Genomic DNA, 52,604 nt, shown 5'->3' with positions numbered 1-52,604 from the left:
GCTGGGCTGGGCGGGTGGTTACGTGGGCCACGGGGTGGCGACGACGAACCTGGCCGGCCGCACGCTGCGGGACCTCGTACTGGGGCGGGAGAGCGAGCTGACCGGGCTGCCGTGGGTGGGCCGGCGGGTCAGGAAGTGGGAGCCCGAGCCGCTGCGCTGGCTGGGGGTGCAGGGGATGTACGCGGCCTACCGCGAGGCGGACCGGCAGGAGACGACCGGCGGGCGCGTCACCACCTCGCCGATCGCCGGGCTGGCCGACCGGGTGGCCCGCCGGGAGTGACGGGCGGTTCTATCCGCCAGATATCCCGATGAAGTGGGATTTCGCCCATCCAGCCGTCCTAGATCATCTATGTTGGTGCCCTGGCCGCAGGCCATGGACGCCGATGAGGAGGCTTTGATGGGTGAGGGCCCCGTGGAGAGTGACAGAGCAGCGGTCACGGCTCGTATCGACACCTCCGTCCCACACCCGGCCCGGGTGTGGGACTACTGGCTGGGCGGCAAGGACAACTACGCGCCTGACCGCGAGGTCGGCGAAGAGATCGTGAAGGTCATGCCGGACCTGCCGGTCAACGCCCGCGCCGAGCGCGAGTTCATCGGCCGCGCCGTGCGTTTCCTGGCCGGTGAGTGCGGCGTCGACCAGTTCCTGGACGTGGGCACGGGCATCCCGGCGGCGGACAACACCCACGAGGTGGCGCAGCGGGTCAACCCCAAGGCGCGGATCGTCTACGTCGACAACGACCCGATCGTGCTGGTCCACGCGCGGGCGCTGCTCGTCGGCAGCGACGAGGGGGTCACCGACTACCTCGACGCCGACCTGCGCGAGCCCGAGCCCATCGTGCGCGAGGCCGCCAGGACGCTGGATTTCACCCGGCCGGTCGCGTTGATGCTGATGGGCGTGCTGGAGTTCGTCCCTGACGCCGCCCAGGCGCACGCCTCGGTACGCACGCTGCTGGACGCGCTGCCGTCGGGCAGCTACCTGGCGATCGCGCACAGCGTGCGGAGCCCTTCGATGGACGAGGCCGCCGCCCAGTGGAACGCCAGCGGCGCCACGACGCTCACCTTGCGCACGGAGGAGCAGCTCCTGGCCTTCTTCGACGGGCTGGAGCCGGTGGAGCCGGGCCTGGTGTCCCTCCCGCGGTGGCGGCCGGACTCCGGCACCAGCTACCAGGACCGCCAGGTGTTCCAGTACGGCTGCGTGGGCCGCAAGCCGTAGAGCGCGGCTGTCGTGGCGTCGGGCGAGGGTCTGGAAGGACTTGCTTCGGCTCCCACGGCAGGCCCGGGCGGGCGCGGCCGTGGGCGCCCGTGCCTGACGAAGGGCGCCGCCGGGTTTGACGTTGACGCTGCGTCAACTTCTAGCATCGGCGCCATGTCGATCACCGTTCTTGACACCTACTCCGCCATGAGGCGGATCCTGCTGGCCCCGGTCCCGGACCGCGTCGACCTGCTGCGTTCGATGCTGGAGGCCAACAAGGGCATGTACCGCTACAACCCCGGCGAGATCGACCTGGTTGCCGTGCACCGCGAAACGTCCGGGTTCCCCATCGACCGCGACGAGGAGCGCTGCCTCGACGCGCTCGAAACCCTGGCGGCGGCCGGGGCCTGGGAGCGGATGCAGCGCGCCCTCGACGACGCTCTCGCCGTGCTGCTGGAGGCGACGCCGGGGCTGGCGGCCCCGGACATCACCGTGCTGTTCCTCCTCGGCGATCCGGGTGACGAGCACTTCATGGGTCCCTGCCAAGGATTGACCGGGTTCGGCGGCATCTCGGGCCACATCGCCATCACGTTCTGGCCCTTCCCCGAGAACGTGGCGCGGCTGGAGGCCACCGCCGTGCACGAGCTGCACCACAACCTGCGGTGGAGCCCGGGCGGGGTCGTGTGGGACCCGATGACGGTCACCGTCGGCGAGCACATCGTCGGCGAGGGCCTGGCCGACGCCTTCGCCCGCCAGCTCTACGGCGACGAGCTCGGCCCCGCCCGCATCGGCGTGCCGCACCTGCACGACGACGAGGTCTTCAGCAAGGTGCTCACCGGGCTCGACGTGACAGGCATGCAGAACTTCACCGCCTGGGTGCACGGCGACCCCAGCGCCGAGCGCTTCGGCCTCACCCCGGTGGGACTGCCGATGGGCGCCGGGTACGCCGCGGGCAACCGGCTGGTCGACACCTACCTGGCGGAGACCGGGCAGACGGCGGCGCAGGCCCTGCACGCCGACAGCTCGGAGATCATCGCCGCCACGCTCCGCCGTAGGTGACACTGGGACGATGGAGTGGACGATCCAGGAGCTCGCGGTGAGGGCCGGCATCACCAGCCGCACCCTGCGTCACTACGACCGCTTCGGGCTGCTGGCCCCGTCCCGGGTCGGCGCGAACGGCTACCGCTACTACGACGCCACCGCGGTCGCCCGGCTCCAGCGGATCCTGTTCATGCGCCGGCTCGGCCTGGGCCTGCCGGCCATCGCCGAGGTCCTGGCCGACGAGGTGGACACGTGCGCCGGGCTGCGCGCCCACATCGCCGAGCTGGAAGCGGAACGGGACCGCATCGAACGGCAGATCCGGTCCGTACGCCAGACGGTCGAGGCCCTGGAGGCGGGGGCGGAACCGCGGATGGACGTCATGCTGGCGGGGTTCAACGACCACTACAAGGACGAGGTGATCTCACGCTGGGGCGAGCGCGTGTTCCAGGTGAGCAACGACTGGTGGCACGGCAAGACCCTCGACCAGCAGCTCGCCTGGAAGCAGGCCGCCGAGGACCTCGTCGCCGCCTGGGTCGCCGCGGCGCGGGCCGGGGTCTCTCCGATGTCGGAACGCGCTCAGTCACTGGCCGCCCGGCACGTCCGGTGGCTGAGCCAGATCCCGGGCACCCCCACGGCCGAGGGCGACCGGGAGTGCTCGATCGAGATGGTGCAGGGCCTGGGAGACATGTACGTCGACGACCCCCGCTTCGCCGGCATGTACGACGACGCCGCGGGGGCGACGTTCGTCCGCGACGCACTGCAGGCGTACGCGCGGACCCGGATGTAGCTCGTGCGGTGCCTGCCGTGGCCTCACGCCGTGCGGATGGCGCGCCTCCCGACGAGAGATGTGACGCCGAGGGTGACGCCGATCCCGATCACGATGGTGACCGCGTAGGGCAGGGGCGCCGCCGCTTGCAGGGGATCGCCGGTTTTGACGATGGCGAAGGGCAGGACGGTGACGAACGCCCCCACGCTTCCGGCGATGGTGCTGATGGCGGTGGCGGCGCCGATCTCGCGTACGAGCATCCGCTGTGTCTGGGCGCCGGTCGAGCCGATGAGGGACATGACCGCGAACTCAGGGCGGCGTTGGGTGATGGAGGCGACGAGGTTGTTGGTGAGGGCGATGGCCATGAACGCCGCGATCAGGGCGACGACGAAGTAGTTGATCGAGGCGAGGACCTGAGCTGTGCTGCTCGCCGTGCCGACGCTGTTCTCGATGCCTTGCATGCTGAGCGTGCCCGCGGCGACGGTGACGAAGAGGGTCAGGAAGGTCACGGTCGGTCGTACCCGCTCCGGCGCCGCGGAGAGGTTGATCGCGGCCAGGTGGGAGGGGGCGGTGGCGCGTGCCGGGCGGAAGGCGTTGAGCGCGGCGTTCGCCGTGGCGACGAGCTCCGGGGCGAGGATGCACATGCCGACGGCGACGAGCACGCAGCCGGGCCCGGTCATCGCGGTGGTGAGCACGTCGGCCGGGTCCATGGCGAACACCGCGGCCGATGAGGCCAGGCCGGCGGCGATCATGATCGTCGCGGCGACTCGGCGTCGCCGTCCCGGATGCCGTCCCGTACGGCGGCGTGGGGGCGGCGACGCATCGGCCACCGGGCTGCGGTGAGCGAGGGAGTGGCTGCCTATCCATGCGGCGAGCACGCTCGCGGCCAGCACGACGAGCACGCCGAGGACCGGGAGCAGCAAGCCGGGCGCGAAGACCGAGGCGGCGTCGGTGAGCCCGGCGGAATGGATGCTCCGGGTGACGACCCAGCCGACGGCGTAGCCGGCGGCCAGGCCCGGGAGCGCCGTGCTGGCCGAGATGGCCGCTGTCTCGGCGGCCAGCATCCGCTGCACCTGCCGGGGGCTCGCGCCGATGAGACGGATGCCCGCGATCTCCCCGGCGCGGCCGGTGAGCGCGACGCCGATCGTCGAGACCATGGCGAACAAGACGATCGCGACCGCCCAGCCGCCCATGATGAGCGGGAACTGCACCAGGAACGCGCGGTCGGCGGCGACCGTACTCTCGGCCAGCCCGGTGCCGAGCAGGCTCATCATGCCCGTCACCAGGATGGTGCCGACGAGCGTGACCAGGCCGGTGGCGATCGCGGCGGCGCGGTGATGCGCGAAAGAGCGCATGGCGATCCTGATCACCGGTTCACCGCCGAGTCGTGGGCGGCCTGTTCCGCCGATTCGACCAGGACGGCCATTCTGCCGGCGACCTGCTGCGCGGTGGGGCGAGGGAGGTGATCGACGATCCGGCCGTCGGCGAGGAAGAGGACGGCATCGGAATAGGAGGCGGCGACCGGATCGTGGGTGACCATGATGATCGTTTGACCGTGGTCCGCGAGTTCACGCATCAAGCGCAGGACCTCCCTGGCGCTGCGAATGTCGAGAGCGCCCGTGGGCTCATCGGCGAAGACGATGTCGGGGTCGGTGATCAGTGCCCGCGCGACGGCGACGCGTTGCTTCTGGCCGCCTGACAGCTGATGAGGGCGGTGGCTGCCCCGGTTGCCGAGCCCCACGCGGGTGAGCAGCTCGCTCGTGCGCGCCGGTTCGGTCTTGCGCGCGTCCAGGCGCAGAGGGAGCTCGACGTTGTCGACGGCCGAGAGCGCGGGCAGGAGGTTGAACGACTGGAAGACGAATCCGACGCGGCGCCGCCGCAACCGCGCCAGCTGCGTCTGGTCAAGCCCGCGAAGGTCCTGCCCGTCGAGCTCGACGGAGCCCGATGTCGGGCTCTGCAGCCCGGCGGCGCAGTGCAGGAGGGTGGTCTTGCCGGAACCGGACGGCCCCATGATCGCCAAGAAAGAGGACCGGGCGACATCGAGATCGACGCCGCGCAGGGCGTGGACGGGTCCGGCCTCTCCTGGATATTCGCACCGGAGAGCGCGGATGCGCAGCACGGGTGGGGCGGGCGCGGCAGTGGCATACGGAGTCATGGCAGCTCTCTAAATGATCGTTTTAAACAAACGTTTCATACGAATGTTTATTTGATACGGTAGAGCATATGAGTGCCAAGGACAAGCTGTTGCTGGCGGCGCGTGACTGTCTGCTGGCCAAGGGGTATGCGCACACGACCGTGCGGGACCTGGTCGCGGCGTCGGGGGCGAACCAGGCGTCGATCAACTACCACTTCGGGTCCAAGGAGCAGCTGCTCACCCGGGCCTTGCGCGATCTCAACACGGAGTGGGGTGAGCTGCTGTTCGCGGTGCTCGAGGAACCCGGCGGGACGCGGCCCGGGCTGGATGCTCAGGAAGACCTGTGGGGCCGGATCATCGTCTCGATCCAGGCCAACCGATCGCTGTGGCTCGTCAACTTCGAGTCTGTCGCGTCCGTACGGCAGGACGACGAGATCCGGGGGATGATCGCCGGCGGCCAGGAGCTGGCCAGGGCCTCGCTGGCGCGGGCGTTCGCCGGCCTCGGCCCGGACAGCGATCCGGGCGAGGTCCACGCGACCGGATCGCACTACCTCGCCCTGCTCGTCGGGCTTGCCTCCCAGTGGCTCACCGACCCGGAACGCGCGCCGACGGCAGAGCAGTTCGCCGCCGCCAACTTCAGCTCCGGCCGGCGCCGCCAATGACGGCCCCAAGACGGAGGCGCCGGTCAGGGAAGTGCCGGAGTTCAGGACACGCCAACTGGGCGACGACAGCGGGTGATCGGCTGACGGGGTAGACCGGACGCCGAAGGCGGGCTACGCGGTTCGGCGTGCCTGGCGTACGCCTCCCCGCCACACGCCGGCGATGGCGCGGGTCGCGGTGATGTCCACCGTCGGGTCCCCCTCCACCAGCAGCAGGTCGGCCCGCAGCCCCCGGGCGATCCTGCCCCGGTCGGCGAGGTCGAAGCAGCGGGCGGTCAGGCTGGTGGCCGCCGCCAGCGCCTCCTCGGCCGTCAGGCCTGCCTCGGTCAGCAGCAGCAGCTCGTGGTGCAGCCCCGCCCCGTGCACGGGCCCGAACGGCGTGCAGTCGGTCCCCGCCAGGAGCGGCACCCCGGCACGCACCAGCGCCGCCGCCGACCGGGAGGCGTTGAGCACGCCTCGCGAGTGCATGGGCACGTCGGTGATCTCCCTGCCGAACGTGGCCTTCGACCGCTCCGACAGCCGCCCCGCGATCCGCTCGTCCCGCAGCAGCTCCTGGCCGCCGGGGTCCCCGGTGACGGCCTCGATGTAGGTGATCGTGCTGACCACGAACGCGTCGTACGACGCGATCCGGGCGGCCAGCTCCTCGGCCTGCTCCTCCCCGGCGTCGGAGTAGAGGTGCGCCAGCCCGTCGGCGCCCGCGTCGAGCGCGATGAGCGCCTCCCGCGCGGTGACCGTGTGCGCGATGACCCGCAGGCCCGCGGCATGCCCGGCCTCGACCAGGACCGCGGCGACCTGAGGGCTGAGCACCGGGAGCGACATCCCGGACGCCCCGCCGTCGTCGACCGCGATCTTCAGGTAGTCCACGCCCTCCGCCAGCCGCGCCTCCACGAACGCCTTGGCCTGGTCGGAGTCGGCCACCGTGTCGAGCCCGGTGCCGGAGCCCAGGGCCCTGAGCACGTCCGGGGTCATGATCTGGGTGGGATGCCCGCCGGGCGCGGTGGCGATCATGCTGGAGCTGCGCAGGTCCGCCACGTCGTCGCGCTCGGCCGCCTGCCGGCGCTGGGCGGCGAGGACGGGCGGCAGGTTGTTCATGTCGAGCTCGGTGGTGACGCCGAACTTCAGCGCCTCCTCCAGGTCCCCGTCGAACGCGTGCGCGTGGGCGTCGATCAGGCCCGGCAGCAGGGTCTTCCCCGTCCCGTCCACCTCGACGTCCACCGGCTCGCCCGGCTCGCCGATGCGCTCGCCGTCGATCACGACGTCGGCGCCCGTCACGGTCCGCTCACCGTCGAAGACGCGGACGTCGCGGATCAGAGTACGCATTGACCACTCCATGTAGTTTGACGTCTAACTACTTCGGGACGGAATGAACCCCTTCCCAAAGATGATTACGCGTCGAATAGTACGACATCAAACTATCTCCGGACAAGCCGACGGCCCGCGCCCCCCGAGCGAGGAGCGCGGGCCGTCACCTGCCGATCAGTGCGAGAACGCCTGGAACTCGGCCGCCCTGACCTGGTCACGCAGCGGGCTGGCCGTCCCGCAGTCGGTCGCGGAGTTCGGATCGCTGTCCTGCTCACCGGCGTACCGCGGGTTGCCGGTGCACTGCGTGCTGACCACGCGGAACATCAGATGCGTGGCACTGGTGGCCCGTACCCCGAACGACTTGAAGATCAGGTCCGCGCCGCGGGGACGCGGCAGCCCAGAGTCGAACGCGTTCGCCGGGCTGGTGTAGATCTTGGTGAAGTTCGCCGGTTGCGCGCAGTCCGCGCTGCAGGCCAGCACCTCGAAGGCGCGCAGGCTGGAGAAGCGGTTCTGGGCGCCGGGATCGGCGGGATCGCCGATGTTGGGCCTGAGCATCGCGCTCACCTGCACCCTGCGGATCTTCACGGGGCTGTCGCCCGCCAGGTCCACGACGACCGACTTGCCCGCCGGCGCGCCGGTGAGCGAGGCCCAGTTCGTGGCCTCGGTCTCGTCGATCAGCTTGGCCTGGTTGACGCCGTCGCCTGCCGCCGTCGCGCCGCCGGCCCCCGATGCGAGGTTGCGGGTCAGGAGCAGCGGAAGGGGCAGTTTCACGCCGGGGAGCACCACGTACTTCAGCCGCGTGTGCCCGAACCCGCTGCCCGCGACCACGAAGTCGTAGGCGCCCGGGGTCATCTCCACGGTGTCGCCGAGCGGCGTCGCGGGGTCGGTGTCGGCGACCGGGACCACGCGCCCCTCGTAGTCGCCCACGTACAGCCGCAGCGCCGCGTCCTTCGCCTCGCCGAGCGGCTTGAGCTGCAGCGAGCCGTTCTTGCCCGCCGGGTTGACGAAGCTCGGCGTCGGGTCGGGATCGTTCGGGCCGGCACTGGCCGCGCCCTGGCCCAGGCCGTGCTCGGCGAACGCGCGCCACATGATGTCCTGGTTCGCGCCGCCGAAGCGGATCGCGTCGGCCGCGAGCAGCGCGTCGCGGTGATCGACGTAGCTGACCGCGCCCGAGGCCATCAGCAGGAGGGCGTCGAACGAGAGCTGCGCCCAGCGCCGGTTGCCCGGGCACTTGTCGACCGGCGTCTGGCCGTCGGCGCAGGCCCGCTGCTGCTTGGCCGTGCCCTGGCCGTACCGCTTGACGAACGCCGCGCGCACGTCGAACTGGGTGGCCGACCAGATCTCGCCGTCGGCGTGCACCTGCTGGCCGACGATGTCGTAGTTCATGTCGCTGTAGTTGAGCGGCGACTTCGACATGTCGTAGTTCCTGATGCCACGCGCCTTGTCCCCGGTCACGTAGCCGCCGGTGACGTACGGGGTCAGGCCGGAGGGACGGAACCCGTACTCGAAGAGGTGCTCCATCGCGACCAGGTCGGAGGTGCTCTCGTTCATGGCCCCGGCCTGGGCGCCGCTCCAGCCGGCGTTCGGGCCGCCGATCATGCGGCCGGAGATGGCGTGCGTGTACTCGTGGCCGATGACCGACATGTCGTAGTCGCCGTCCACGCACGGGGAGTAGAACGAGCCCGCGATTGGCTGCCACAGGTACATGTTCGTGATCGGCGCGACCCCGTCGGGGCCGGTGATCTGGTTGGCGTTGTCGCGTACGGACAGCACCCGGGCGCCGGCCTGGGCGTTGCCCTGCTCGGGGTCGTTGCCGAGCCCGCCGCGGTCGCCGTTGTCGGCCTGCATGTTCCAGGCGGTCTCGGTGAAGCCGAGCCGGTAGGACCAGTCGTGCATGCGGTTGTGCATGGCGTTCAGGTTGGCGATGGCGGCTTCGAGGTCGGCCTCGCCGGGCTGGTCGAACGTCGCCGGGTCGCACTTGGCCTCGTACCAGGTGTTACGCCATGGATAGGTGTAGTTCCTGCTGGGAGTGAGCACGTTGGAGCGGGTGCCGACGGTGAACGGGTCGCCGTTCGCCCGGTTCTCGTAGGTCCTGGCCGAGTTGCCGATGCTGGTGCCGGTCGGCGTGTTCGTGGCGTGGTCGACGTCCCACGCCTTGCCCGTGCCCGGGTCGCCGCCTGTCACGTAGTCGCAGCCGGGGCCGGCCGCGAAGCACCAGGTCTTGCGGGTGTCGGCGGAGGAGTAGTCGTCACGCGGGTTCGACGGGAAGGCCGACCAGTGCGGGTTCTCCGGGTCGAAGTGGTCGACCAGGTTCTCGCGGACGAGGATGGCGCCGCTGACCGCGTCCACGTGCGTCGTGTACGCCGCCGCCTCGCCCTGCTGCCCGCCCCCGATCAGGACCACCTGGTACGCGTTGTGCACCCCGTCGGGCGCCGGCACCGCCACCGGGGTGGCCTGCTTGGTGGCCGCGGTCGCCAGGTCGATGCCGCCGTCCCTGGCCGCGATCTCCAGGGCCTGCTGCGCGCTGAGCGTGGCGGCCGGGGGCGCCTGCGCGGAGCGCGACAGCGAGGACGTGACGTGCCTGACCTGGCCGCCGGCCACGCCGACCGCGACGAGGCCGTCCACGCCGGCCGGCAGGTCGCCGAAGCGCTGCCGCAGCAGCACGGCGTGACCCGCGCCGATGGGGTTGACGGCGACCTTCTCCAGCGCGTCGACCGCCTCGGCGCTCAGGCCGAAGACGGCCTCGTTGCTCTTGAGGTAGGCGCGGGCGGCCTGTTCGGGGTCGGATCCGAGGCCGTCGGCCAGGGGCTGCGCGCTGATGACGGTGGCCGGGGTGCCCAGCGCGTTCCAGCGGATCTCGGCCGCGGAGCCGGCGACGCGCGCGTTGGCCCCCGCGGGCGGCGGCACCCGGCCCTGACGGTTGTCAAGATCGGGTTTGCCGTGGTTCTCGGCCTGGAAGTCGTGGATCTCCGGAGCCTGCCCGCCGGGTTGGCCTTGGGCGGCCCCTGCGAGGGGTAGAGCCGACGCGATGACCGCGACGACGATCAGTGTGCTGCGTAACCAGGGCTTGGTCGACACGATTCCCTCCTGCGTGCCAGGGATGCGCAGATTGCGCGCATCTCCGCAAGAGGTAACACCGCTTCAATTGCCTGACAAGATCTTGTAAGGGCCGCAATATCGGCGTATAAGCCCTTTAGCGAAACGTGCGGGACAGGTGGCCGGCGCCTCGGCGAACCCATGCGGATCGCTCTCAAAACGACCATCCCTTATGTGGAATGAGGGGTTGGTCCGCCGCGCCCGGCTCAGTTCCCGCACTGATCATTCAACCTCCGCCCGATGCGGGCCGCAACCGGATTTACGGTGCGGCCCGCGCCTGACGCTCAGCGGTCGGCGAACACGGAGGCGTAGATCGGCCGGCCGTGCTCGGTGACCACCTGACCGGCCAGCCCGTCACCGGTGACGGTGGACAGCCGCAGGTCCAGGTAGCGCTCGTCCTCGACCATCCGCAGGTCACCGCCGGGCTCCGGCAGCCAGGAGGCCACCTCCGCCATCCGCTCGGCCCGGTCGCGCGCCAGCTCCGCGCGCAGCCCGGCCAGGTCCGTGGCGTCGTACGGCTCCGCGGCGCTCAGCGCGGGCTCGGCCCGCCAGGCGCCGACCCCGTACGCGAAGCAGACCAGGGGCATCCACATCTCGGCGAAGTACACCGGGTCGGGCGCCAGCTCCAGCCCCGCGAACCGGTCGCGGAGGAAGAACAGCGCCCCCAGCTGGCCGGGCAGCAGCTCCAGCCGGCTCTGGAACTGCGTCAGCGTGGCCCGCTTGCGCGACAGGATCTGCTCCAGGTGCCCGCGGGACGGCAGCCCGTACGCCCGGTTGAGCGCCGTGATGTCCGGCCACAGCTTGGCGTAGTCTTTGCGGCCGCGCAGCCGCATCGCCTGGGCGCGCAGCTCGGCGGGCAGCACGAAGAACCACTGGTCGCGGCCCTCCAGATAGCCGCCCTGCCCGGCCTGGACGCAGCAGGCGTCGTCGAAACGCCTGGTCTGCCCCGCGCCGAGCAGCGCCGAGGAGCACAGGGCGTGGTTCTGCGCCGCGTCCTGGATGTAGCCGAGGTGCAGCGGCACGATCGCCACGCCTTCGCGGGCGCCGTTGTGCAGCTCCACCTGGCCGTAGCCGACGACCCGCTTGAGCTTCAGCCCGGAGCGGGGCGGCACGATCCCGGGCCGCTCGGGGCCCCATACGGGCACCATGGTCAGCGCCCCGGCCCGCTGGGGCGGGCCGGCGCGGTAGCCGTCCAGGTCGAGCGGTGCGGGCAGCAGCGTGCCGAGCGGTGTCATGTCCGTCCTCCTTCCAGTCGGCTGAGCATGGCGGTGCGGATCCAGCCCTGGCCGGGCGCGCAGTGGCCGAACAGCCACGGCAGCAGCCCGGCGAAGTCGTCCTGGTGCCAGAACGCCTGCCGGGGCAGGTCCGGCGCCGGGTCGCGCAGGGTCAGGTCGTCGCCACGGGTGAATGTCGCCTGGCAGAGCACCACGGGCGTGGCGTCTTCCGTGTACGGCAGCGTCGCGACCACTCTGGCCAGGTCGCCCGGCAGGTGGTTCTCGTAGCCGTCGGTCACGATCACCACCAGGTCGGGCCGGGTGCCGAGGGCGTCGAGCAGCCCGGTCGCCAGGTCGGTCGCGTGCCTCGGGTCGTGCTCGGGGCCGCCGGTCTCGATGACCGTGAGCCGCTCGCAGACCTCGGCCAGCACCAGCCGCAGCGCGGCGGCCTGCGACATGACCGCCCACTCGCGCTCGCCGTAGCCGCGCATGGAGCCGGACGTGTCGAGCACCATGGCCACGCTGCCCGGCAGGCGCGGCAGCCCGCGCGTCACCTCGGCCACGTACCCCGCCAGGGCGGGACGCAGCTCGGCCGCCGGTCCGCCCCGGTAGAGGTGGACCAGCGTCGCGGCGATGTCGCCCCGGTTGGTCGGCGTGACGATCGGCACGTGCTCCCTCACCGGGTCCAGCGGCGCGGGCGGCTCCTGCGGGGCGATCGCGCCGTGCGTACCCGGCCCGTAGAGCGCGCGCACCCGCTCGATCGCGGCGGCCGGGTCGGACACGAAGCGCAGCAGGCTCCTGCGCAGGTAGCCGGAGCCGGTGTCGCCCGCGCCGATCAGGCGCGCGCACGCCCGGGCGGTCGCCTTGCCGAGCGCGTGCTCGAAGCAGCCGGCCAGGGTGGCCCTGCGTGCCTCGATCAGCTCGCCCGCGTCCGGGTGTTCCAGGACGAAGGCGAGGATGGCCCGGGTGGTGTGCTTGTGGTTGGCCCGCAGCCGCCGCAGGGCGAGCAGCACGGTGACGGCGTGCGCGGGCGGCAGGCCGAACAGCAGCGCCCGCGTGACCTTGGCCAGGATGTTCCGGGTCCGGTCGTCGAGGCCGTCCTGCGAGTCGGCCAGCGTACGCAGCAGCACGCGGGCGCGCTGCCAGGGGAGCACACCGGGCACCAGCGCCAGCAGCGCGTATCCCTCGGGGTCGCTAAGCCGGGCACTCCGGTGGAGCTCCACGTCGTCCCACGCCAGATCGCCGCCCCGGGAGAGAACCAGCGGGGCGTCATGCGTCCGGAAATGCGAGAGAAGAAGAGGGGTGTCCACGGGACAAAAGCTTAAGAATCCCGTCCACCCGACGAAACTGATTTTTTCGTACGTAGCCGGATTCGGTCGCATTCGTCAAACACTTTTTGGCAGACGGCGAATTCGGCGTCGGTATAGGCGAGCAAATGGACTGTTTCGATACCGCTTGGGGGGTTGTGGGCTAGATGGGCGACGATGGCGGCGAGCATGCTCTGCACGGTGGGCTCGATCGCCGCCCCCGCCTCGCCGGTGCCGAAGATGGGGAACACGATCGAGGCCGCGCGGCCGTCATCGAGATTCTCGGCGCGCAGGAACACGTTGCGCACGCACGCCCCCAGATTGTCCACCTGCCGGTACCCGGCGCCCGCGGTCCCGTGGACGACGGCGGCGTGCACGATGCGCATGACCCCGTTCCGCCTGGCCAGCTCGTGCGCCCCGGCCACGATGGCGGTGCCCGGCTCCACCGGCACGTTGGCGCCGACCAGCGCGGAGAGCTCGTCGGCCACGCAGTCCTCGGTCACCCGCTCGGTCAGCGGGTCGCGGCGGGCGCCCTCGTAGCGGATGACGGCGGAGATCGAGCGCTCGTGGAACCTGGACATCTGCATGTCGGTGTTCTCGGAGTTCACCCACACGTCCACGTCCTTGACGTTGCGCAGATCTCCGGTGATCAGGACGATCTTCCGCTCGGGCCGCCCGATCACGGTGTAGTCGTAGGTCCCGGCCGCCTCGATCGGCCGGGGCTGACCGAGCTTCTCCTTCATGTCGAGCTGCTTGCGCAGGGCCGCGTTCGCCTTCTTCTCCTCATCCAGCCGGCCCGCGGTGCGCATGGCGCGCGGGCCGTACCACCAGATGAAGACGAACAGGCCGGCGGCGCCCGTCATGGTCGCGCCCATGAAACCCGCGGAGAACTCGCTCTGCGGAAAGAAGGAGAACAGCAGGATGACCGGGAAAAGGGCGAGCAGTAACCAGGAGATTGTGTGCAGCCGTTCGTTGCCCCCGTCTTGGGAGCGCCACACCTGCCAGGCGAACGCGCCCAGGCCGAGAAGGAGGCTGAGCACCGCCATGAGCAGGACGACAGGGTCGGCCGCCATTTGACCTCCCAGCCCGAGACAAACGCGGGAACGCATTTCTCAGGCTAATACCCCGGGGGCGTAGGCGAGCGGGAATGCGCACCACGGCGGCGGACAAATCGGTGGCCATTTGCGGACATCAACCGTCCCAGGGGTGGACGGCTGGAACTCCAACGCCGATGCTGGTTGGCAGCACCGTCGTGATCACCGGCCCACCGGGAGAGCTGAATGAACGCCCCTACTTGGACCCGCCGCGTCGCCGCCCCGATCGTCGGCCTGACCGTCGTGCTGGCGGTGGGCGCCGTCCCGGCGCAGGCGGACGACCCGTCGTCCCCGTGCTCGGACGCGACCGTGGTCCGGACACCACAGTCGGCCGTGGTGCTGGCCGACGGCGACTCCGGAGGCAAGCGCCCCGTATGAGAGCGGCGGTCACCCAGCGGCCCTGTGACGGCGCGGTCAGTGCGAGTGGATCTGGGCGTGGGCCTCTCCGAGTGAAGCGCCCGCCAGGAGCGCCGCGACCCCGCCGGTGAAGTTGGCGCACTGGAGGATGTCCTCGTGCGGGCAGGCCAGGCCATGGGCGATGGCCGTACGCGCCACCTGAGCCCGGGCGATCTGCTGGTCCAGCTCGGCGAGCTTGCGTCGGTAGAGCTCCCGCCAGCCGTCACCGGCCGGCGAACGAGTCGCGACGAACGCCTTGATCTCGCGCAACGTGAAACCGACGTCCCGCAGCAACACCACCACGCCGACCAGCCTGACCGCCGAGGGCGGATAGCGCCGCCGGCCTGAGGCCCGGGGCGGTGCCGGGAGCAGGCCGAGCTCCTCCCAATAGCGCAGGGCCGAGGTGGCGACACCCGTGCGGCTCGCCAGCTCACCGATCGTCAGCTGCTCATCCATTTGACTTCAAGCGTACTTGAAGTCGTTGACTGCGATCATGCAGACAGCAGGCACATCTCTCAAGCGACGCGTGATCAGATACCTGGTGGGCCAGGCCCATCGCCCCCGGGGCGTCGTCGGGTGGGCGAACGGCTGGATGTTCGCCCTCCGCCCCTCCAACCGGCGGCGCAACATCTGGGCGGTGTCGTTGCTGGACGTACGGCCCACCGACCGGGTGCTCGAGATCGGATTCGGTCCCGGCATCGCCATCGCCGAGCTCGCCGCCCGCGCCACCCGGGGCCACGTCTTCGGCGTCGACCACTCGCGGGCCATGGTCCGGCAGGCCGCCCGCCGCAACGCCGCCGCCGTCCGCGCCCGGCGCGTGCACCTCACGCACGCCTCCGTGGAGCGGTTGCCGAGCTTCGGCGACCCGCTCGATGCCATCCTCGCCGTCAACTCCGCGGGGTTCTGGCCCGACCCGGTGGAGCGGCTTCGCGAGCTGCGCCGACTGCTCCGCCCCGCAGGACGCATCGCCCTCGTCAGCCAGCCCCGCTGCCCCGGCGCCACCCGGGACACGACGGTCCGGGCCGCACAGGAGCTTCAGGACCTGCTCACCCGGGCCGGCTTCACCCACCTGCGGGTCGAGACCCTTGAGCTCGATCCGCCCGTCGCCTGCGTGCTCGCCGGCAATCCCGGCTGACCGGAAGCTCGGCAGGCCGTCATGACCCGCGGACCGCACGCACACCGCCCGGCCTCCGGCTCATCAAGGCTGCCTCGGTACGACCGGCCTTTCCCTCGGTACGACCGGCCTGAGCGGACGCAGGCCGCGGGTGGGATTCACGGAGTGAAGTAGTGGCCCTCGTCGAGATCGGCGAGCAGCCCCGGGTGGTCCGGCCACCATCCCAGGAGCTCGCGGGTCAGCGCGCTGGAGGCCGGGTTGTCGGTGGCGGCGGCGAAGGAGAGCCAGCCGAAGTGGGCCGCCGCCTGCTCCGCCGGGATGCTGACCGCCGGCAGACCGAGATGGCGGCCGATGATCTCGGCGACGTCTCCGCGCGGAGCCTCCTCGTCCGCGACGCCTGACTCGCTCGGGCTGGCCAGACCGGCCGCGTGGTCCCCTGGTGTGCGGGCGGGCGGGCGCATGGGCAGAGGCCCGGCGGGTGTCCGCCGGGCCTCTACGGGACGTGCCGAGCTCCCGAGGTCTAGTAGATGCGGTACTTACGGCCGCAGTTGTCGAACTTGCCGGCCCAGCAGGTGAACGTGTAGACCTTCTTGATCCCCCGCCCGCTCCAGCTGCCGGTGACCTTGCCGTCCCAGGCGCGGTTGAACTTGTGCCAGCTGCCGTTCTTGTAGAACTCGAACCACACCCAGGCCTTCTTGCCGCCGACCTTGTCCACGCCGTACCACTTCGTGAAGACCGTGCCGCCGCTCTTCCACGTCTTGCCGAAGGTGTAGGCCTTGTGGTCGCTGGAGAAGAACTTGCCCCAGCTCTTGGAGGAGGCGGACTGGGAAGCGGTCTGCGTGGCCGCCTGGGCGGCGGGGGTCAGGGCGAGGCCGGTGACGGCCATGGAGCCCGCGAGAGTCGCGATCGCGAGGGTCTTGCGCATTGAGGTCCTCCCCGTTGTCAGTGAGCCGGTCGATCCCGGCGACAGGGACATTACGGAGTGTCTGGTCGATCATCTGTGGACAAATCCACACGCCGGACGTGATCGGGAACACACTCGCGGGAGTGGTGATCGGGTAGGGGTGGAGTGGCGCGTTCCTCAAGAAACCGGGCGAAGGGGGATCAGCGCTTGACGAGCATCCTGTCCGAGGGGAGCGGGACGAACGGTGTCTGCGCCGACTTGGCGGCCGCGGCACCGCTTTCCCCGCATGCCGCCAGGAGCAGGTGATTCGAGATCGCCGGGTCGATCTCGTTCGGCTCCAGCTGGCCGTTCTCGTCGATGCGCTGATATTTCATCAGGTTCATCCCGAACGAGAGCCGGCGGTTTCCGTCCGCGCTGATCAGCGACTGGGTGCCCATGCCGAAGACGCCCCCGTCGTGGCCCCAGAATCGGCCGCACGGGAGGTCGGCGGAGTAGAGGCCGAGCCCGTAGTTCATCGCGATGCCGCCGCCCAGCGAGACGAGCACCGTCTTCTGCATCTCCGCGAGCTGCGCCGCGCCGATCAGCTCGCCGCGCAGCAGCGCCCGGTAGAACTGGTTGAGATCGTGCATCGTGGAGACCATGGCACCGGCCGTGCTCGCCCACGACATGTTGTAGACGCTGTAGTCGCGGGGCGGGTCGATGAAGCCGTACCACGACTCGTACGCCTTGGAGTGCGGCCCGGGGATCTGCGGCGTACGCGGGAAGGACGTGTGCCGCAGACCGGCCCTGCGGATGACGTTGCGGGTGATGTACTCCTCGGCGTCGACGCCCGTCACCTTCTCCAGCAACAGGCCCGCGAGCACGTAGTTCGTGTTGGAGTACATCCCGGGCGTCGCCCCCGGCTGCCCGGTCGGCGTGGCGGCCAGGCCCAGCCGCACCAGCTCCTCAGGGGCGAACGTGCGGAAGCGGTTGTCGTCCAGGCTGGTGGTCGTGCCCTCAAGAAGCGAGGGGAACGCCGGGCCGACGTGGTCGGCGATGTGGCTGGTGTGGTTGAGCAGCATCCGCACGGTGATCTGCTGGCCGCGCTCGCCGGGGACCAGGTCGGGCAGGTAGCGGGCGACTGGGGCGTCCAGGTCGATGGCGCCACGGGCCACCTGCTGGAGCACGGCCACCGAGGTGAACGTCTTGGTGATGCTGCCGATCCGGTGCACCATGTCAGGCTGCACCGGCCTGCGCGTGTCCACGTCCGCCACGCCTGCCGCGCCCTGCCAGGTCTCGCGTCCGTCGCGGACCTCGGCGTAGATGCCGTACATCCCGGCTTCGTGCACGGCGTCCAGGCTCCGGCGCAGCGCCTGCCGGTCCAGCGTCGAGCCCGCCGTCGCCGAGCTCGACGGCTCGGCGGGCGTGCCGGCGGCCCGCTGGAGCGCCGCGGCCGGGCCGGGCACGGCCAGGGCCGCCGCCAGCAGCGCGCCGGTGGTGGCCGCTCCGGCCTTCATCGCAATCTTCGAGAATCGGCGAAAAGTCATGCTTGTCAGCATGATCCACTCAATTCCGGCGAGGTTAGTCCATGGTGTCACCGGCTTTCCATGACACGGGTCATGCGGCATTCATGACATCGGCCCCCTGCCATGGCGGCCGGGCGGGGAATGACCAGTACTCTTCATTACCGGCCGGTCGCCCCGAGGAAAGGACACCCCGGATGCCCCATGCGGCGAGGCCCACGGTCACGCTGCACGACGTGGCCGCGGCGGCCGGAGTCTCCATCTCCACCGCATCCAGGGTCCTGAGCGGCAGTGCCAGGAAGGTCGCCCCCGAGTTCGAGGCCCGCGTGCTGGCCGCCGCCGCGGCGCTGCGCTACACGGCGGACGCCTCGGCCAGGGCGATGCGCCGGGCGAGCGACTCGATCGCGCTGGTCGCCGACGACCTCTCGACGCCGTCCATGGGCATGATCGTCGCCGCGATGGAACGCGAGGCCCGTACGGCCGGCGCCTTCGTCACCGTCACCTCCACCATGGGCGCCCCGGAACGCCAGCTCGAGACCGTTCGCCAGTTGCGCGCCCTGCGCCCGCGCGCGCTCGTGCTCACCTCCAACCGCTTCCTGACGAACGCCCTCGAAGGCGGCCTGCTCAGGGAACTCGACCTGTACGAGCGGGAGGGCGGGCGCGTCGTCATCGTCGGCGAGACCGACCTGAATTTCGATTCGATCGGCGTCGACAATCGCGCCGCTGGCCGGTCAGCAGGCGCTTTCGCCGCGAAAATCGGGCACCGGCGGGCGGTGATATTCGGCGGCGAAAGAGAATTGGTGAACCTGGCCGATCGGCGGGCCGGTTTCGTCGAGGGGCTGCGTGCCGGGGGCGTGGCCGAGCGCGATATCCGGATCGTTCACTGCGAGGTCAGCAGGCAGGGCGGATTCGACGCGGCGCAGCGGCTGGCCGCGGCGGGAATGGACGGAGGCGAAATGGTTCTCGCGGGCAATGACACCATTGCCATCGGGGCCATGTCGGGTTTTCGCGCGGCCGGTCTGGCGGTGCCGGCGGACGTTTCCGTCACCGGCGTGGACGACATCCCGCTCGCGAGCGACGTGACGCCGCGGCTGACGACCGTCGCGCTGCCGCTCGCGCAGGCGGGCGCGGAGGCGATCCGCCTCGCGCTGGAAAAGTCGGACACGGTCAGAAGGCTGACCCTCGAAGGCCGGTTGATCATCCGCGAGAGCGCCGGTTGATCCGGCACCCCGGCCGGCGCTGACCAGGCGAGCGCCTCTTCGCCGAGGTGACCTGTAGTAGGCGCGGGACCGAGCGGCGGGCCTGCCGGGCCGGCTCGCGCCCCCTGCTCACACCCCGTGACCACCCTCGTGCGCACGCCGCCCTGAGTCCCCGGCAGCACTCTTGACGCTCGCGTAACAGCCATGCAAACTGCGGAATACGTTTTCCCAAGGCGGCCGTCCCGTCCCCTGGTGGCTGGAGGTCACGAATGATCGCGTCGAGGAGGCCCCGCGTGAGCGCGCTCGGCGAGCTGCGGGCCGAGATCGACGGCGCCTGATCCCCCAGGCCGGCACACAGGAGCAAGATCTTGTCTCAACGGAACTATCGGGCCGCGATCATCGGGACCGGTGGCATCGCCCACGCGCACGCCGAGGCCCTGATCGGGTCCGGCGGCCGGGCGAGCCTGGTGGCCGTGGCCGACACGGACGCGGGCCGGGCGAGCGAGTTCGCCGCCAAGTTCGGCGTGCCGCGCAGCCACGGCAGCGCGGCGGAGCTGCTGCGCGAGGAGGAGCTGGACGTCGTCCACCTCTGCACCCCGCCGCAGTCGCACGCCCCGCTGGCCATCGCGTGCCTGGAGGCCGGGGTCACGGCCCTGGTGGAGAAGCCGCCGACGCTCTCGCTCGCCGAGTTCGACGCGCTGATCGAGGCGGAGCGCCGCTCGACGGCGCACGTCGCGACCGTCCTGCAGCACCGCTTCGGCGCCGGCGCGCTCCGCCTGCGCCGGCTGGCCGCCGCGGGCGAGCTGGGCCGGCCGCTGCTGGCCACCTGCGCCACCCAGTGGTACCGGGACGAGGACTACTACGCGGTGCCGTGGCGCGGCACCTGGGAGTCCGAGGGCGGCGGGCCGACGATGGGCCACGGCATCCACCAGTTCGACCTGCTGCTCTCGGTGCTCGGCCCCTGGAGCGAGGTCACGGCCGTGGCCGCCCGCCGGGCCCGCTCCGTCGACACCGAGGACGTGTCGATGGCGCTGGTGACGTTCGAGAGCGGCGCCGTCGCCACGGTCGTCAACTCCGTCGTGTCTCCGAGGCAGACCTCCGAGCTGCGCTTCGACTACGAACGCGCCACGGTCGAGGTGGCGCACCTGTACGGCTACACCGACGACGACTGGAGCGTGACCCCCGCCCCCGGTCACGACGACGTGGCCGCGCTCTGGGCCGCCGGGCGCACCGCCGGGTCCAGCGGCCACCGCGGCTGGCTCGCCGCCGTGCTCGACGCGCTCGACCAGGACCAGGCGCCCCCGGTGACCGCCGAGGACGCCCGGCGGACGATGGAGTTCATCGCCGCCCTGTACGCCTCCGCCTTCACCGGCGAGCGCGTACGAAGTGGACAGATCACTGCAGACAGCCCGTTCGCCCAGAAGATGGACGGCACGGGCACCCCGTGGGAAAAGGTGAGGAATTCGTGACCCTGCAGGCCAACCACGCGCTCGGCCGGTCGGTCTCCGTCTCGGCGGGCGGCGTCGAGCTGTTCACCTACACCTACCGCCCCGACACGCCGGTGCTGGAGTCGCCGAAGCCGTACCTGCACCCGATCCGCACCCGCGGTGGCGCGCTGGTGTCGCTGTTCAGGCCGCACGACCACGTCTGGCACAAGGGCATCGCCTGGTCGCTGCCGCACGTCGGCGAGCACAACTTCTGGGGCGGCCCGACGTACGTGCACGGGCGGTCGTACGTGCAGCTCGACAACAACGGCAGCGCCACGCACCGCGAGCCGATGACGCTGTCGGCGGACGGCGGCCGGGTCGAGATCGGGCACGAGCTCGACTGGACCGCGCAGGCCGGCGAGCCGATCACCGAGGAGCGGCGCTCACTCGCCGCGACCGTCGTGGACGACGAGACCTGGGCGCTGGTCTTCGACACGGCCATGACGAACGTGTCGGGCGCCGCGCTCATGTTCGGCTCACCGACCACGAAGGGGCGCGAGAACGCCGGGTACGGCGGCCTGTTCTGGCGCGGCCCGAGGTCGTTTACCGGCGGCGTCATCCAGTCGCCGGACGGGGCGGGCGGCGACGAGCTGCGCGGCAGGCGGGCGGAGTGGTTCGGCTTCCGCGGCCGGCACGACGAGAGCGGTGAGCACTCGACGATCGTCATGGTGGACGACAGCGCGAACCCGCAGCACCCGCCGCAGTGGTTCGCGCGCAGCGAGGACTTCGCATGCCTGTGCCCCGCGCCGTTCTTCGGCGAGGAGGTGGAGCTGCCGCCCGGCCAGACGCTCCGCTTCAGGTACGCGGTCGTGATCGCCGACGGCGACCGCGGCGAGGACGGCACGGCGCTGCTGGCCGCGCGCGGCAGGGAAGCGCTCGCATGACGTTCCCCGGCGGCACGTCGGTCAGCCGGCTGGCGGTCTACTCGGGCGCCGCGCACGCCGACGGCCTGGAGGGCGGCACGCCGCACCTGCACACGGCCTCCACCGAGGCGTACGTGGTCATCGGCGGGCGCGGCACGCTGCAGACGCTCGACGCGCACGGCCTGAGAGAGACGGAGCTGGGCGCCGGATCGACGGTGTGGTTCACGCCGGGCACCATCCACCGGGCGGTCAACGGCGGCGGGCTGGAGGTCGTGGTCGTCATGTCGAACGCCGGTCTGCCCGAGGCGGGCGACGCGGTCATGACGTTCCCGGCCGAGGTCGTGGCCGATCAGGAGCGCTACCGGGAGGCCGCGGCGCTGCCGGGGCCGGGCGCGGACCCCGCGGCGATCGAGGCGGCCGTGGCGCGGCGGCGGGACCTGGCCGTCGAGGGCTTCCTGCGGCTCGCCGACGCCGTGCGCGCCGGTGACCCGGCCCCGCTCCAGCGCTTCTACGACCACGCCGTGGCCCTGGTACGCCCCAAGGCGGCGGCCTGGCGCGGCATCTGGGAGCGTACGGTCGCCCAGGAGACCCGCCGCACGGCGGGCATCCTCGACGCCCTGGAGCGCGGCGACGGCGCCCACCTCCTGGAGTCGGCGCTGATGGAGAGCCGGCCGGAGGAGCGCTGGGGCATGTGCGGCCACCTGCGCGCGCACGACGTGGCACACCCGGTCGTCCACACCCCGGCCGGCTGACCGGCCATCACGCTCGGGTCGCCCGCGACGGCCGTGCTCTCCCCGGCCGCCGTCGCCGTGCACGACTTCGAGAGCCGGCCGGCCGGGCCCCTCGCCGGAGGTGACGGGCTCGTGGCGGGCGGCGCGGGCGGCGGCGTCGAGGTCGTCGAGACCACGGAGGACAGGAGGGAAGTTGACGCGTACGGCGAACAGCGGCAGTACCAGCGGGTCCCAGGCGTTCGCGCTGAAGGGCATCGTCACCGTCGCCGTCACCAGGAACACCGTCGTCGCGCCGGTCGAGTACAGCGCCGGCAGGACCCACCACGGCAGCGTCCACATCGACGACTTCCGGGTCTCCCAGAGCGCCGCGATCGAGAGCCCGGCGAGCCGATGACCGCGGTGCCACAATGATCGGCATGGATGACGGGTCCCCGGCCCCGGCCTCCCCGCCGACCCTGCACGACGTCGCCCGGGAGGCCGGGGTCTCCATCGCCACGGCGTCGCGCGCGCTCAACGGCAGCGCGCGCAACGTCAGGTCGGAGAACGCCTCCCGGGTCCGGGCGGCGGCGGCCAAGCTCGGCTACGAGCCGCACCTGTCGGCGCAGGCCATCGCCAGGGGCTCGACCAGGACCGTCGCGCTGGTGGTGCGCGACGTGGCCGACCCCTACTTCTCCTCCATCGCCGTGGGGGTGACCGAGGAGGCGCAGGCGGCGGGCCTCATCGTCACCATGGCGGTGGCCGACGGCTCACCCGAGCGCGAGCTGGAGATCGTCAGGACGCTCCGCGGTCAGCGCCCGCGCGCCATCATCGTCGCGGGCAGCCGCATCGACGGCGCGGGGACGCGGGACGCGCTCATCGAGGAGCTGACCGAATACCGTACGGCCGGGGGGCGGGTCGTCCTGATCAGCCAGCGGGACCTGCCGTTCAGCACGGTCACCATCGACAACCACGACGGCGCGGCCCGGCTCGCCACGGCGCTGCTCGGGGCCGGCTACCGGCGGTTCGCGGTCTTCCACGCGCCCGGCGAGATCCGCACCTCGCGCGACCGGCACGCCGGCTTCCTGGCCGGGCTGCTCGGGTCCGGCGTTCCCGAGCCGCTCGCGATCGAGACCGGCTTCACCCGCGCCGGTGGCTACGACGCGGCGCGGCGGCTGGTGGAGCGGGGGTTCGAGGACGTGGAGGCGGTGTTCGCGGTCAACGACGTGATGGCGATCGGCGCCATGACGGCCTTCCGCGACGCGGGCGTCATCCCCGGGGTGGACATCGGGGTCGGGGGGTTCGACGACATCGGCTCGGCGGTGGACGTCGTGCCCGCCCTCACCTCGGTCGCCGTGCCGCTGCGCGAGGCGGGGCTGAGCGCGATGCGCCTGGCGCTGTCGGACGGGGCGGACGACGTCCTCATGCCGGCCGACATCGTCCTGCGGGAGAGCACCCCGCCCCGCTGACCGGGGCGGAAAACGAGCGGCGCCCCGGCACGTCCGCACGGCATGATCACGTCCATGGGCTACGCGGAGCTGATCCAGGAGGGCCTGACCGCCCCCTTCGAGGGCTGGGACTTCACCGCCTTCACCGGCCGGCTGACCTACGACGGGTCCCTGCCGTGGGACTACGACGCGCTGGTGCGCGACCGGCTCCCCGGGGCGTCCGCCCTGCTCGATCTCGGCACGGGCGGCGGCGAACGGCTGGCCTCTCTCGCGCTGCTGCCGTCCCGTACGGCCGCCACCGAGGGCCACCCGCCGAACGTCCCGATCGCCCGCGCCCGCCTGGAGCCGCTGGGCGTCGAGGTGGCCGAGGCCCGTGGCGCGCTCCCGTTCCCGGACGGGTCGTTCGACCTGATCGTCAACCGGCACGAGTCGTACGACCCGCACGAGGTCCGCCGCGTCCTGGCCGCGGGCGGCACGTTCGTCACCCAGCAGGTGGCGGGCCGCGACCTCGGGGAGCTCAACCGGGCACTGGGCGGGCCGCCGCACGACGACCACGACTGGGGCCTCGCCGCCGCGGTGGCCGGCCTCACCGACGCCGGCCTCACGGTCACCTGGAGCCAGTCGGCCAGCTATTCCACGATATTTCGCGACATCGGGGCCCTTGTGCTCTTCCTCCGGGTCGTCCCGTGGCAGGTGCCGGACTTCGACCCGGAGACGTACGGTGACCGGCTGCGCGCCCTGCACGAGGACATGGAACGGGGCCGCCCCCTCACAGCGACCGCGCACCGCTTCGCCCTGACCGCCCGCTGACCTCAGCCCAGCCGCCCGCTCTCCCCGGCCCCCAGCCGCCCGCTGACCGCGGGATCGTCACGCGTACGGGTCGAGGTGGCCGGTCGAGCCGAAGAGCGCCGTGCCCTCGTAGCGGCTGCGTGACATGTGGACGCCGGTGGCCCGCTCGGCGAGGGCGAGCGCGGCGGTCACCGGCGCACCCGTCCAGCCGTGATCCTCGTAGGAGGTCTCCATCTCCAGCTCCCGCAGGTCGGGGAGCAGGCGGTCGGGCTCCGTGCCGGTGCGGGCGCGGCAGTCGTACAGGTTGAAGGCGGTGATCGACCGGCCGTCGGCGAAGTAGGCGAAGGCCGAGTCGTCGCTGGTGACGAACAGCGCCGCCGCCCGCGTGCCCGCCGACAACGTCCGGGCCTGGTGGTAGACGACGTGTCCCCAGCCGTCCTCCACCAGGAAGGTCCCGCCGCGCGCCGGATAGGCCGCGACGCCGAACCCGAATCCGTCCGTGGCGGGCCCGGGGGTGACACCGATCCGGCGTAACGCCTCGCCGGGGGTCACGTCACGGACGAAGCACACGCAGAGCCAGAGGTCGCCCGTGTCGTCGGCCCACTCCCGGTAGAGCCACTCGTACGCCGTCGCCGTCGGCCCGCTCACGACCATGTTTCCTCCTCGGAGATCGCGACGATCTTCGCATCGTGGCGGCCGTGCCGGCACGGGAGTGACGCCTGGGCATGGATCTCTTTCACCCAGGTCAACAGATCGATTCCCGCATGAGAGGTTTTCTGCAGCCGTCCCTCCGGAACGGGTGGCCGATGTCTCGCGGGGATGACAGGCTGCCCGCAACCGCCTCGGTCCTCCTGCGAAAGGGTGGCCGGGGCGGAAACCTCCGCAGGGTGCACCGGAAGGAGTGCAGCATGACTGAAGACGCCAGCCGCGTCGCGGCGAAGCGGATCAACGACCACGTGGAAGTCATCCACGCCGACAACCCGGACACGGTGCTGGAAGTGCCTCGCCGCGACTGGGAGAGGTTCACCGCGGCCGTCAAGTCGGGCGCCTTCGACCTGGAGTCGCTCCACAGGGAGGCCGAGGAGCACGTGGCCTGACCTTCCCCGCATGACAAAGGCGCCCGCTCTCGCGCAGGGGAGCGGGCGCCTGGCTTTTCACCCGGCGACGGGTGGTCGTGGCGCTAAGACGGTCGTGGCGCTACCGCGAACGTGGCCCGCCGGCGAACGTAGTGCTACCGCGAACGTGGCGCCATGGCGCGGGCTCCGGAGGTGTCAGCCGTGGCCCGTCCAGTAGCTCTTGGCGCGCTCCCACGCGGCCGTGCCGACCGACCGCCCCAGGGCCCGGCCCTCCAGGTCGCCGAGCCGGAAGTGGATGCCGCCGTACCGGCGCGACATCCCGGCCTGGTCGGCGGCGTCGGTGAAGGTCGGCCAGCGCAACGTCACGTCCTGCGCCGGCGTCACGCCCGGCTCGATCTGCGACGAGCCCCGCGCGATCACCGCCTGCCCGCCGAACCCGTCGCCGCCGGTGAAGCGCTTGAGCACCTCGGCCGCCGCGGCGCTGAACGTGCTGTGGCCCGAGACGTACTCGGCGAACGGCGGCGTCGGGAACGTCGCCGCCTGGAACGGCACCCACGAGGCCCCGTCGACCGTCCGGCCACCCCAGGTCGGGATCTGCTGCCCCTTGTACAGGAAGCGGATCGTGGTGATCGGCCGGCCCGAGTCGTGGTCCCGCTTGACCTCCCACGAGGCGATCCCCGCGTCCATGACCGAGTTGGCCAGCGCGAAGAACATCTTCACGTCCTGGTCGAGCCGGTGCCGGTCACGTGCGGAGACCTGCTGGGCGAACAGGTTCCAGTGGCCGGGCGGCGTCTCGCTGGCGGGGCCGTCGGCCCAGTATTCGGCGATCGCCTTCTGCTGGTCCGTCAGCGCGGCCGTGATCGACACGATCTCGGCGGACTGCGTGCGGAACCCGGACGAGCCGTAGGCGTAGGGCGCGCGTACGCGGTCGGCGAGGTCGCGGGCGGTGCCACCGAACGAGGCCACCCCGCCCCAGTGCGGGACCAGGAACGGCGGCGTGACCAGCGCGCCGGCCCTGTTGACGTACGTCAGCGGCGCCCAGCGGCCCGGCTGGGCGAGCGAGGTCAGCGGCTCCGCGACCACCACCGGGGCGTTGACCGGCGCGTAGCCGGTGGTGTCGGCGTAGCCGCCGAGCTGGTTGGAGCCGTCGGCGTGCCGGTGGTCGAGCACGGCCTGGCACGCGGTCACCCCGGTCTGGGCCGGCCGGCTCGCCGGGTTGGCCGGGTCGTAGCCCAGCTCGGTCATCAGCGCGTCGAAACCGGCTCGCTGCGCCGGATAGAGATCGACGGCCGCCGCATGGGCGGCGAAGCTGATGGCCTCGGCCTTGTTCGCCTCGGTGCGCTCGGCGGCGGGCCGCCGCAGCGAGCCGCCCAGCCGGGTGCCGACCGCGACCCCGTCGTAGGCGGCCCAGGCGTCGTACGCGCAGGTGTGCACGATGGCCAGGGCCCTGGCCACCTGTGGCGGGCCCAGCGTGCCGGTGCGGATCGCGGCCAGCAGCGCCGTGTTCCACCTGAGCACCACGTTGGGCCCCGAGCCCTGCGCGGGTGCGGCCTGAGCGCCACCGGCCCCCTGCGCCGGTAAGGCGGGCGCCGCGACCGCGACGCCCACGGCCAGGGCGAGCGCGATCATCGATCTCCGAACGGGCATGGCATGTCTCCTCGCGTCGGCGGGCCCCCGTGTGCCCGGTACGACGAGACGATTCCACAATCGAATACGCGTTCGAAACTGACCTTATGGCTACAGTCGCATGGCGCTCGCCCGGTTGCCGATCACCGCGGACAATCGTCCGAAACTTTCAGCGGCAACGCCTGTCAAGCGGCCCGAAGGCGGTCGCGAGCGCGGGTCGCGAGCGGTGGGCCAGGCGGTGCGGGCATCGGCCCGGCTGCTGCTGCCGGTAGTCGTGCTCCCTGGTCATGGTGATGATCGGCGGTCGGCGGACGGTCGGCCCCATCGCGGTTCCGAATGTTTCGGTGATCTTACGAAACATTATTGACGAGCTTCCCGATGGATGCCTAGAGTCCGGGTTAATGCCCGGAACCATGCGCCGGAACTCACAGCAGGCTGCCGTCGTGACCGCACCTGCGTAGATCGCCGTCATCCCGCCGTACCGGATCGTCACCACCTGCGGCGGCTGACCGACAACCGCGAAGGAAGCCATGACATCTGTGAACGTGCCGGGTCTCGCGCCCTGGCGGGACAGCGCCCGGACGACCGGCGAGCGCGTGGAGGCCCTGCTGGCCGAGCTGACCCTGGAGGAGAAGGTCGCGCAGCTCGGGTCCGTCTGGGTGCAGACGGACGAGCCCGGCAGCGTCGCGCCCCTGCAGGACCTCTTCCTGGCCACGGGCGGCCTGGAGGAGCGGCTGCGCTACGGGCTCGGCCACCTCACCCGCGTCTTCGGCACCGCCCCGGTCGGCCCGGCCGAAGGGGCGCAGCGCCTGCGCTCGCTCCAGCGGCAGGTGATGGCCGCGAACCGGCTCGGCATCCCGGCCATCGCCCACGAGGAGTGCCTGACCGGGTTCGCCACGTACGGGGCGACCGCCTACCCGACGCCGCTGGCCTGGGCGGCGACGTTCGACCCCGGGCTGGTGGAGCGCATGGCCGGCGCCATCGGCCGCGACCTGCGGGCGGTCGGCGTCCACCAGGGGCTGTCGCCGGTCCTGGACGTGGTCCGCGACTACCGGTGGGGACGGGTGGAGGAGACGCTCGGCGAGGACCCGTACCTCGTCGGCCAGCTCGGCGCCGCGTACGTGCGCGGCCTGGAGCAGGCCGGGATCATCGCCACGCTCAAGCACTTCGCCGGGTACGCCTCCTCGCGCGCCGCGCGCAACCACGCGCCGGTCAGCATCGGGCCGAGGGAGCTGGCCGACGTGGTCCTGCCGCCGTTCGAGACCGCGATGCACGAGGGCGGCGCCCGGTCGGTCATGAACTCCTACACCGACCTCGACGGGGTCCCGGTCGGCGCGAGCGCGGACCTGCTGCGGCGGCTGCTGCGCGAGGAGTGGGGGTTCGGCGGGACGGTCGTGGCCGACTACTGGGCCGTCCCGTTCCTGGCCTCCATGCACGGCGTGGCCGAGGACGACGCGGGGGCCGGGGCGCTGGCCATCCTGGCCGGCATCGACGTGGAGCTGCCCGAGACCGTCGGCTACGGCGCGCACCTCGTCGCCCACGTGCGCGCTGGCCGGGTGGACGAGGCGGTGGTCGACGAGTCGGTCCGCAGGGTGCTGCGGCAGAAGATCGAGCTCGGGCTGCTGGACGGCGGCCCGCTCGTCCCCGACGATGCGGACGGCGTGGACCTGGACGGCCCGCGCAACCGCGAGCTGGCCGCGACGGTGGCCGAGCGCTCGCTCGTCCTGCTGAGCAACGACGGCGTCCTGCCCGTCGATCCCGGCGCCCGCCTGACGATCGCCGTCGTCGGTCCCTGCGCCGACGACCCTCGCGCCCTGCTGGGCTGCTACGCCTTCCCCAACCACGTGCTCGACCGCTACCCGGAGCACGGGATGGGCCTGCCCATCGCGTCCATCAGGGAAGGGCTGGTCGCCGAGTTCCCCGCCGCGGACGTCCGCTACGAGCTGGGGGCCGACGTGTCGGGCGGCGACGGCTCGGGGATCGAGGCCGCCGCCGCGCTCGCCGCCGGGGCCGACCTCGCGCTCGTGTTCGTCGGCGACCGGGCGGGGCTGTTCGGCGCCGGCACGTCGGGCGAGGGGTGCGACGCGGCCGACCTGCGGCTGCCCGGTCTCCAGCCCGACCTGGTCGAGGCGGTCCTGGCCACCGGCACGCCGACCGTGCTGGTCGTGGTGTCCGGGCGGCCGTACGCGCTCGGGGCGGTCAAGGACCGGGTGGCCGCCGCGATCCAGGCGTTCTTCCCCGGGGTCGAGGGCGGGGCGGCGGTCGCGGGCGTGCTCAGCGGCCGGGTGAACCCGTCGGGACGCCTGCCCGTGCAGATCCCGGACTCGCCGGCCATCAACCCCTCCACCTACCTCCAGGCGCCGCTGGGCCGGCGGGCGGACGGGATCACGGTGCTGGACCCCACGCCGGCCTTCGCCTTCGGGCACGGGCTGTCGTACTCGGCGGTGGAGTACACGGCCATCACCACCGACCGCCAGGACGTCCCCACCGACGGCGAGGTCGAGATCGGCGTGACGATCAGGAACGCGGGCGGCCGTCCGGCCGAGGAGGTGGTGCAGTTGTACGCCTCGGATCCGGTCGCGCAGGTGGCCAGGCCGGCCGTCCAGCTCATCGGGTTCGCCAGGGCGGCGCTGGAGCCGGGGGAGTCGCGGACGGTGACGTTCGCGGTGCCCGCGGACGCGTTCTCCTACACCGGGATCGACCTGCGCCGCATCGTCGAGCCGGGGACGATCACGCTCGCGGCCGGCCCGTCGGCGGCCGACCCGCCGTTGCGCGCGGTGATCCGTCTCACCGGCGAGACCGTCGCGCTCGGGTCCGCGCGCCGGCTCACCACCCACGTCAGGGAGACCTGAGCAGGCGGACGGCTGATCCGGCTCCCGCACAAAAGCCGATATATCTCGCTAAGGTGCATGGGTTGATCACCGCCGCCTCAGGACTCACTCCCTCATGTCCGACGTCGAACCACTGCGTGACGGAGATCCCCGGGCGGTAGGGGCCTACCGGATCGTCGGCCGGCTGGGCGCGGGCGGGCAGGGCATCGTCTACCTCGGGCAGGCCGCGGACGGCCGGCCGGTGGCGGTGAAGGTCCTGCGCGACGGGCTCGCGGGCGATCGCCTGGCCAGGGAGATCGCCTTCCGGATCACCTCGCCGGGCTCCAGGAGCAAGTCCGTCACGTTCACCATGTGCCCACGCAACCGTGACCGGCCGCGCTCCTCAGGGCAGGCGCAGCTCGGCGAACACGCCGCGGTGGTCGGTCCTGGGCACGTCCACCACCTCGACCCGCCGGACACTCACCCGCCGGTCCGCCAGCACATGGTCGATGGAGATGATCGGCGGGATCGGCCGGAAGTTCGGCCAGGTCGGCGTCAGCCCCTTGCCCACCTGCTCGGCCGCGTCCACGTAACCGCGCTCCAGCAGGTCGCGGAAGGCGCGGTGGTCGAGGCTGGCGTTGAAGTCACCGGCCAGCACCCGGACCGTCGAGGGGGAGGCAGAGGGGAGCGCGCGCAGGGCGGCGTTCCACTCCTTCTCCATGCGCCCGAGCGGCGGGTTCGGGTGCACGGCCACGAACTCGACCTTGCCGCCACCCGGCAACGTCAGGCCGGCGGCCGGCATGTTGTGGCCGATCGGGGTGAACAGGCCCGTCAGCTCCGTCACCGGGTGCTTGGCGTAGATCCCGCTGCCGGTCGCACCGAACTCCGGCTGGAGCACCCGGTACGGCAGGAGCTGCTTCAGCCCGGCCGCGTCCAGGCGTTCGGCCTCGGCGTAAGTCAGCTCGAGCGCGCTGAACACCTCGACGTCGTACCTGCGCACCAGATCGACCACGGTCTTGGCGTCGCCCCGGCCGAACAGGTTGACCGTCAGCACCCGCAGCGGCGCGCCGTTCGCGGCCGGCTGCTCCGCGCTGATCGCGCGCGGCACGAGCACGGTGACCATCGCCGCGCACACGAGCGCCGCGGCGAGCGCGGCCGGGCGGTTGCGCCTGGCCAGGGACAGCAGCGCGGTGAGCGCCGCCAGCCCCGCCCCGTAGGGCGTCGCGGTCACGAGCTGCGTCAGGAACGATCCCTGCTCCAGGCCGCCGATCCTGACGACGGCCCACAGGGCCAGCAGCGTGACGACCGTCCAGGACAGCCAGCGCCTGCGCCGCCGCTTCTTGGAAGGCGGCGGCGGGTCGCCCGCCGCCTGCTCGGCGCCGACCGTCGTGCTCACCGCGCCGCCCTGTCCCCGAAATGATCCACAGCTTGAACCTTAAACTGCTTTGGAACGGTACGGCGCACCCGCGGACGCCGTGCCCCGATTGCGTGCGTCAACCCCGGGAGGCCCTGCCGGGGGAGCCGGGGTCAGAGCTTGCGGCCGACCCCGGCGTACATCCAGGTCGCGGAGTCCGTGAAGAGCGGCGTGTCGCGCCACTCGGAGACCGCCACGAGCCCCGGCTCGACCAGCTCGAACCCGTCGAAGTAGCCGGCGACCTGTTCCCTGGTGCGCGGCGTCCTGTGCATCGCCTGGCCCCCGGTGGCGGACAGGTAGTTCGCGGCCGTCTCCTCGTCCAGGAAGTCCAGCGTCAGGTGGCTCAGCACGAGGTAGCTGCCCGGCGGCAGGGCCTCGGTGAACGCCTTGACCAGGCCGGCGGGGTCGTCGTGGTCGGGGATGTGCATGAGGACGGCGACCATGACGAGCGCGATCGGCTGCGTGAAGTCGAGCGTGGCCAGCACGTCGGGGTGGTCGAGTATGCTGCGCGGATCGCGTACGTCGGCCTCGATGTAGGCCGTCCTGCCCTCGGGCGCGCTGGTCAGCAGGGCCCTGGCGTGCGACATCACGATGGGGTCGTTGTCCACGTACACCACGCGCGACTCCGGCGCCTCCGCCTGCGCCACCTCGTGCGTGTTGCCCTGGCTGGGGATGCCCGTGCCGAGGTCGAGGAACTGGCGGATCCCGAGCCGGGAGAGGTGGCGGACGGCCCGGCCGAGGAAGGCCCGGTTGTTCCTGGCGCTCTCGCGCACCCCCGGCACCGCCGCCATGGTCTGCTCGGCCACCCGGCGGTCGGCCTCGAAGTTGTCCTTGCCGCCGAGCCAGAAGTCGTAGACGCGGGCGGAGTGCGGGACGTCGGGGTTGATGCCGTGCGGTGGGCTCACAGGCGAGAGCATAGATCATTTTGGGCCGATAAATCGGCATTCGGGGGCAGGTGATCGAGGGACAAGGCCGTCCCTCGATCACCCTCCGCGCGGGACCCGCACCCGCACGGCCCCCCCAACCACAACCGCACGGGGTCCCTTCACCCCGCACGGCCCCCCACCCCGGCCGCACAGGGTCCCTTCACCCTGTACGGCCCCGACCGCACGGGCCCCTCCACCCGTACGGTCCGGTTCTCAGGTGCCCGTGACGATGTCCAGCCGCCACGCGCTGAGCACCCCCGCCGTCGCGTGCGACGGGGCCAGGTCGCTGACCCGCAGCGTCCACCCGCCTCCCGCCGGCTGCCCGACAAGCGGCGTCACCACCGACGGCGGCTCGGTCGTGTACTGCAGCACCTCCGAGGTCTTCAACGGCGCCCGGTGCGACAGCACGATGCGCCGCCCCGTCGGCGAGTGCAGCACCAGCCGCAGGTCCTCGGGATGGTTGTGGTCGAGGTCGATGAGCAGCTTCAGCGCGCGCACGGTGCCCTCGGCCTCGAACATGATGGTGTCCGCCACCCCGTGCGGATCGCTGTCCGGGATGCGCAGCGCGGGCCGCGACACCGAGCTGAACGTGGCCCCGTTGACCCCCACGGCCCCCGCCTTGAACCGGATGGAAGGGCCGGGATCGCTGATGGCCGACAGGGTCAGCCCCGACTCGGCGCCGCTCCAGAGGAGGCTCGCGGGCACCGTCGAGTGGGACAGCGCCGTGCCGTCCACCCGGCTGTACAGATCGCGGCTGTCGCCCGCGTTGAGGTTGTTCTCCAGGTCGAGGTGGCCGTCCGCCTGGAGCAGCCCCACCTGGTAGTGCAGCAGCGGCGTCCCGTCCTGCAGCTCGTTGGAGCCCCGGGTGTCGCAGTGGTAGACGGCCAGGCCGCTCGACGGCAGGTGCAGGTCGAGCCCGAGCTTGGTGCGGTTCTCGACCAGGAAGTACTCCGACGGCACGCCCGTCGAGTAGCGGAACACCCGGCGGTAGTCCCCGTGCCGGGCCTCGAACGTGCCGCCCCGGTTGAGGTCGACCCGGTCGGGGCACCAGCCGGCGAGGTCACGCAGGTAGGCGCTGACCGGCGCGGGCGTCTTGCCGCTGTTCAGGTGGTTGCCCGAGCTCATCAGGCAGTACAGGCCGAGGCCCGAGCTGGCGAAGTCGTCGCCGTCGCGCTGGCCGTAGTCGTACAGGTCGGGGAAGCGGCACAGCAGGTGGCCGCTCTCGTGGCAGAAGGTGCCGATGGACAGTTGCTGCGGCCCCGCGCCCATGCTCGTCACGAGGTAGAAGTGCGTGCGCATGTCGCCGAACGTCAGCTCCATGACGCTGTTGTGCGGCCACAGGACGCTGTCCTTGATGTAGCGGGTCTCGCCCGCGTACATGATGGTCACGGCGTCGACGACCTGCTGGCCGAGCGAGTCGTACCTGGTCAGGTCCACGCCCGAGTCGACGGCGGCCTGGAGTGCCTCCGGGACGAGCACGTCGTGGTTCTCGGGGTCGGCGTAGAAGGTGATGTCGTGGCTCATCCTGAACGGGCCCACCACGTCGTTGGTGAACTGCAGCAGGCCGCTGGACACGGTCGTGAAATACTCGTTGACCGAGCAGGCGTTGCCGTTCTCCCGATAGCCGGGCGCGTTGAGCAGCGCGTCCACCTGCGCCTGGGTGACCGTGGCGGCCTGGTCGGCGAAGTCGACGAGGATCGTCAGCCCGCGCACGGTGCCGACGCTGAGCCTGCGCCCCTCCAGCAGCCCGCCGGTCGGGCCGAAGGTCATCGCGGAGTCCGCGGCGGCCTCGGCGGAGATCGTCCCCGGGCGGCGCCGCCGGTGCGACTCGGCCACGACGGCACCCGACTCGCGCAGGTGGCGCGGCACGTCTCCGGGGGCGTCACGGGAGTCGATCCTGACCCCCGTGGAGTACAGGCGCCCGTCCTTGAGGCCGGCGTAGCAGTAGGCGCCGGCCGAGGCGTCGTAGACCGTGGTGTAGCCGTCGAGGGTCTCGTAGCGGGCGTAGTGCTCGTCACCGAAGACGACGAGCCGCACCTTTTCGCCGTCAGCCTGAGCGAAGCTCAGGGTCTCTCCGAATATGGCGCTCATCCGAGCCTCCGGTCCATGGTGGGAGATTTCCTCCGATCGTCACCGCGGCGCACCGGTCCTGGCCTGAGTAGCCCCCTACTCAAGCGGTCGTCACGCGGTCACGAAGTCCGCGATGATCACTGTGGCGTCGTTCCTCGGCTCGGCGGCGGCCATCTCGTCGTACAGGCGGTCCAGGCAGGCGACGGCGGAGCTGCCGTCGGTGACCAGCTCCGTGACGCGCGCGGCCCCGAGCGCGCGGATCACGCCGTCCGTGACGATGACGATCCGGTCGCCCGAGCGCAGCGGCACCGAGCCGACCTCGGGGTTGAGCGCCGAGGGCAGGCCGATGCCGCGCAGCAGCGGGCCGTCGTCGAAGGAGTGCGAGGTGGTCAGCGGCTGCGGCTCCCCGCCCTTCGGGCAGTGCCAGATCGCCCCGTTGCCGACGTGGGCGAAGCGCAGCCGCGGGGTGTCGCCCCGGTCGAGCACGACCACGTCCAGCGTGCTGGTCAGGTCCGGCACCGCCCGGTTGCGCAGCGCCGCGGTCCGCACGGCCCGGTGCGCGGCCTGGGCGCACTCGTCGAGGTCCTCCACCCGCGTCCCCACGTGCTGCGGCCGGCTCGCGACCACCGCGCCCAGAGCCAGCGCGGCGGCGGCGTGCCCCAGTTCCGCCCCGCCCGCGCCGTGGGCCGCGGCCACGAGCCGCTCCTGGATGACGTACGCGTCCGACGGCCGGCCCCCCGAGCCCTCGTACGTGCCGCCGACGGCCACCAGCCGGGGCCGCGCCACCGGCATGCCCGTCGGCCAGTTCCCCCGCCGTCCTTGGACGGTCATCACCGACAGGCAACCCACCAAGATCGAGATCACGATGTAAGTCATGAGGTCCCCTCCCTCCGCGATGATCGCGGCACGCGCCCAGTACACGCTCTTATGAAGGGACGCGACTGACGGCCGATCGGCCGTCGTAGCGCTCTGACGGCCGATCAGCCGTCATGCCGCGGGGGACGGGACGGACGAAGGTTCTGGGAGGCGGTGAAGACCGCAGAAAGCCGGCCCGAGGGACTCAGCCATGCGACCCATGACCCCATCCGCCGCCACGTACGGAGAAATCCATTTCCGTTGCTTTTTACCCAGTGTGCCCTGCGTTATCGTGAGACCCGTCTTGTGCTCTCGGCGCGTGCGGACGGCTCATGTCTCACTCCGGCTCCACGAGGTACGACTCGGCGACCAGCCAGTTCGAGAAGGCCGTCGCGCGTACAGGTGCGGGCGCACGGAGCGCGGTGGGCCTGGTGGCGGTGGTCGCGGCGGTGCTGGGAGCCGTGCCGCCGGTCTCCTTACGGTGGCTGGCGCCGATGCTGGCGGTCCACCTGGTGTGGACGGGGTTGTTCCTGCGGGTGCTGTGGCGCAAGGAACTGCTGCCGGGCTGGCTGGTGGCCGGTGATGTGGCCATCACGGTCGCGCTGTGCCTCGCGCAACGCCACCTCGTCGCCGAGGACGCGCTCGACACGGGGTCGAGCTGGGTCGCGGGGCTGGTCACGATGACCATCGTCGTCGCCGGGGTCACCTGGCGGACCAAGGTCGCCATCCCCGTCGGGCTGGTCGTGGCGGCGGCGTTCGCGGCGGGCGTGCGCCTGGCCTCTCCCGCCCATGACGTGCTCGGCACGCTGGGGATCCACCTCGTCCAGCTCACCGCGATCCTGCTGCTGATGACGCTGCTGCGCCGCTCGTCCGCCGCGACCGACGCCTTCCTGAAGGAGAGCGCGCGGGCCGGGATCGCGCTCATGGTGGAGCGGCTGCGCCGCGAGGACGAGCTGCGGCAGGTCGGCAGCATCCACGAGACGTCGCTGCACACGCTGACCATGGTCGGCCTCGGCACCTACGACGAGCCGTCGCCCACCCTGCGGGCCCAGGTGGCCACCGACCTCTCGGCGCTGGAGAAACTGCGCGACACCCCGCAGGCGGACTCCGCGCCCATCTCCCTGGACACGCTGCTGGACGAGGTGGCGGGGCGGGCGACCGGCCTGGACGTCCGCAAGCGCCTCACGCCGGAGACCGTGCCGGGGAACGTGGCCGAGCACTTCGCCCGCGCCGTCACCGAGGCCCTGGCCAACGTTGCCCTGCACGCCGGCGTCCGCGAGGCCGAGCTGGTCTCCACCAGGCACGACGGCGAGGTACGCGTCGAGGTCGCCGACTCGGGCCGCGGGTTCGACCAGGACCGGCTGCCGTCCGACAGGTTCGGCGTGCGCGGCTCGATCCTCGACACGATGCGCGCCCTGCCGAACGGCGGCGCCGAGATCTACTCCGGCGCCCAGGGCACCCGCGTGCAGCTCTGGTGGCGGCCATGACCGAGGAGATCGAGCAGGTCGCGCAGAGGTACGCGCGTTTCACCGCACTCGGCGCCGCGGTGATCGCCGGCGTGTGGCACGTCGGCTACGACCTCACGGTCACGATCACCGGCTGGAGCTCCTTCCGCTGGCCGTGGGTGGCGCTGGCCGCCTGGATCGTCTACTCCGTGATCTTCGCGGTCGCCGCACTGGCGCTGGCCCGCACCTCGCGCGGGCCGGCCAGGATCATCGAGCTGGCCGTCGCCACGCTGGCCGTGGACGCCGCGGTGATCGTCGCCTGCCGCCCGGCCGAGCTGCTCGGCATCAGCGACTGGGGCTGGGGGTCGGTCGGCTGGATCGGCGTCATGCTGGTCTGGAACCGGCCGCGCTGGCGGACCGAGCTGATCGCGTTCCTGGTCGCGAACGCCGCCATCATGCTGGCGGCCATGGCCGTGACCGGGATGCTCGACCGCGTGTCCATCGCCAAATACCTGGTGGTCATCGTCGGCGGCGTCACCATGCAGCTCGGGTACACGGCGGGCTGCCACATGCTGCTGGCCCGCGCGGAGGACGCCGTGCTGCTGTCGCGCCGGCTCGCCGCCGACGACGCCTGGCGGGAGTCCGCCCAGCGCATTCACGCCGACCGGATCCGCCGCTATGCTGCGATCCGCGACGTGGCGGAGTCGCTGCTCACCCAGCTCGCGGACGGGGCGGATCCGGGGGATCCACGCGTACGCGAGGACTGCACGGCCGGGGCCGCGCGCCTGCGGCGGCTCATCACGGAGCGGGAGGACGTGCCCGACGAGCTGGTGTCGGCGCTGCGCGAGCGGATCGACGCGGCGGAGCGCCGGATGGTGCTGGTGACGGCGCCGCCGTTCGGGGAGCACCTGCCCGCGATGCCGGAGGGAGTTCGTGAGGACCTGTTAGCAGCGCCACTCAAGGCGTTGGACGGCGCCAGATCCAGGGCCAGGGTCACGGTGTCGGCGATGTCAACCATGGTGAGCGTGGCCGTCGTGGCCGACAACGACGACCTGCCCATCAGCGCGACCCCGGTGCAGGAGGCGAGCGGGGTCGTCGTGACCTATCAGCGGCAGGGAGGGGAGGTATGGGTCAACAGCATCTGGCAGGGCCCATGACAGAGCTCATCACGGACCCGGCGGCGCGGGGTCCCGTGACGGTCGCCCTGGTGGAGGACCATCAGGTCGTGGTGGACGGCGTCAGGTCCTGGTTCGGTGCGCCGAGCCCGGTCGAGCTCGTCGCCCAGGGGCCCACCATCGAGTCGGTACGCGGCACGGACGCGGACGTCCTGCTGCTGGATCTCAACCTCAACGGCACCATGGTCGTCGACCGGGTCGCCGAGCTGTGCGCGGGCGGCCAGCGCGTCATCGTCTTCTCGGAGCACGAGGAGCCGGAGACCGTACGCGCCGTGCTCGACGCGGGCGCCTCGGCCTTCATCGGCAAGGGGCGCGCGACGCGCGACTCCTGCCTGGAGACGATCCTGGAGGTGGCGGCCGACCGGCCGAGCGTGACGCCGCCGATGGCCCAGGCGATCGCCACCGACGAGGGCCCGCACCGGCCGCAGCTCTCGGACAAGGAGCGGGCGGCCCTGCTGTACTGGTTCCAGTCCATGTCTAAGGCGTCGGTGGCGGCCCGGATGGGGATCAAGGAACGGACCGTGCGCCAGTACATCGACCGCGCGCGGGTGAAGTACGCGGCGGCCGGACGGCCGGCGCCCACCAAGGAGAAGCTGCTCATCTGCGCCATCCAGGACGGCTTGCTCCAGCCCGACGAGGTGACCGTCTACACCTCCCTGGCAGCCCGTCCGGACGTTCTTTAGAGCCGTTCGAGAGCACGGCCCCGGAGCGTCCTCCTCGCTTCGGGGCGGCACCTTCCCCCGCGCGCACCGGGCCCCCGGCGGCCGGGTCGCGGGGTTGAAACTTTCACCTGCGCCACCCCCTCCAGGGAAAGCCCTTTCCGCTGCTCAACCCACCCATCGACCAGGGCACACGGCCACGGCGCCGGCGTTGACTGCAGCCGTCATTTGTCCGCCATCGGGCCGTCAGATACCGTCCCCCACCGGGAGCGCTCCTAACAACCGGAACCCCGACCGGAACACGGAGACCGCACTATGCCCCATGTCGCACCGACCCGATGGGCGCAGCGCGCCCTGGCCCTGCTGCTGTCCATGGCGATGCTCTTCGCCATCCCGCTGGCGGACACCGCCCTGGCACACGGCTCGACCACCGACCCGGCGTCCCGCAACTACGGCTGCTGGCTGCGATGGGGCAGTGACTTCCAGAATCCCACGATGCAGCAGACGGACCCGATGTGCTGGCAGGCGTGGCAGGACAACACGAACGCCATGTGGAACTGGAACGGGCTCTACCGCGACAACGTCGCCGGTCAGCACGAAGCCGTCATCCCCAACGGCCAGCTCTGCAGCGCGGGCCACACCTCGGACAGCCGCTACCGCTCCATGGACACGCCCGGCGCCTGGAAGACGACGGCCATGTCCAGCACCTTCAACGTCAGGGTCACCGACCAGGCCCTGCACGGGGCGGACTACATCAAGGTCTACATCACCCGCCAGGGGTACAACGCCCTCACCACCCCCCTCGGCTGGAACCATCTCGAACTGGTCCGTGAGACGCCCAAGTACGCGCCCGCCAACACGTACATGATCAACAACCTGAGCAAGGGGTCGCGCACCGGCCACCACGTCATCTACACGATCTGGAAGGCCTCGCACATGGACCAGACGTTCTACTTCTGCAGCGACGTAACCTTCAGCTGACCGGCCGTTCCATCCCCGAGCCGCCGCCGGGCGTCCGCGCGCGTCCGGCGGCGCGCGTCAGCGGGCCCGGGTCGAGGCCCGCAGGGCCAGCTCGATCGGGTGCAGGCGCTCCGTCCCCGCCGGCGCGGCCCCGGAGAGCAGCTCGAACAGCAGCTCGGCGCAGCTCGCCCCGGCCTCGCGCGGGCGCAGGTCGATCGCGGTGATGGGCGGGTCGGCCAGCCGCGTGCCCGCGCTGTCGACGCACGAGGCCAGCAGCACGTCCGCGCCCGCCTCCCGCAGCAGCGGCGCGACCTCGGTGGCCGCCCCCGCAGGCGCGCAGACCAGCGCGTCCATCGGCCCGCCCCGAGAGACGTCTTTCGCGTCGAGCAGGGCGCGGGCGGCGGCGCGCACCTCGTCGCCGGTGGCGTCGAAGGACACCCGCCGCACCAGCGGCGCCACCCCGTGCGAGCCGCACCAGTCCAGGTAGCCCCGGTGGACGCTGGCCGCCCAGTCGCTCTCGTCGCCCGCCACGATGAGCCCCGGCCGGGCCGCGCCCGACTCGCGCAGGTGGTCGAGCAGCCGGGCGAGCATCGGGGCGTGATCGGACCACACCACCCCGTCCGCCTGCCGGGCGCCGGGGAACCGCTCGCAGGAGACCGTCGGCAGGCCCGTGCCCATCAGGCTCTCCACCACCGGGTCGCCCCCGAGCGGGTCGCCGAGCACCAGGCCGTCGACCCGTGGCGGCCGGGTGCGGCGCTGGCCCGAGGTGATCAGCGTGACGTCGTAGTCGTGCCGCGCGGCCTGCTCCACGACGCCGAACACGAACGACATGTAGTAGGAGGACCGCGTCAGGACCTCGGGCACGTGCAGGCCGATCGTCCCGGTGCTGGCCTTGCGCAGGTGCCTGGCAGAGCCGTTGGGCACGTAGCCGAGCCGCTCCGCCACCCGCGCGACCGTTTCCCGCGTCGACTCCGACACGCGCCCGGACCCGCGCAACGCGTCGGAGGCCGTCGTCTTGGAGACCCCGGCCTCCCGGGCCACGGTGAGGATCGTGACCGGCTCTTCTGCTTGCACGCCCTGATGTTAGCGGCCCGTCCGCACGCTCCGGCCCGCCGCCGGCCCCTCGAATAGCGCTCGTCAGGGCGGCTCGGGAGGCCGAGGCGTCCGGTAAACGATGTGTTTCGCCTTGGCCCCAGGTCTTGTCTACTTCCGCCCCCGCAATTATGTTGGCCCGACATTGCCGGAACGTTCCGGCAACAGAAAGGGGCGGAACGTTGCACCTGACCACCGGTAAGCACCCCCATCCTCTCGACCCGCTCGCCGCGCAGGAGATCGACGAGGTCAGGCGGGTTCTGGCGAAGGAGGGCCTGCTGAGTGAGACGGTGCGGGTCGCCTATCTCGGCCTGGAGGAGCCCCGGAAGGACGCCGTCCTGGCGTACGACCCGGACAACCCGCCCGCCCGCCGCGCCCGCGCCTTCCTCCTCGACCTCGCCACCGAGCGGTCCGAGGACGTGATCGTGTCGATCAGCGCGGGCCGGGTGGAGGAGCGCCGGCCGATCGACCCGGTCACCGACGGCCAGGTCCCCATGCTGGACGAGGAGCACGCCCTGGTCAGGCGCGTGCTGCGGGAGGACGCGGGCTGGGCCGGGGCGCTCGCCCGCAGGGGCATCGACGACCCCGCCACGGTCTACCTCGCCGCCCTGAGCGCCGGCCACTTCGGCCTGCCGAAGGAGGAGGGCCGCCGGGTGGCCAGGGTGCTGGCCCACCTGATGCCCACCCCCGAGAGCCTTCCGTGGGCCCACCCGGTGGACGGCCTGGTCGCGTACGTGGACCTGGTCAAGGGCGAGATCCTGGAGATCGTCGACACGGGGCCCCAGCCCGTCCCCGCCGAGCCCGGCGACTACCACCAGGGCCCGCACCGGACCTCGCAGAAGCCCATCCGCATCACCCAGCCGGAAGGCCCCAGCTTCACGGTCGACGGCCCGCTGGTCACCTGGGAGAAGTGGAGCCTCCGCCTCGGGTACGACATGCGCGAGGGCCTCACCCTGCACCAGATCGGCTTCGAGGACGGCGGCCGGACCCGGCCCATCGTCTACCGGGCCTCGGTGGCCGAGATGATGGTCCCGTACGGGGACCCGAGCCCGATCCGCTTCTGGCAGAACTACTTCGACACCGGCGAGTACCAGCTCGGCAAGCTGGCCAACTCCCTGGAGCTCGGCTGCGACTGCCTCGGCGAGATCACCTACTTCGACGCCGTCGTCACGGACGGCGCCGGGGTGCCCAAGGTGATCACGAACGCGATCTGCATGCACGAAGAGGACTACGGCGTGCTGTGGAAGCACACCGACCCGGCCAACGGCTCCAGGGAGACCCGCAGGCAGCGGCGGCTGGTGATCTCGTTCTTCGTCACGGTCGGCAACTACGACTACGGCTTCTACTGGTACCTCTACCTCGACGGCACGATCGAGCTGGAGGTGAAGGCCACCGGCATCGTCTTCACCGGCGCCTACGACGACCGCGCCGCGCCCTACGCATCCGAGGTCGCGCCGGGGCTGGCGGCGCCGTACCACCAGCACCTGTTCAGCGCCCGGCTGGACATGACGGTGGACGGCGTCGCGAACGCGGTGGACGAGGTGGAAGCGGTCCAGGCCGGCAGCCCGTACGGCAACGCCTTCGGCCGCGCCGTCACCCGGCTGCGCACGGAGCTGCAGGCCAAGCGCGACGCCGACCTGAAGGCGGAGCGCACCTGGCACGTCGTCAACCCCTCGGTGCGCAACCGCCTCGGCCACCCGGTCGGCTACGCGCTGTTCCCCGAGGGCAAGCCCACCCTGATGGCCGGCGAGGGATCCTCGATCCACCGCAGGGCCGAGTTCGCGACCAGGCACCTGTGGGTCACCCGATACCACCCCGCAGAGCGCTATCCCGCCGGGGACCTGGTCAACCAGCATCCCGGCGGCGCGGGCCTGCCCAGCTACACCAAGGCGGACCGCGACATCGACGGGCAGGACATCGTGCTGTGGCACACGTTCGGCCTGACGCATTTCCCGCGCACCGAGGACTGGCCCATCATGCCGGTCGACACCTGCGGGTTCACTCTCAAGCCGGTCGGCTTCTTCGACCGGAACCCCACGCTCGACGTCCCGCCGAGCGCCGCCGAACGTTCCTGCCACTAGAGGAGAAGAGGCCCATGCGTCCCATACGCCTGGCCTGCGGTGTCACGGCCGCGCTGCTGGTCTCGGCCTGCGCCGCCACCGGAACGACCACCACCCCGCCGGCCTCCACCCAGGAGAGCGCCGCCCCCGGCTACCTCGCGGTCGCCGACCAGGCCCTGCCCGCCGGAGGCACGCTCAACCTCCAGGTCCACATCGACAGCGGCGCGGCCACCGGGTACGACCCGCAGCTCGCCGACGTCGCCACCACCTGGCAGCTGCTCTCGCTGTCCTACGAGACGCTGGTCACGATCGGCCCCGACTTCGGCGTCCAGCCGCTGCTGGCCGAGAAGTGGGACACCCCCGATCCCAAGACGTACGTCTTCCACCTGCGCAAGGGCGTCACCTTCTCCAACGGCAGGGAGATGACGGCCGACGACGTGGTCGGGAGCCTCAAGCGGCTGCTGGCCTCCAAGTCGGTGTGGCGCGGCCAGCTCGGCCCGGTCGAGTCGGTCGCCAAGGACGGCGACGACAAGGTCAAGGTCACGCTGAAGGAGGCGTACACGCCGTTCCTGGCCGCGCTGGCCAACGTGCCCGCCGCCGTCCTGCCGATGAAGGAGATCGACGACAAGTCGGTCGATCCGGCCACCACGCTGCTCGGCACCGGCCCGTACGTGGTCGAGAACCACCGCCAGGACGTGTCGTGGACGTTCAAGCGCAACGACAAGTACTGGTCGAAGGACAAGCCGGCGGCCGACGCGCTCAACATCACGATCGCCCCGGAGGAGGCCGCGCGCATCGCCGCCCTGCAGAACGGCAGCGCCGCCCTGGCCACGCTGGGCAACGTCGACTCGGCCTCGATGCTGGCCGGCGCCAGGAACGTCCAGGTCGTCACCCAGGCCACCACGGACTTCTACTACCTGATGCTCAACACCGTGGCGCCGGGCTCCAAGTTCGCCGACCCCAAGGTGCGCCAGGCGATCAACATCGCGCTCGACCCCCAGCAGATCGCCGACGTGGCGCTCGGCGGCAAGGGCAAGCCGACCGCGATCACCCCGGCGGGCCTGCCGGGCTCCTGCGACCCCGCCGCGCTCCCGTCGGCGAAGCAGGGTCCGGAGGAGGCCAGGAAGCTGCTGGCCGAGGCGGGGGCGCAGAACCTGACGTTCACGCTCAGCATCTTCGCCACCGAGCCGGCCCCGGCCGTCGCCCAGGTGATCCAGCAGAACCTCCAGCAGGCCGGCATCACCGTCAAGATCGAGCAGATGGACGAGGCGAGCTGGTCGGGCAAGGTGTACGGCAAGGCGCCCGCCGAGTTCGACGCCGCCCTGTCCTGGTTCGCCGGCTACGCCGACCCCGGAATGGTCACCAAGTGGTGGAACCCGGAGACGGCCGGCTTCAACGTCGGCTTCATGAAGCCCGACAAAGATCTCAACGCGCTCATCGACACGGCGGGCAAGGAGCCCGCGGGCGCCGCGCGGGAGCAGGCCCTGGCCGCCGTCTGCGCCAAGGCCGACGCCGACGCGCAGATGATCCCGCTGGTCACCCGGCCGGCCACGGTGGCCTTCAGAGGCGACGCGCTGAGCCCCAGCCTGTACGCCACCGAGGGGTACGGCAACGTGCTGCGCCTGGTCGCCGACGCCCGCGTGAAGAAGACCCAGTAGCCATGCGGTTGCTGATGTGGTGGTCAGGCCGGGCGCTCAGCTCGGCCGCCACGCTCCTGGGCGTCTCCGTGCTGATCTTCGCGGCCGTGCGCCTGATGCCCGGCGGCTTCGCGGAGACCGTGCTCGGCCCCTTCGCCACCGCGGAGCAGAAGGCCGAGCTGGCCGCCCGCTACGGGCTGGACCAGCCGGTGCTCCTGCAGTACGGGCACTGGCTGGCCGCCGTCACGGGCGGCGACTTCGGCACCTCGATGATCAGCCGGCAGCCGGTCGGCACGGAGCTGCTGGCCCGCCTGCCGGTGACCGCCGAGCTGACCGTGCTGGCGGTGGCCGCCAGCGTGCTCGCCGGGGTGCCGCTGGGCGTGCTGACCGCCGTGCGCATCCGTCCCGCGGGGACGAAAGGCGCCGGTGGGAGCGCCGGTGGGAGCGGCGGTGGGAGCGGCGTGGCGGGCCGGCTGCTCAGCGGGCTCGGCGTGAGCGTGCCGGAGTTCGTGCTGGGCAGCCTGGTGGTGTTCGTGTTCTCCCGGTACGCGCTCGGCCTGGAGGTCGGCGCCTGGGTGCCGTTCGGCCAGGACCCGGCCGCGAACCTGGCCACCATGATCCTCCCGGCGGCCGTGCTGGCGGTGTTCTCCATCTCGGTGACGGCCAGGACCACCCGCGACGCGGTCATGGGCGTGCTGGTCGAGCCGTACGTCACGGCGGCCGTCGGGCGCGGCGAGTCGCCGTGGTCCATCGTCCGGCACCACATCCTGCGCAACGCCGCCACCCCGGTGGTGACGCTGCTCGGCACGATCATCGCGTACCTGCTGGGCGGGGCGCTGATCGTGGAGCACGTGTTCAACCTGCCGGGCGTCGGCTCGTACGTCGTGCAGGCCGTCGGCCGCCGCGACTACGCGGTGGTGCAGGCGGGGGTGCTGCTGGCGGCCGGGGTGTTCATCGTGATGAACGTGCTGATCGACCTGCTGGTCGGGGTGCTCGACCCCCGGCTCGGCGTGCTGGCTGGGAGGCGCTCATGAGGACGGCGACCATCAGGGCCGGGAGGCGCTCATGAGGACGGCGACCATCAGGGCCGGGAGGCGCTCATGAGGACGGCATCCGTCAGGGCCGGGAGGCGTGTATGAAGAGGCTCGGCCTGGACCGGCTTTCCGTCGCCGGGCTGGCGTGCCTGCTGGTGCTCGTGGTGTTCGCGCTGGGCAGCCTGGTCGGCGCCGGGGGAGACCCGGACGCGATCGTCGGCCCGCGCCTGCAACCGCCGGGCCCCGGCTGGTGGCTGGGCACCGACAACCTGGGCCGCTCGGTGCTGCCCCGGGTCATGGAGGGCGTCGGCACGACGCTGCTGCTGTCGTCGATCGCCGTGCTGCTGACGGCGGCGTTGAGCGCGACATTCGGCATCATCGCCGGATACCGTGGCGGTTACCTGAACGAGCTGGTGATGCGCCTGGTGGAAGTGCTCTACTCCTTCCCCGCCATCGTGCTCGCGATCCTGGTGGCCGCCGTGCTCGGCCCCGGGCAGCTCGCCGCGCTGGCCAGCATCGTGCTGGTGACGATCCCGCTGATGACCCGCCTGGTGCGGGCCGCCGCCGTGGCCGTGTCCCAGCGCGACTACGTCACGTCGGCGGTCATCAGCGGCGCCCGGCTGTCACGCGTGCTCGCCCGGCACGTGCTGCCGAACGTGGCGGGCACGATCGCGGTGCAGGGCACGTACGCGCTGTCCGTCGGCATCGCGGTTGAGGGCGGGCTGAGCTTCCTCGGCTTCGGCGTGCAGCCGCCGCAGGCCTCGCTCGGCGTGCTCATCCAGCAGGGCGGCACCTACATGATCGCCGCGCCCTGGCTGATCCTCGGCCCTGGGGTCGTGCTGGTGCTGGCGATCCTGGCGATCAACGTGGTGGGCGACGGGCTGCGCGACCGCCTCGAACCCCGGGAGACGAGGTCACTCACATGAGCCTGCTCACCGTGCGCAACCTGGTGATCGACTACCCCCAGACGCGGGCGCTCGACGGGGCCGACCTGGAGCTTCGGCAGGGCGAGACGCTCGGCCTGGTCGGCGAGAGCGGCTCGGGCAAGTCCACGCTCGGCTCCGCCGTCGGGCGGCTGCTGCCGGGCGCGGCCGTGCGCGCCGGCGGGGAGGTGACGGTCGCCGGGGAGCCGGTGTTCGACCTGCCACCCGGCAAGCTGCGCCACCTGCGCAAGAAGCATCTCGGGTTCGTCTTCCAGGACCCGATCGCCTCGCTCGACCCGACGATGCGCGTCGGGGCCCAGCTCAGGCTGGTGCTCGGGCGCGGTGCCGACGTGGGCTTCCACCTCGGGCGGGTCAAGCTCGACGATGCCCGCGTGGTGCGCGCGTACCCGCACCAGCTCTCCGGCGGCATGGCGCAGCGGGTGGCGATCGCGATGGCCATGGCCACCGCGCCCGAGCTGCTCGTCGCCGACGAGCCGACCGCCGCCCTGGACAGCCAGGTGCGCGAGGAGGTGCTGAACGTGGTCTTCTCGCTCGCCGCCGACGCCGGGACGAGCATCCTGTGGCTCAGCCACGACCTGCCCGCCGTCGCGCGCCGCTGCGACCGGGTCGCGGTCATGTACGGCGGGCGCGTCGTCGAGAGCGGCCCCGCGCGCCAGGTGCTCGGCGACCCGGCCCACCCCTACACGGCGGCGCTGGCCAGGTCGGCGCCCGCCGCCGCGGCCCGTGGCGCCCGGCTGGAGCCGGTGCCCGGCCGGCCGCCCGTGCTCACCGGAGCGTCGCCGGGCTGCGCCTTCGCGCCGCGCTGCCCGTTCGCGGTCGAGCGCTGCGAGCACGAGCGCCCGGCCCCGGTCCGGATCCGCGAGCAGGACGTCCTCTGCCACCGCGCGGGGGAGCTGGCCGAGCACATGACGGCGGGCCGCCGTCCGGAGGTGAGCGCATGATCCTCGAACTGGACGACGTCACCGTCACCTTCGCGGCGGGACCGCCGCTGCGGCGCATCCACCTGAACGCCATGCGGAACGTGTCCCTGTCCGTCGCCGAGGGGGAGACCCTGGGCCTGGTCGGCGAGTCGGGCTCCGGCAAGACGACCACGAGCCGGGTCGCGCTCGGCCTGCAGCGGCCCACGGCCGGCACCGTCAGGTTCGGCGGCCGGCCCTTCCCCAAGCGGCGGCGCGAGCTGGCGGGCCGCATGCAGGCCGTGCTCCAGCACCCGCACTGGTCGCTCAACCCCAGGATGCGCGTCGGCCAGAGCGTGGCGGAGCCGCTGGCGGTGCTGGGCCGCCCGGCCGGCGACGCCGTCACCGAGATGCTGGAGCACGTCGGGCTCGAAGCCGCCCTGGCCGGGCGCTACCCGCACGAGCTGTCGGGCGGGCAGCGGCAGCGGGTGTCCATCGCCCGCGCGCTGGTCACCAGGCCCAGGTTCATCGTGTTCGACGAGGCGGTCAGCGCGCTCGACGTGTCCGTACAGGTGCAGATCCTCAATCTGATCAAGGACCTGCAGGCCGAGTACGGCTTCAGCGCCCTGTTCATCTCCCACGACCTGGGCGCGGTCCGCTACGTCGCCGACCGGATCGCGGTCATGCGCGCCGGCGAGATCGTCGAGACCGCCGACACGGCCACTTTCTACTCCGACCCCGCCCACGAATATTCCAAGCAGCTCCTGGAGGCCCTGTGAACGACCCCGTGAACCACGAGCACCGGCTCGCGCGGCCGTCCGCGTTCGCGCCCGGCGTCCCGCGTAACGCGGACCTGCCGCTGACCCCGCAGCCCAGCCCCGGGCGCGGCTCGGTCGCGTTCGACCTGCCCGGCGTGTTCGTCGGCACGGCCGAGTACGGCGAGGGCCCGACCGGCTGCACCGTGATCCACCTCCCGGCGGGCGCCCGCACGGCGGTGGACGCGCGCGGCGGCGCGGTCGGCATGAGCGGCGGCTACGACTTCAACCACGCGATCTGCCTGGCCGGCGGCTCGGTGTACGGGCTGGCCGCCGCGGCGGGCGTGAGCGACGAGCTGCTGGCCCGCCGCGACAACCGCACCAAGTGGGACGAGCTGCAGCTGGTGTCCGGGGCGGTGATCTACGACTTCTCCACCCGCGACACCGCCGTCTACCCGGACGCCGAGCTGGGCCGGGCCGCCCTGCGCAACGCCGTCGAGGGCGAGTTCCCCGTGGGCCGGTGCGGCGCCGGGCGCACGGCGAGCGCGGGCAAGGTCGATTTCGGCCGCGCCGAGTTCGCCGGGCAGGGGGCCGCGTTCGGCACGTTCGGCGAGGCCAAGGTGCTGGTGGCGACCGTGGTCAACTCGGTGGGCGCGGTGGTGGACCGGCAGGGCCGGGTCGTGCGCGGCAACTACCACGAGGACCTTGGCGCGCGCCGCCACCCCAGCGCCGACTACGCGGAGCTGATCGAGGCCCCGGCCGTCATGGGCAACACCACGCTGACCGTGATGGTCACCAACGTGAAGCTGACCGACGTGGAGCTGCTCCAGATCGGCCGGCAGGTGCACAGCTCTATGCACCGGGGCATCCAGCCGTTCCACACGCTGACGGACGGCGACACGATGTTCGCCATGACGACCGACGAGGTCGAGCTGTCTGGCGTCAAGCCGACGGGCCTCGGCACGCTGGCCTCCGAGGTCGCGTGGGACGCCGTCCTGAGCGCGGCGGAGTAGGGGCGTGCACACCTTTCCCCGCTACGCCGCCCCCGGTCCCGAGCACGTGGCCGACCTGGTCACGCGCAACCCGTTCGCGCTGGTCGTCACCTCGGCGGACGGCGTGCCGGCGGCCACGCACGTCCCCGTCGTCGTCGAACGCCTTGAAGAGGGCCGCTTCGAGGGCGGCACGCTGCTCGGCCACATGGCCCGCGCCAACCCGCACTGGCGCTCCTGGGAGCAGGGAACGCAGGCGCTCGTGGTGTTCTCCGGGCCGCACGGCTACGTCTCGCCCACCGTGTACGCCACCGACCCGGCCGTCCCCACCTGGGACTACGCGGCCGTGCACCTGACCGGCCGGGTGGAGCTGCTCGACGACGCGCTGGAGGTGGTGGAGCGCACGGTCGCGGCCGCCGAGTCGCTGCGCGCGCCGGCCTGGGAGCCGACCCCCGCCTCCAGGGAGAGGTTCCGTGCCCTGCTGCCTGGGGTAGTGGCTTTCCGCGTACACGTGCGTACCGAGCAGAGCATGTTCAAGCTGAGCCAGGACATCGACGCCGAGCGGTACGCCCGGGTGCGCGACTCCTTCGCCGCTGAGAATTCGCGGCTCGCCGATTTGATGGACAGGTCATGACATTTCCTACTTTTAAGTCCAGCCAGACCCAGCCCCGCGCCCGAGGCAAGGAATTCGGCACCCAGCTGCGCAAGCAGATCGCCGGCAACCTCGCCGGCTACACCGATCTGTTCACCGTCGCCGGCGGGGACCCCGCGCAGGTGCGCGTGTGGGGTGAGCGGGCGCTGGAGCGCAGTGCCGCGTGGGCGCCGGCGCTGGCGGAGGAGATCGCCGGCATCGCGGCGGGCGCCGGGCTGGAGCCCTGGCAGGTCGCCGTGGTCAACGCCCGCACCGAGATCCTGGCCGCCATCGACGCCGTGGGTCACGGCGAGTGCTCGACCTCCGTGGTGCTCCCGGAGGCGGGCCCGCCGCGTACGGTGCAGACCTGGGACTGGCACGACCACCTGCGCGACGCGCCCCTTCTGTGGGAGTACGAGCATGACTCGGGCCGCGTGGTGCGCACGTTCACGGAGGCCGGGGCGCTGGCCAAGATCGGGATCAGCACGGCCGGGCTCGGCGTGCACTTCAACATCCTGCGCCACGAGTCCGACACCGCCGAGCTGGGCGTGCCCGTGCACCTGATCGCCCGCCGCATCCTGGACGAGGCGGCCACGGTCGAGGAGGCCGCGGACATCGCCCGCTCGGCCACGGTCTCGGCCTCGACCGTCATCACGGTCGTGACGGAGTCGCGGGCGGCCTCCATCGAGATCTCCCCGGCCGGCGTGGCGGTCATCCCGCCCGGCCCCGACGGCGTCCTGCTGCACTGCAACCACTTCCTCGACGCCGGCCTGGCGGCGGGGGAGCGGCACGCCACCGAGCGGCCCGGCACCTACGACCGCATGCGGCACCTGGAGAGCCACGTCGCGGAACTGAGCGGCCCGGACCAGAACGCGCGGGCGCTGGCCATGCTCAGCCACGCCCCGGACGACGCGCCCGTGTGCGCGCACCCCGACCTCACCCAGCCGCTCAACCAGCGGTGGGAGACGCTGGCCACGATCGGCCTGGACCTGCCCGCCGGGCGGATGCGGGTGCACCAGGGCGGGCCCTGCCAGGTCACCGAGGCGACCTGGCAGGTGTTCTGAGCGTCACCCGGCCTACTTGAAGGCGGCGACCCCGGTCAGCGCCTTGCCCACGACCAGCGAGTGGATCTCCGAGGTGCCCTCGTAGGTCAGCACCGACTCCAGGTTCACCGAATGCCTGATCACCGGGTATTCGAGGGTGATGCCGCTCGCTCCGAGCAGCGTGCGGCACTTCCTGGCGATCTCCAGGGCCTCGCGGACGTTGTTCAGCTTGCCGACGCTCACCTGCTCGGGGGTGAGGGTGCCCGCCTCCTTCAGGCGGCCCAGGTGCACCGCGAGCAGCAGGCCCTTGCCCAGTTCGAGCGCCATGTCGGCGAGCTTCTCCTGGGTGAGCTGGAAGGAGGACAGCGGCTTGGCGAAGACCTCGCGCTCGCCCGCGTACGCGATGGCCGTCTGCAGGCAGTCCAGCGCCGCCCCCATCGCCCCGAACACGATCCCGAACCGGGCCTCGTTGAGGCAGCCCAGCGGACCGCGCAGGCCCCTGGCCTCCGGGAGCATCGCCTCGGCGGGCAGGCGGACGCCGTCGAGCACCAGCTCGCTCGTCACGCTCGCGCGCAGCGAGATCTTGTGCTTGATGTCACTGGCGGTGAAGCCCGGCGTGCCGGCCGGGACCAGGAAGCCCCTGATCCCGTCGTCCGTGCGGGCCCAGACGACCGCTACGTCCGACACCGAGCCGTTGGTGATCCACATCTTGGTGCCGTTCAGCACCCAGTCGGTGCCCTCGCGCTTGGCGGTGGTGCGCATGCCCGCCGGGTCGGAGCCGAAGTCCGGCTCGGTCAGGCCGAAGCAGCCGATGCGCTCGCCGGCCGCCATCGCGGGCAGCCACTCCTGCTTCTGCTCCTCGCTGCCGTATTTCCAGATCGCGTACATGGCCAGCGACCCCTGCACCGACACGAGGCTGCGCAGCCCGGAGTCGGCGCCCTCCAGTTCCAGGCAGGCCAGCCCGTACGACACCGCCCCCATGCCGGCGCAGCCGTACCCCTCCAGGTGCATGCCGAGCACGCCGACGGAGCCGAGCGTGCGGGCCAGCTCGCGGGCGGGCAGTTCCCCGGCCTCGAACCAGTCCGCGACGTGCGGCCGGATCTCCCGGTCGCACACGCGCCTGACCGTGGTCCTGATCTCGCGCTCCTCCTCGGTCAGCAGCGTGTCCAGGGCGAACAGCGCGGTCGGCTCGATCATTTCCGGAGTCCTCCTATTTTGGATCCAATATTGAAAATCCAATATGACACAGTTAGGGTGCGTTGACCATGGACGTTCTGAATCTCATCGGCGGTCGCTGGATCGAGGGGGACGGCGCGGAGTTCGCCGACACCAACCCGGCCCGGCCGGCCGAAGTGGTGGCGCGTGGCCGGTTCGCCTCCGCAGCGGAGGTGGGCCGGGCCGTCGCGGCGGCCCGGCAGGCCGCGCCCGGCTGGGCGGCGACCCCGCACCACGCCCGCGCGGCCGTGCTCAACGCCGCCGCCGACCTCGTGGACGCCGCCGCCGGGGAATGGGGCGCGGAGCTGGCCCGCGAGGAGGGCAAGACGCTGCCCGAGGCCATCGCCGAGGTGCGCGGCTCGGCCCGCATCCTGCGTTACTACGCCGGCGAGGCCGACAGGGAGAGCGGCGAGATCTACGCCTCCCCGCGCCCCGGCGAGAACGTCCTGGTCGTGCGCAAGCCGGTCGGCGTGGTCGGGATGATCACGCCGTTCAACTTCCCGATCGTCATCCCCGCGTGGAAGATCGGTCCCGCACTCACCTACGGCAACACCGTCGTGTGGAAGCCGTCCTCGCTGGTGCCGGTCCTGGCCTTCCGCCTGGCGCAGGCGCTGGCGTCGGCGGGCCTGCCCGACGGGGTGCTCAACCTCGTGTACGGCGAGGCCGACGCGGGCTCGGCCATCGTCGGCGATCCCGGCGTGGACGCGGTGTCCTTCACCGGCTCCACGGCGGTCGGCCGGGCCGTCATCGCCCGGTGCGGTGAGCTGGGCAAGCCGGTGCAGACCGAGATGGGCGGCAAGAACGCCGCCATCGTGCTGGCCGACGCCGACCTCGACCACGCGGCGGAGCAGGTCAGCCTCGGGGCGTTCCGCTCGGCCGGGCAGAAGTGCACCGCGACCTCGCGGCTCATCGTGGCCGAGCAGGTCGCCGACGAGCTTTTGGAACGGGTCGCCGAGCGGGCCGCCCGCCTCGTCGTCGGCGACCCCCTGGACGCGGCCGTCGAGATGGGCCCGCTGGTCAGCTCGGCCGCCCGCGACCGGGTGTCGGCCGGGGTGGCGCGGGCCGTGGAGGAGGGGGC

The 52,604-nt window shown here is 71.9% G+C and carries 49 protein-coding genes and 1 pseudogene; 30 read left to right on the top strand and 20 right to left on the bottom strand.

Going from position 1 to position 52,604, the window contains the following annotated elements:
• The 4 genes and pseudogenes from ETD85_RS18675 to ETD85_RS18660 all read left to right on the top strand — a co-directional run.
• A pseudogene (locus ETD85_RS18675) lies at positions 1-280 on the top strand (FAD-dependent oxidoreductase); the annotation flags it as partial.
• 117 nt (positions 281-397) lie between these two features.
• On the top strand, positions 398-1,213 hold the full coding sequence (locus ETD85_RS18670; protein WP_138691002.1) for an SAM-dependent methyltransferase: 816 nt from the start codon (positions 398-400) through the stop codon (positions 1,211-1,213).
• A 153-nt stretch (positions 1,214-1,366) separates the two neighbouring features.
• Entirely contained in the window at positions 1,367-2,251 is an 885-nt protein-coding gene (locus ETD85_RS18665) for a DUF2268 domain-containing putative Zn-dependent protease (RefSeq protein ID WP_138691001.1), read from the top strand.
• 10 nt (positions 2,252-2,261) lie between these two features.
• Positions 2,262-3,020, top strand: coding sequence for a MerR family transcriptional regulator (locus ETD85_RS18660; protein WP_138691000.1), 759 nt, complete (start codon positions 2,262-2,264; stop codon positions 3,018-3,020).
• Between the two features lie 23 nt (positions 3,021-3,043).
• Here ETD85_RS18660 and ETD85_RS18655 read toward each other — a convergent pair whose 3' ends face one another.
• Both ETD85_RS18655 and ETD85_RS18650 read right to left on the bottom strand, forming a co-directional pair.
• Positions 3,044-4,354 (bottom strand): FtsX-like permease family protein, encoded by a 1,311-nt coding sequence (locus tag ETD85_RS18655; RefSeq protein WP_206058392.1) that lies wholly within the window; start codon positions 4,352-4,354, stop codon positions 3,044-3,046.
• Positions 4,355-4,365: 11 nt separating this feature from the next.
• Positions 4,366-5,154, bottom strand: coding sequence for an ABC transporter ATP-binding protein (locus tag ETD85_RS18650; RefSeq protein ID WP_138690998.1), 789 nt, complete (start codon positions 5,152-5,154; stop codon positions 4,366-4,368).
• 68 nt (positions 5,155-5,222) lie between these two features.
• Here ETD85_RS18650 and ETD85_RS18645 point away from each other — a divergent pair, with 68 nt between their 5' ends.
• Positions 5,223-5,795 (top strand): TetR/AcrR family transcriptional regulator, encoded by a 573-nt coding sequence (locus tag ETD85_RS18645; protein ID WP_138690997.1) that lies wholly within the window; start codon positions 5,223-5,225, stop codon positions 5,793-5,795.
• Positions 5,796-5,906: 111 nt separating this feature from the next.
• On the opposite strand, the gene ETD85_RS18640 is transcribed toward ETD85_RS18645, so the two are convergent.
• From ETD85_RS18640 to ETD85_RS18620, 5 genes are all read right to left on the bottom strand, one after another.
• Positions 5,907-7,112 (bottom strand): amidohydrolase family protein, encoded by a 1,206-nt coding sequence (locus tag ETD85_RS18640; RefSeq protein WP_138690996.1) that lies wholly within the window; start codon positions 7,110-7,112, stop codon positions 5,907-5,909.
• Positions 7,113-7,268: 156 nt separating this feature from the next.
• The gene (locus tag ETD85_RS18635; RefSeq protein WP_240779226.1) at positions 7,269-10,172 is read right to left on the bottom strand and encodes a M36 family metallopeptidase; all 2,904 of its coding nucleotides are present in this window, start codon (positions 10,170-10,172) and stop codon (positions 7,269-7,271) included.
• Between the two features lie 302 nt (positions 10,173-10,474).
• Positions 10,475-11,425, bottom strand: coding sequence for an ARPP-1 family domain-containing protein (locus ETD85_RS18630; protein WP_138690995.1), 951 nt, complete (start codon positions 11,423-11,425; stop codon positions 10,475-10,477).
• Entirely contained in the window at positions 11,422-12,714 is a 1,293-nt protein-coding gene (locus ETD85_RS18625) for a VWA domain-containing protein (RefSeq protein WP_138690994.1), read from the bottom strand. The genes ETD85_RS18630 and ETD85_RS18625 overlap by 4 nt, the downstream gene beginning before the upstream one ends.
• A gap of 11 nt (positions 12,715-12,725) precedes the next feature.
• Positions 12,726-13,784 carry a macro domain-containing protein gene (locus ETD85_RS18620; protein WP_138690993.1) on the bottom strand — a complete coding sequence of 353 codons (1,059 nt, stop codon included), beginning with the start codon at positions 13,782-13,784 and terminating at the stop codon, positions 12,726-12,728.
• 207 nt (positions 13,785-13,991) lie between these two features.
• Here ETD85_RS18620 and ETD85_RS18615 point away from each other — a divergent pair, with 207 nt between their 5' ends.
• Positions 13,992-14,183, top strand: a complete 192-nt coding sequence (locus tag ETD85_RS18615; protein WP_138690992.1) for a hypothetical protein — start codon at positions 13,992-13,994, stop codon at positions 14,181-14,183.
• A gap of 36 nt (positions 14,184-14,219) precedes the next feature.
• Here the strand turns inward: ETD85_RS18615 and ETD85_RS18610 are convergent, their stop codons facing one another.
• Positions 14,220-14,657: a MerR family transcriptional regulator gene (locus ETD85_RS18610; protein WP_138690991.1), complete on the bottom strand. Its 438-nt coding sequence runs from the start codon at positions 14,655-14,657 to the stop codon at positions 14,220-14,222.
• Positions 14,658-14,727: 70 nt separating this feature from the next.
• On the opposite strand from ETD85_RS18610, the gene ETD85_RS18605 reads away from it, so the two are divergent.
• A complete protein-coding gene (locus ETD85_RS18605; RefSeq protein ID WP_240779225.1) occupies positions 14,728-15,336 on the top strand; it encodes a class I SAM-dependent methyltransferase in 609 nt (202 codons plus the stop codon).
• Between the two features lie 137 nt (positions 15,337-15,473).
• Here ETD85_RS18605 and ETD85_RS18600 read toward each other — a convergent pair whose 3' ends face one another.
• From ETD85_RS18600 to ETD85_RS18590, 3 genes are all read right to left on the bottom strand, one after another.
• The gene (locus tag ETD85_RS18600) at positions 15,474-15,776 is read right to left on the bottom strand and encodes a Rossmann-fold NAD(P)-binding domain-containing protein (RefSeq protein ID WP_206058391.1); all 303 of its coding nucleotides are present in this window, start codon (positions 15,774-15,776) and stop codon (positions 15,474-15,476) included.
• 59 nt (positions 15,777-15,835) lie between these two features.
• Complete coding sequence (locus tag ETD85_RS18595) at positions 15,836-16,240, bottom strand: hypothetical protein (RefSeq protein WP_240779224.1); 405 nt, start codon at positions 16,238-16,240, stop codon at positions 15,836-15,838.
• Between the two features lie 179 nt (positions 16,241-16,419).
• Complete coding sequence (locus ETD85_RS18590; RefSeq protein WP_240779223.1) at positions 16,420-17,745, bottom strand: serine hydrolase domain-containing protein; 1,326 nt, start codon at positions 17,743-17,745, stop codon at positions 16,420-16,422.
• A 173-nt stretch (positions 17,746-17,918) separates the two neighbouring features.
• Between ETD85_RS18590 and ETD85_RS18585 the strand changes: the two genes are divergently transcribed.
• The 7 genes from ETD85_RS18585 (at position 17,919) to ETD85_RS18555 (ending at position 24,235) form a co-directional block, all read left to right on the top strand.
• Complete coding sequence (locus ETD85_RS18585; RefSeq protein WP_170246738.1) at positions 17,919-18,941, top strand: LacI family DNA-binding transcriptional regulator; 1,023 nt, start codon at positions 17,919-17,921, stop codon at positions 18,939-18,941.
• A gap of 347 nt (positions 18,942-19,288) precedes the next feature.
• Positions 19,289-20,389, top strand: coding sequence for a Gfo/Idh/MocA family protein (locus ETD85_RS18580; protein WP_240779222.1), 1,101 nt, complete (start codon positions 19,289-19,291; stop codon positions 20,387-20,389).
• The gene (locus tag ETD85_RS18575; protein WP_138690986.1) at positions 20,386-21,291 is read left to right on the top strand and encodes a DUF6807 domain-containing protein; all 906 of its coding nucleotides are present in this window, start codon (positions 20,386-20,388) and stop codon (positions 21,289-21,291) included. Before ETD85_RS18580 ends, ETD85_RS18575 begins: the two co-directional genes overlap by 4 nt.
• Positions 21,288-22,022, top strand: a complete 735-nt coding sequence (locus ETD85_RS18570; RefSeq protein WP_138690985.1) for a cupin domain-containing protein — start codon at positions 21,288-21,290, stop codon at positions 22,020-22,022. Before ETD85_RS18575 ends, ETD85_RS18570 begins: the two co-directional genes overlap by 4 nt.
• Positions 22,023-22,194: 172 nt before the next feature.
• Positions 22,195-22,395, top strand: a complete 201-nt coding sequence (locus ETD85_RS18565) for a hypothetical protein (protein WP_138690984.1) — start codon at positions 22,195-22,197, stop codon at positions 22,393-22,395.
• Positions 22,396-22,417: 22 nt separating this feature from the next.
• The gene (locus tag ETD85_RS18560; RefSeq protein WP_138690983.1) at positions 22,418-23,446 is read left to right on the top strand and encodes a LacI family DNA-binding transcriptional regulator; all 1,029 of its coding nucleotides are present in this window, start codon (positions 22,418-22,420) and stop codon (positions 23,444-23,446) included.
• A gap of 54 nt (positions 23,447-23,500) precedes the next feature.
• Positions 23,501-24,235: a class I SAM-dependent methyltransferase gene (locus ETD85_RS18555; RefSeq protein WP_138690982.1), complete on the top strand. Its 735-nt coding sequence runs from the start codon at positions 23,501-23,503 to the stop codon at positions 24,233-24,235.
• A gap of 57 nt (positions 24,236-24,292) precedes the next feature.
• On the opposite strand, the gene ETD85_RS18550 is transcribed toward ETD85_RS18555, so the two are convergent.
• Positions 24,293-24,868: a DUF6461 domain-containing protein gene (locus ETD85_RS18550; RefSeq protein WP_138690981.1), complete on the bottom strand. Its 576-nt coding sequence runs from the start codon at positions 24,866-24,868 to the stop codon at positions 24,293-24,295.
• Between the two features lie 254 nt (positions 24,869-25,122).
• Here ETD85_RS18550 and ETD85_RS18545 point away from each other — a divergent pair, with 254 nt between their 5' ends.
• Positions 25,123-25,311 (top strand): hypothetical protein, encoded by a 189-nt coding sequence (locus ETD85_RS18545; protein WP_138690980.1) that lies wholly within the window; start codon positions 25,123-25,125, stop codon positions 25,309-25,311.
• Positions 25,312-25,485: 174 nt separating this feature from the next.
• Here ETD85_RS18545 and ETD85_RS18540 read toward each other — a convergent pair whose 3' ends face one another.
• Positions 25,486-26,937 (bottom strand): vanadium-dependent haloperoxidase, encoded by a 1,452-nt coding sequence (locus ETD85_RS18540; protein WP_138690979.1) that lies wholly within the window; start codon positions 26,935-26,937, stop codon positions 25,486-25,488.
• A gap of 509 nt (positions 26,938-27,446) precedes the next feature.
• Here ETD85_RS18540 and ETD85_RS18535 point away from each other — a divergent pair.
• The gene (locus ETD85_RS18535; protein WP_138690978.1) at positions 27,447-29,768 is read left to right on the top strand and encodes a beta-glucosidase; all 2,322 of its coding nucleotides are present in this window, start codon (positions 27,447-27,449) and stop codon (positions 29,766-29,768) included.
• A gap of 189 nt (positions 29,769-29,957) precedes the next feature.
• On the opposite strand, the gene ETD85_RS66865 is transcribed toward ETD85_RS18535, so the two are convergent.
• The 5 genes from ETD85_RS66865 to ETD85_RS18515 all read right to left on the bottom strand — a co-directional run bounded on the left by ETD85_RS66865 (position 29,958) and on the right by ETD85_RS18515 (position 35,012).
• Positions 29,958-30,089, bottom strand: a complete 132-nt coding sequence (locus tag ETD85_RS66865; RefSeq protein ID WP_276617231.1) for a hypothetical protein — start codon at positions 30,087-30,089, stop codon at positions 29,958-29,960.
• Positions 30,090-30,129: 40 nt separating this feature from the next.
• Positions 30,130-31,122 (bottom strand): endonuclease/exonuclease/phosphatase family protein, encoded by a 993-nt coding sequence (locus ETD85_RS18530; protein WP_138690977.1) that lies wholly within the window; start codon positions 31,120-31,122, stop codon positions 30,130-30,132.
• A gap of 131 nt (positions 31,123-31,253) precedes the next feature.
• Complete coding sequence (locus tag ETD85_RS18525) at positions 31,254-32,045, bottom strand: SAM-dependent methyltransferase (protein ID WP_138690976.1); 792 nt, start codon at positions 32,043-32,045, stop codon at positions 31,254-31,256.
• Between the two features lie 234 nt (positions 32,046-32,279).
• On the bottom strand, positions 32,280-34,157 hold the full coding sequence (locus ETD85_RS18520) for a M6 family metalloprotease domain-containing protein (protein WP_138690975.1): 1,878 nt from the start codon (positions 34,155-34,157) through the stop codon (positions 32,280-32,282).
• A 90-nt stretch (positions 34,158-34,247) separates the two neighbouring features.
• Positions 34,248-35,012, bottom strand: coding sequence for a PP2C family protein-serine/threonine phosphatase (locus ETD85_RS18515; RefSeq protein WP_138690974.1), 765 nt, complete (start codon positions 35,010-35,012; stop codon positions 34,248-34,250).
• 311 nt (positions 35,013-35,323) lie between these two features.
• On the opposite strand from ETD85_RS18515, the gene ETD85_RS18510 reads away from it, so the two are divergent.
• From ETD85_RS18510 to ETD85_RS18495, 4 genes are all read left to right on the top strand, one after another.
• Positions 35,324-36,478, top strand: a complete 1,155-nt coding sequence (locus ETD85_RS18510) for a sensor histidine kinase (RefSeq protein WP_138690973.1) — start codon at positions 35,324-35,326, stop codon at positions 36,476-36,478.
• Positions 36,475-37,593, top strand: a complete 1,119-nt coding sequence (locus ETD85_RS18505) for a hypothetical protein (RefSeq protein WP_138690972.1) — start codon at positions 36,475-36,477, stop codon at positions 37,591-37,593. The genes ETD85_RS18510 and ETD85_RS18505 overlap by 4 nt, the downstream gene beginning before the upstream one ends.
• Positions 37,590-38,294, top strand: coding sequence for a response regulator (locus ETD85_RS18500; protein ID WP_138690971.1), 705 nt, complete (start codon positions 37,590-37,592; stop codon positions 38,292-38,294). The genes ETD85_RS18505 and ETD85_RS18500 overlap by 4 nt, the downstream gene beginning before the upstream one ends.
• 291 nt (positions 38,295-38,585) lie before the next feature.
• The gene (locus ETD85_RS18495; RefSeq protein ID WP_138690970.1) at positions 38,586-39,251 is read left to right on the top strand and encodes a lytic polysaccharide monooxygenase auxiliary activity family 9 protein; all 666 of its coding nucleotides are present in this window, start codon (positions 38,586-38,588) and stop codon (positions 39,249-39,251) included.
• Positions 39,252-39,308: 57 nt separating this feature from the next.
• Here ETD85_RS18495 and ETD85_RS18490 read toward each other — a convergent pair whose 3' ends face one another.
• A complete protein-coding gene (locus ETD85_RS18490; RefSeq protein WP_138690969.1) occupies positions 39,309-40,304 on the bottom strand; it encodes a LacI family DNA-binding transcriptional regulator in 996 nt (331 codons plus the stop codon).
• Positions 40,305-40,504: 200 nt separating this feature from the next.
• On the opposite strand from ETD85_RS18490, the gene ETD85_RS18485 reads away from it, so the two are divergent.
• The 9 genes from ETD85_RS18485 (at position 40,505) to ETD85_RS18445 (ending at position 50,332) form a co-directional block, all read left to right on the top strand.
• Positions 40,505-42,403, top strand: a complete 1,899-nt coding sequence (locus ETD85_RS18485) for a primary-amine oxidase (protein WP_240779221.1) — start codon at positions 40,505-40,507, stop codon at positions 42,401-42,403.
• A gap of 14 nt (positions 42,404-42,417) precedes the next feature.
• Positions 42,418-44,040, top strand: coding sequence for an ABC transporter substrate-binding protein (locus ETD85_RS18480; protein WP_138690967.1), 1,623 nt, complete (start codon positions 42,418-42,420; stop codon positions 44,038-44,040).
• Positions 44,041-44,042: 2 nt separating this feature from the next.
• Entirely contained in the window at positions 44,043-45,053 is a 1,011-nt protein-coding gene (locus ETD85_RS18475) for an ABC transporter permease (RefSeq protein ID WP_138690966.1), read from the top strand.
• Positions 45,054-45,154: 101 nt separating this feature from the next.
• Positions 45,155-45,979 carry an ABC transporter permease gene (locus ETD85_RS18470; RefSeq protein ID WP_138690965.1) on the top strand — a complete coding sequence of 275 codons (825 nt, stop codon included), beginning with the start codon at positions 45,155-45,157 and terminating at the stop codon, positions 45,977-45,979.
• Positions 45,976-46,938, top strand: coding sequence for an ABC transporter ATP-binding protein (locus tag ETD85_RS18465; protein WP_138690964.1), 963 nt, complete (start codon positions 45,976-45,978; stop codon positions 46,936-46,938). Before ETD85_RS18470 ends, ETD85_RS18465 begins: the two co-directional genes overlap by 4 nt.
• Positions 46,935-47,672: an ABC transporter ATP-binding protein gene (locus ETD85_RS18460; RefSeq protein WP_138690963.1), complete on the top strand. Its 738-nt coding sequence runs from the start codon at positions 46,935-46,937 to the stop codon at positions 47,670-47,672. The genes ETD85_RS18465 and ETD85_RS18460 overlap by 4 nt, the downstream gene beginning before the upstream one ends.
• Positions 47,669-48,661: a P1 family peptidase gene (locus ETD85_RS18455; protein ID WP_240779220.1), complete on the top strand. Its 993-nt coding sequence runs from the start codon at positions 47,669-47,671 to the stop codon at positions 48,659-48,661. Before ETD85_RS18460 ends, ETD85_RS18455 begins: the two co-directional genes overlap by 4 nt.
• Positions 48,662-48,665: 4 nt before the next feature.
• A complete protein-coding gene (locus tag ETD85_RS18450; RefSeq protein ID WP_138690962.1) occupies positions 48,666-49,271 on the top strand; it encodes an FMN-binding negative transcriptional regulator in 606 nt (201 codons plus the stop codon).
• Complete coding sequence (locus tag ETD85_RS18445; protein WP_138690961.1) at positions 49,268-50,332, top strand: C45 family autoproteolytic acyltransferase/hydrolase; 1,065 nt, start codon at positions 49,268-49,270, stop codon at positions 50,330-50,332. The genes ETD85_RS18450 and ETD85_RS18445 overlap by 4 nt, the downstream gene beginning before the upstream one ends.
• Before the next feature lie 12 nt (positions 50,333-50,344).
• Here the strand turns inward: ETD85_RS18445 and ETD85_RS18440 are convergent, their stop codons facing one another.
• Positions 50,345-51,508 (bottom strand): acyl-CoA dehydrogenase family protein, encoded by a 1,164-nt coding sequence (locus ETD85_RS18440; protein ID WP_138690960.1) that lies wholly within the window; start codon positions 51,506-51,508, stop codon positions 50,345-50,347.
• Between the two features lie 68 nt (positions 51,509-51,576).
• Here ETD85_RS18440 and ETD85_RS18435 point away from each other — a divergent pair.
• Positions 51,577-52,604: aldehyde dehydrogenase family protein (locus ETD85_RS18435; RefSeq protein ID WP_206058390.1), on the top strand; the 1,028-nt coding region annotated here is incomplete at its 3' end.

This window comes from Nonomuraea zeae (genome assembly GCF_005889725.1).
Lineage (GTDB): Bacteria > Actinomycetota > Actinomycetes > Streptosporangiales > Streptosporangiaceae > Nonomuraea > Nonomuraea zeae.
Note: the sequence above shows the minus strand (reverse complement) of the source record. Positions and strands in the feature narration are given on the sequence as shown.

Coding starts and splice junctions, on each gene's coding strand:
- ETD85_RS18670 (WP_138691002.1), top strand. CDS start 398: ATGGGTGAGGGCCCCGTGGAGAGTGACAGAGCAGCGGTCACGGCTCGT.
- ETD85_RS18665 (WP_138691001.1), top strand. CDS start 1,367: ATGTCGATCACCGTTCTTGACACCTACTCCGCCATGAGGCGGATCCTG.
- ETD85_RS18660 (WP_138691000.1), top strand. CDS start 2,262: ATGGAGTGGACGATCCAGGAGCTCGCGGTGAGGGCCGGCATCACCAGC.
- ETD85_RS18655 (WP_206058392.1), bottom strand. CDS start 4,354: ATGCGCTCTTTCGCGCATCACCGCGCCGCCGCGATCGCCACCGGCCTG.
- ETD85_RS18650 (WP_138690998.1), bottom strand. CDS start 5,154: ATGACTCCGTATGCCACTGCCGCGCCCGCCCCACCCGTGCTGCGCATC.
- ETD85_RS18645 (WP_138690997.1), top strand. CDS start 5,223: ATGAGTGCCAAGGACAAGCTGTTGCTGGCGGCGCGTGACTGTCTGCTG.
- ETD85_RS18640 (WP_138690996.1), bottom strand. CDS start 7,112: ATGCGTACTCTGATCCGCGACGTCCGCGTCTTCGACGGTGAGCGGACC.
- ETD85_RS18630 (WP_138690995.1), bottom strand. CDS start 11,425: ATGACACCGCTCGGCACGCTGCTGCCCGCACCGCTCGACCTGGACGGC.
- ETD85_RS18620 (WP_138690993.1), bottom strand. CDS start 13,784: ATGGCGGCCGACCCTGTCGTCCTGCTCATGGCGGTGCTCAGCCTCCTT.
- ETD85_RS18615 (WP_138690992.1), top strand. CDS start 13,992: ATGAACGCCCCTACTTGGACCCGCCGCGTCGCCGCCCCGATCGTCGGC.
- ETD85_RS18610 (WP_138690991.1), bottom strand. CDS start 14,657: ATGGATGAGCAGCTGACGATCGGTGAGCTGGCGAGCCGCACGGGTGTC.
- ETD85_RS18600 (WP_206058391.1), bottom strand. CDS start 15,776: ATGCGCCCGCCCGCCCGCACACCAGGGGACCACGCGGCCGGTCTGGCC.
- ETD85_RS18595 (WP_240779224.1), bottom strand. CDS start 16,240: ATGCGCAAGACCCTCGCGATCGCGACTCTCGCGGGCTCCATGGCCGTC.
- ETD85_RS18590 (WP_240779223.1), bottom strand. CDS start 17,745: ATGACTTTTCGCCGATTCTCGAAGATTGCGATGAAGGCCGGAGCGGCC.
- ETD85_RS18585 (WP_170246738.1), top strand. CDS start 17,919: ATGCCCCATGCGGCGAGGCCCACGGTCACGCTGCACGACGTGGCCGCG.
- ETD85_RS18570 (WP_138690985.1), top strand. CDS start 21,288: ATGACGTTCCCCGGCGGCACGTCGGTCAGCCGGCTGGCGGTCTACTCG.
- ETD85_RS18560 (WP_138690983.1), top strand. CDS start 22,418: ATGGATGACGGGTCCCCGGCCCCGGCCTCCCCGCCGACCCTGCACGAC.
- ETD85_RS18555 (WP_138690982.1), top strand. CDS start 23,501: ATGGGCTACGCGGAGCTGATCCAGGAGGGCCTGACCGCCCCCTTCGAG.
- ETD85_RS18550 (WP_138690981.1), bottom strand. CDS start 24,868: ATGGTCGTGAGCGGGCCGACGGCGACGGCGTACGAGTGGCTCTACCGG.
- ETD85_RS18545 (WP_138690980.1), top strand. CDS start 25,123: ATGACTGAAGACGCCAGCCGCGTCGCGGCGAAGCGGATCAACGACCAC.
- ETD85_RS18540 (WP_138690979.1), bottom strand. CDS start 26,937: ATGCCCGTTCGGAGATCGATGATCGCGCTCGCCCTGGCCGTGGGCGTC.
- ETD85_RS18535 (WP_138690978.1), top strand. CDS start 27,447: ATGACATCTGTGAACGTGCCGGGTCTCGCGCCCTGGCGGGACAGCGCC.
- ETD85_RS18520 (WP_138690975.1), bottom strand. CDS start 34,157: ATGAGCGCCATATTCGGAGAGACCCTGAGCTTCGCTCAGGCTGACGGC.
- ETD85_RS18515 (WP_138690974.1), bottom strand. CDS start 35,012: ATGACTTACATCGTGATCTCGATCTTGGTGGGTTGCCTGTCGGTGATG.
- ETD85_RS18510 (WP_138690973.1), top strand. CDS start 35,324: ATGTCTCACTCCGGCTCCACGAGGTACGACTCGGCGACCAGCCAGTTC.
- ETD85_RS18505 (WP_138690972.1), top strand. CDS start 36,475: ATGACCGAGGAGATCGAGCAGGTCGCGCAGAGGTACGCGCGTTTCACC.
- ETD85_RS18500 (WP_138690971.1), top strand. CDS start 37,590: ATGACAGAGCTCATCACGGACCCGGCGGCGCGGGGTCCCGTGACGGTC.
- ETD85_RS18495 (WP_138690970.1), top strand. CDS start 38,586: ATGCCCCATGTCGCACCGACCCGATGGGCGCAGCGCGCCCTGGCCCTG.
- ETD85_RS18480 (WP_138690967.1), top strand. CDS start 42,418: ATGCGTCCCATACGCCTGGCCTGCGGTGTCACGGCCGCGCTGCTGGTC.
- ETD85_RS18475 (WP_138690966.1), top strand. CDS start 44,043: ATGCGGTTGCTGATGTGGTGGTCAGGCCGGGCGCTCAGCTCGGCCGCC.
- ETD85_RS18470 (WP_138690965.1), top strand. CDS start 45,155: ATGAAGAGGCTCGGCCTGGACCGGCTTTCCGTCGCCGGGCTGGCGTGC.
- ETD85_RS18465 (WP_138690964.1), top strand. CDS start 45,976: ATGAGCCTGCTCACCGTGCGCAACCTGGTGATCGACTACCCCCAGACG.
- ETD85_RS18460 (WP_138690963.1), top strand. CDS start 46,935: ATGATCCTCGAACTGGACGACGTCACCGTCACCTTCGCGGCGGGACCG.
- ETD85_RS18445 (WP_138690961.1), top strand. CDS start 49,268: ATGACATTTCCTACTTTTAAGTCCAGCCAGACCCAGCCCCGCGCCCGA.
- ETD85_RS18440 (WP_138690960.1), bottom strand. CDS start 51,508: ATGATCGAGCCGACCGCGCTGTTCGCCCTGGACACGCTGCTGACCGAG.